The sequence below is a fragment of the Glutamicibacter nicotianae genome (genome assembly GCF_016907615.1).
Classification (GTDB): domain Bacteria; phylum Actinomycetota; class Actinomycetes; order Actinomycetales; family Micrococcaceae; genus Glutamicibacter; species Glutamicibacter nicotianae.
Map to the genome: position 1 here is coordinate 2628247 of NZ_JAFBCH010000001.1, position 57303 is coordinate 2685549.

Genomic DNA, 57303 nt, shown 5'->3' on the forward strand with positions numbered 1-57303 from the left:
TCACTGTCATAGCTGGGCGCAGCCCAAAGCTCTCTGGCGATTCACCGTCAAACGGGCTAAGGCCATACAGGCCCAGTCCCAGGCGAACCATTTCGTGATGTGAATCCGGTCGGGAAAGAATCCCAGGAGTGTTGGCGATATGGCGCACTTCCAAATCGAAGCCGGCAGCTTCCACTAGTTCTATGGCCCTGTCGAAGAGTTCCAGCTGTTCATCGGTTTCCGGGCGCTCAGGTTCATCTGCCACCGCCAGATGGGAGAAGATGCCAACTACACGCAACAGCCCCTCTTCTTGGAAATCGCTGGCGCGGTTCAGCAGATCCGGCAGGGCATCCATGGTGGAGCCATTGCGGCCAAGCCCGGTGTCTACTTTGATATGGATCCGTGCCGGAGTCTGCACTGCACGTGCCGCGGCGGCAACGTATTCAAGCTCCCAGCCTGATACTCCGAGGTCGAGACCGGCGTCAATGGCGGCCTCGAACGGAGTGTCTTCAGTATGCAGCCAGGCCACCATGGGCGCATCGACTCCCGCGTCACGCAGGGCGAGTGCTTCAGTGACATGGGCGCAACCTATCCACCGGGCTCCGCCTTCCAAGGCAGCTTTGGCTACTGGGATGGCTCCGTGCCCGTACGCGTCAGCTTTGACGACGGCCATGACTGCGGCTGGGGCCACAACATCAGAAATCTGCTTGACGTTGTTGCGGATGGCCGACAGGTCAATGACTGCGCGGCGTTCAAAGCCAATCGCCTGTGCACTGCTGGTGCTGTTTGTCATGTTGCTTTCTTCAAGCGCTTCAGAGTTCACCCATTCATCTTCGCACTTTTCGGAATCACTTGCTTTGTTCACCCATGCGCAGTTCGGCACATGAGGCTGGTTAAAGACGGAAGGAGCGGGTACGAACAAGTTTGCTGTTCGAACCCGCTCCTTGAAGACGGATGATTTTCGGGGGTTAGCGAAGAGTCTTCAGCTCATCGCGGATCTGGGCAAGCAGCTCCAGCTGTGGGTCTACTTCTTCCTCAGGCTCTTCTACACCTGCAGCACGGCGCGCTGCGATGCGCTCGTTCAGCTTGGTCATCGGCAGAACCAATGCGAAGTAAACGGCTGCGGCAATCAGCAGGAAGTTGACCAGGGCGGTCAGGAAGACGCCAAACTTGATCTCTACCCCGTTAATAGTTAGCAACAGGAAGCTGTCGAAGCTTGGAGAACCAACCAGGGCGGCAATCAACGGCATCAGCACATTGTCGACCAAAGCGGTAACGACGGCGCCGAAGGCAGCGCCGATAACGACGGCAACGGCCAGATCGACAACGTTGCCCTTCATAATAAAATCGCGGAAACCTTTAAGCATAGTTAGAGCATACACAGGCAAAACACAGCACCACTACGATTTTGCGGAGCGATTTCCAATGGTTCGGCAAATTCACAGGATTCGTTTGCTTAAATATCCGGTGAGAAGCCTAGATTTTCCGCAATAGCATTCGCCGCACCGAATGATCGGCTGATTTGCGCAGTACCAATTGCGCCCGTCCTCGCGTGGGCAAGACGTTCTCCTTGAGATTCGGCTCGTTGATGCGCTTCCAGATGCCGTGCGCCGTTTCCCGCGCTTCCACATCGGTGAGCTGGGAATAGCGATGGAAGTAGCTCGCCGGATCGGAAAAGGCTCCCGAGCGCAGGCGCATGAATCGTTTGATGTACCACTCTTCGATATCCGCCGTACGTGCATCTACATATACGGAGAAGTCGAAGAAGTCGCTCAACGCCAGTCCTGCGGTTCCATCGGAACGAGTACGCGCCGGCTGCAGCACGTTCAATCCCTCGACAATGAGCACCTGCGGCGAGCGGATTACATTGCGCTCCCCCGGGATGATGTCGTAGGTCAGGTGCGAGTACACCGGGGCACTGACTTCCGGGGCACCCGACTTCACTGCCGAGACGAAGCGCAGCAATGCACGACGGTCATAGGATTCAGGGAAACCCTTGCGGTGCATGATACCGCGGCGCTCGAGCTCCGCATTGGGGTACAAGAAACCGTCAGTAGTGATGAGCTGGACATCAGGAGTATGCGGCCAGCGGCGCAGCATTTCCTGCAATACACGAGCGGTCGTGGATTTTCCCACGGCAACGGATCCGGCGACGCCAATGACAAAAGGCGTCCGATTGGTCTGCTCACCCAAGAAGGTAGTGGTCGCCTGATGCGTTGCACCGGCTCCCTCCACGTACAGCGACAGGAGGCGACTCAGTGGCAGGTAGACGTCGCGGACCTCCTGGAGGTCCAGCTGATCGCCGAGGCCGCGAAGGCGTTCGATGTCGGAGTAGTTCAGCGGCTGTTCCATCTTGTTGGACAGTCGCGCCCATGTCTCGCGTTCAAGTTCAACAAACGGCGAGATGGATGATTCTAGTGTTCCGTGTGGTTCCACGAGGGTAAATTCTGCCAAGAATATGCTCCACATCCCAATTAGCAAGATCAACAAGGCAATTAGTTTCGGTGAAATACGGCGGCCTGGTGAGCTAAGACATAAGTAATTTTGAGTGCTGCGCCACGATTATTCCCATCGATGGGGATTGAACCGGTAGGATTTTTCTCATGTGCGGAATTGTTGGATATGCAGGAACCTCGAGCCAGATCGCCGATCACGGCGCCCTCGACGTTCTAATTGAAGGTTTGCGTCGGTTGGAATACCGTGGCTACGACTCGGCTGGAGTCGCGGTAGTTGCCGACGGTGCCATTCATTCTCGGAAGAAGGCCGGCAAGCTGGTCAACCTTGAAAATGAGATTGCCGAGTCTCCTTTGCCTCAGTCGATGACCGGCATTGGGCATACCCGTTGGGCAACCCACGGTGGGCCGAGCGATCAGAACGCTCACCCTCACCTGGCCGATGGTGGCAAGCTTGCCATGATCCACAACGGAATCATTGAGAACTTCGCCGGCATCAAGGCCGGTTTGGCAGCGGAGGGCGTTGAGTTCCTCTCAGATACCGATACCGAGGTTGCCGCAGCTCTCCTGGGCAAGCTCTACAGCACCGAGGCAGCGGGCGATTTGACCCGCGCCATGCAGCTTGCTGTTCAGCAGCTCGAAGGTGCTTTCACCCTCTTGGCCGTTCACCAGGACCACCCAGGCGTTGTCGTCGCGGCCCGCCGCAATTCCCCTCTCGTTCTGGGCCTGGGCGAGGGCGAGAACTTCCTGGGTTCGGATGTCTCCGGCTTCATCGACTTCACCCGTCGTGCCGTCGAGCTGGGTCAGGACCAGATCGTCACCATCACCCCGGATACCCACTCCATCACCGATTTCGACGGCAACCCTGCCGAAGGCAAGGAATTCACCGTTGACTGGGACGCCGCCAGCGCTGAAAAGGGCGGGTTCCCATCCTTCATGGAGAAGGAAATCTTCGACCAGCCGGCAGCTGTTGCCGATACCTTGCTGGGCCGCTCGGACGCCGATGGCCGCCTGACCCTGGACGAACTGCGAATCGCTCCGGAAGAGCTGGCTGCCATCTCCAAGATCGTGGTTCTTGCTTGCGGCACTTCGGCCTACGCCGGCTCCGTTGCCAAGTACGCGATCGAGTCCTGGTGCCGTATCCCGGTCGAGGTCGAGCTCTCCCACGAGTTCCGCTACCGCGAGCCAATCGTTGACGACAAGACCCTGATCGTATCGATCTCCCAGTCCGGCGAAACCATGGACACCTTGATGGCCGTGCGTTACGCCAAGGAGCAGGGCGCCAAGACCATGTCGATCTGCAATACCAACGGATCGACCATCCCGCGCGAGTCGGACGCGGTGCTGTACACCCACGCTGGTCCAGAAATCGCAGTGGCTTCCACCAAGGCATTCCTGGCGCAGATCACCGCGACCTACCTGCTGGGCCTGTACCTGGCGCAGTTGCGCGGCAACCTGTTCCAGGGCCAGATCAAGGACATCCTTGCCGACCTGGGCAAGATCCCTTCCAAGATCCAGGACATCCTGGACCGTGCGGACGAGATCAAGGATCTGGCACGCAACATGTCGGAAGCCAACTCCGTGCTGTTCCTGGGCCGCCATGTCGGCTACCCGGTGGCAATGGAAGGCGCCTTGAAGCTCAAGGAAATCGCCTACATCCACGCCGAAGGCTTCGCCGCCGGCGAGCTGAAGCACGGTCCTATCGCGCTGATCGACGATGGCCAGCCGGTGTTCGTGGTAGTTCCTTCCACTCGTGGCCGCGACTCGCTGCACTCCAAGGTTGTCTCCAATATCCAGGAAGTCCGCGCCCGTGGCGCCAAGACCCTGGTTATTGCCGAAGACGGAGATTCCGCCGTCAAGGACTTCTCCGAGTGGGTCTTCTACGTACCTGAAACCCCAACACTGCTGATGCCGCTGCTGGCCACTGTGCCACTGCAGATTTTCGCTTGCGAGCTGGCATCCGCGAAGGGCTTCGACGTTGACCAGCCACGTAACCTGGCCAAGTCGGTGACCGTGGAGTAATCCACCCAGTATCAAGTAGATGCGGCGTCCTCTTAGAGGACGCCGCATTTTTATTTACGGCTCTTTGGAAAAGTGGTCGACAGTCGAGAGTTCTTGTTCATTCGGCCTTTTCCAAACTTCACAAATGCTCTCGACCAATGATGCCGAACGGGCTGTAATATCGTTCTCGTTCCAGCCCTCTACATGATTAGAGAGTATCTTCTTATTCAAAACCAGCAGACTATATTCATCCAAAAGGCTGTGCTTTCCAGTACCCGGCGCTCCACCGTCCCTCATGCCTTTCGCTTCTTGATCGGTCCAAGGACGGTTAGATAAGGAACCATTCAACGATTTCGTAATTAGAGTTAGGTTTCCAAGAGAATTGACGAGCACATCTCGTTGTTGTGCACGCTCCAGTTCCATTTTCGGGTCAGTGTCCCAATGAGTACGCCAGCCTCGTGGCATTAAGTGCTCAATTTCGAGTTTTTCTGGCAGACTAATGGCTTCGTATTTCGAGTTTTGCGTCCTAAGGTGCTGCTCAATAGCAATGAAAATAACACGCAGACGGTCCTGCCGGATAAAACCATAAACACGTTGAGTTGAGAGAACTGATTGCATCTCAGAATCAACTGGCCACCTTCTCGTTTCAGACGTTTGGTTGGCGAGGAACTCGACCAGCTTGTCGCCCACTTCATCTTTGCTACAGGATTCCAGCATCTTGAGAATTACAATGGCAAACTTATTCATATCCTTAGAAGTCAACCGAAGTAGCATACGTCGGATCGCCCAACTTTCCAGCGCCTCCAACGCGATGCGACGTTGCTCGGCGGGTACAGCGTGGTTCGCCGATAGCATCCAGAGGAAAACCGGAGTAGTTGCGGCCATATCCAGACGATCAATCACGCGAACGTAGAACTGACCTTCCGGAGTGCTTTTTTCAAGTATCGAGAACTCGTGGAACGTATCAGCATCTTTCCGAAGTTCGTTCAGCAAACGCTCTGCGTCAGTCGCGGTCCGCATAAACGGCTCTGCGTATTCTTTAAATGCGCGGAAAACCTGATCTGCTTTAAATTCATCTTGCATGCGCATGGTCATCCAATAATGCAAGAAGATATCGACCCTAGAACGTGTGAGTCGGCCCTGGCGGACCTCAGATCGCCACCATTCTCCGTCGAATTCGGCCCAAAGGTCGTCGGCCCACCTAGTTACGTCGGCCTGAATTTGCTCGCCTTTCCGGAAAACCCAGTTCTTGATTAGGTCTGCTTTGAGCAGCGGAGTGCCGCGATCATTCAGTGTCTCAAAAATAAGCTGAGAATCATCGTGCCCGGTTAGATCTATCGCGACCAGGAGCAATCTGTCTTGAAGCGTTGAGCTCAAGGCTTCAACTCGTAAGGATTCGTCTCCAGGCGGGACGATCCCATCTTCATTTGAAGTCCCAAGGATCCAATCTTTGGCTTCATTGTGAAAGAACTTGTGCGCTTCAACGATTCTGTGCTCGACGCTGTCATCCGACGCAGGATCCATAGCAAATTCAAATGCTTTGCGGTCAGTCTGAGAAGGCCACAACTTAAATCTCTCCCGCTTACCTTTGAACCGCGCCGCGCCATTGATTATCAGCTCTTCCAAGGATTCAGCCTGATCAATGTGTCCGCGATGCTCTAGGACGACGTGCACAGCATCAAGAAGGATCTGGATTGTGGTCATTCGTTGCTGACCATCAATGACATCGTGGCGAGTAACATCGCCTGCAATCGGCTTTTTTGACTCGTAAACTACAGCACCCATGAAGTGTTGGATTTCAGGCTCCGCCTCGGAATCTGCCAGTTTCACTGCGATGTAGGTTTCTGCAACCTTTCGAACATCGTCCCATAAAGGTGCCCATTGATCTTCTTCCGTCCATACGTAAGGACGCTGAAAAGCCGGGATTTCGTAGTGCTCTTTTCCTTCAAAAAGGTCGCGTGGGCTGCGTGTGTGAGTTTCCATCAGGCGCTTTCATCAGATTCGGTTCTTTCTCCAAGATCAATAAAACATCACACCACCGACAATCTGAATTATTTCCCTACTAGTCTGTAATTTTTTTGCCTTGCAGGCACTGGATAAACTGATAGGCATGATTGTAGGTATTGGAGTGGACATCGTTGATGTGCCACGTTTCGGTCGTCAGCTCGAGAAGACTCCACGGTTGCGCGACCGGCTCTTCACCGAAGAAGAACGGGACCTGCCCCTGCGTTCTCTTGCAGCCCGTTTCGCAGCCAAGGAAGCAATCGCCAAAGCACTGGGCGCTCCTGCCGGGATGAACTGGCAGGACTGCACCATCCGCAAGGACGAAGCCGGTGATCCCCAGATTCACAACACCGGCTCAGTGGCCGCAGCCAGCGAGCTGCGCGGCATCAATTCCTGGCACCTGACCATGTCCCACGATGGCGACATGGCGATCGCAATGGTGGTTGCCGAACGCTGAGCACCAACGCCACGACGAAGGAATAACGACACGTATCTCATTAAATAGGGCATCGCACAGAAGCCTTGAGTATTGTTTGTCTTATGATTCCTGTCTACAGTGTTGCGCAAATTCGTGCGGTTGAAGCCCAGGAGAAATCCAAGCGGGGCGAGACCAGCTTAATGAAGCAAGCCGCCGCCCATTTGGCTTCAACGGCTGTCGCCATGCTGGCCGAAGGACACAGCACCGAACCGGCGTTCGTGGTCGGACTGATCGGCCCGGGCAACAACGGTGGCGATGGCTTGTATGCACTGGCAGAGCTTCAGCAGCAGAAGATTTCCACGCTGGCTCTGCAATGCCACGAGCAGATTAACGCAGAGGCTGCTGCAGCGTACCAAGCCGCCGGCGGCACCATACTGGATCTGTCAGATGGCGACGGCGAACTAGCGAATGCCTCGCTCGTTATCGACGCCATCTATGGTCTTGGATATCGAGCCGGTTCCGACGTGCCGTCGGTTCCGGCTGGCGTACGGGTGCTGGCTTGCGATGTTCCCTCAGGGTTGGACCCTGAAACCGGCGTTGCGCAGGACTCGGTTCTCCGAGCTGAACGCACGGTGACCTTCGGCGCCATGAAGGCCGGCCTGCTGTCCGTGGATGGACCGCTGGTTACCGGCGAGATCACCGTGGCTGATCTGGAATTCGACTTTTCTTCCGTCCAGCCCGGCACCCAGCTAGTGGACGAGCAGGCTGCCCGCGAGCTGCTGGACCAGCACCGCTCCTGGCGGGATGCCGGACGCCACAAATACCAGCGTGGAGTCCTTGGCCTCATCGCCGGTTCCGACCTGTATCCCGGAGCTGCCCAGCTGACTGCCAAGGCCGCCGTGGCTTGCGGAGTCGGGCTGCTCCGCACCCACGTACCCGATTCCATCCAGCCGCTTATGGCAGTCTCCGTGCCGGAGTCCGTGCCGTTGGATGATGAGCAGATCAAGGAAGCGCTGTCATTCTCGCGCCGCCAGATCCACGGCAAGAGCGCCAAGATCAAGGCGTGGGCTATTGGTCCGGGCTTGGATGGACGCACTCCCCCGACTGGTGCCATCGCTGATGTCTTCGCCAGCCCCCAGCCAGCTGTCATCGACGCATCCGGCCTGGATGTGGTTCCTGCCGGGCCCAGCGAGCAGCCCCGCGTGCTGACGCCCCATGCAAAGGAACTTCGTATGCTGCTCGGCCGCGCGGGCGTGAAGATCACCCCTGATGAGCTTTCCCAGGACCCGATTCGCTGGACCCGTTGGGCCGCCTTGGCTTACAACGCTGTAGTCCTGCTCAAGGGCCCGACCAGCTACATTGTTGCGCCTAACGGCGACAGCCTGATGGTGAGCCACTCAGCACCGGAACTGGCCACTGCGGGCAGCGGAGATGTCTTGACCGGCATCCTCGGCTACATGCTCTCCGACAGCTCGCTGACGGGCACCGAAGGCCTGCGAACCGTGCCCAACCGCCGCATGATGGAGTTGACTGCGTGCGCGGCGTACATCCACGGCCATCTGGGCAGGGTGACCGCCGCGGACGGCACCGTGAATGCTTCTCGCCTGATCGATAATCTTCCCAAGGTCATGAAGCAGTTCGGCTTCTAGCCTGCGTATGCAACACGTAGAAGGGGCGGTTCTCCTAATGCGGAGAACCGCCTCTTCCATGTCCGGCTACACCGTTCAGGCCTGCGCCGGAATCGAGGTGGTCGCCGGAGCCATGTTGCCCAGCTCGAAGTACTCTCCCGGGCCGGTGATGGTCCAGCCCTGCTTCCGCCATTCTGGGCGGTCCAGGACATTGCGACCGTCGATTAGCTGCTTGCTTGCAACCACGTCGGCAAGGTCGGACGGGTTCATTTCCCGGAACTCGTTCCATTCGGTCAGCACCAAGGTCAAATCTGCCTTCTGCGCGGCTTCCTTGCAGGAGTCCACATAGTTCAAGCGCGGGAAGCGCCGGGCAGCGTTGGCGTTGCCTTCTGGGTCGTAGACCGAGACTTCAGCGCCTTCGTTGTACAAGCGTACGGCGATATCCAGGGCTGGAGAGTCGCGCACGTCGTCGCTGTCCGGCTTGAAGGTCACGCCGAGTACGCACACTTGCTTGCCTGCCAGCTCGTTGCCGAGCATGTGCGAGGCGAGCGAGACCACGCGGTCACGGCGGCGCAGATTGATCTGGTCGACTTCTGCCAAGAAGCCCATGGTCTGACTCAACCCAAGCTCGCTGACCCGGGCTTGGAGCGCGCGGATGTCCTTCGGCAGGCATCCACCGCCAAACCCCACCCCGGCGTTCAGGAAGCGGCGTCCAATGCGCTTATCGTGCCCAATGGCGTCGGCGAGGACCTTGATGTCGCCACCCACGGTCTCCGTGACTTCGGCAAAAGCATTGATGAAGGAAATCTTGGTAGCCAGGAAGGCGTTGGCCGCGACCTTGACCAGTTCCGCGGTTTCCAGATCCGTGGCGATCTCCGGCGTGTCCAAGGCGAGGATCGGAGCATAGACTTTGCGCAGCAGTTCCAGGCCTCGCCCATCCTGCAATCCATAGACCAGCCGGTCGGGGCGCAGGGTGTCCTGGACAGCAAAACCCTCACGCAGGAATTCTGGATTCCAGGCCAGCGCTATGTCGCTTCCCGGCTTGGCAGATTGGGCAATCTTCTCGCTCAGCCGTCGTGCGGTGCCTACCGGGACGGTGGACTTGCCGACAATCAGCGCTTCGCCGGTGATGTGCTCCAGCAGGGAGTCCACGGAACCATCGACGTAGGAAATGTCTGCGGACTGCGAATCAGCACGCTGCGGCGTTCCCACGGTGATGAAGTGGATATTCGCGCCGGCAGCGACTTCTGCGTAACTGTCGGTGAACCGCAGGCGCCCGGAGGCCACGTGCTTGCGCAGCAGCTCGGGCAGGCCCGGCTCGTGGAAAGGCAGAACACCAGCGGCCAAGGCTTCGAGCTTGGCCCTGTCCACGTCCAGTCCAATGACTTCATAGCCCAGTTCAGCCATGCAGGCGGCATGGGTTGCACCGAGGTAGCCGGTGCCGATCACGCTGATGCGTAGAGTCACGAAAGTCCTTCTCTCCGAGAACGCGAACCCAGATCGGTTCCTACTAGTTAGCATGCCACACCCCCGCAACGTGTTCCGGCATGGAACGCACTGCGGGGGTGTGAGTTTTCTTGATATTTACGTAGTGGTTGCTGGGCAGTTGCAGAGCCTAGAGGGACAGGTGCTCCTTGACCGACTCGGCCAGGGTTTCAGCTTCTGTCTGGGCCTGGTCGTGGGTAGCCGCCTCAACCATGACGCGGACTACAGGCTCGGTACCCGAAGGGCGCAGCAACACTCGACCGGTGGTGCCCAAGCGGGCCTCGGCGGCGGCAACAGCGTCCTGCAGCGGATCGCAGTCCGGAACTCCGGCTTTGTCGACGCCGCGTACATTGATCAGGACCTGCGGCAGGACTGTCAGCACAGCAGCAAGTTCCTTCAAGGTCTTGCCGGTAGCCTTCACACGAGCCGCGATCATCAGGCCGGTCAGGACACCGTCGCCGGTGGTGGCGTGCTTGGAGAAGATCACGTGGCCGGACTGCTCGCCGCCCAGGGAGAAGTCGCCTTCACGCATGCCTTCAAGCACGTAGCGGTCACCCACGCCGGTCTGCTTGACGGTGATGCCTGCAGCTTCCATGGCCAGGGTCAGGCCGAGGTTGCTCATCACGGTGGCAACGAGGGTGTTGTCCTTCAGCTCGCCGCGGTCCTTCATGTCCAGTGCCATGATGGCCATGATCTGGTCGCCGTCAACGATCGTGCCTTCATGGTCAACGGCCAGGCAGCGGTCGGCGTCGCCGTCGTGGGCGATGCCCAAGTCCGCTCCGTGCTCCAGCACAGCGGCCTGCAGCTTCTCCAGGTGGGTGGAGCCGTAGCCGTCATTGATGTTGATGCCATCCGGATCTGCGCCGATGACGATGGTTTCGGCGCCGGCAGCCTTGAAGACCTCCGGGGAGCATCCCGAAGCAGCGCCGTGGGCGCAGTCCAGGACTACCTTCAAGCCGTCGAGCCGGTTAGGCAGTGCCTGCAGCAGGTGCATGATGTAGCGGTCTTCAGCGTCGGCGAAACGCGAGACACGTCCTACTTCGCCGCCGGTTGGGCGTGGCTTTGGCATCTTCAAGCAGGCTTCGATGGCGTCTTCCAACGCATCGTCCAGCTTCTTGCCGCCACGGGCCAAGAACTTAATACCGTTATCCGGAGCCGCGTTGTGCGAGGCGGAAATCATGACGCCGAAGTCAGCGTTCAAGTCCCCTACCAGGAATGCCGCCGCGGGAGTGGGCAGCGTGCCGGCATCCATCACGTCGACGCCGGAGGCAGCCAGGCCGGCCTCGATTGCGGCGGACAGGAAGTCACCGCTGATGCGCGGATCCTTGGCAACCACTGCGACTGGCTTGTAGCCGTCCTCTGGTTGGCTCAAGCCCAGCACCACGGATGCCGCCTGCGCCAGTTCCAGCGCGAGCTCGGGAGTTAACAGTTCGTTTGCTTTTCCTCGGACCCCATCGGTCCCAAATAACCTTGCCATCGCATTCAATCATATGCCCTCTGCATTGATTTAAATGGCTCAAAGCCCCGGAATTACAGTGATATGAGAAAAGTTTAATAGCATTTTGCGTTCCTCGGCGTTAAATGCCCAAGGGCCCTGACATCCTTTGCAGGATGACAGGGCCCTCGGAAAGACCTTGAAGTAAGGTTTAGCGCTTCGAGAACTGCGAAGCCTTGCGTGCCTTCTTCAGACCAGCCTTCTTACGCTCGATGACGCGTGCGTCACGGGTCAGGTAACCGGCCTTCTTCAGGGTGGCGCGGTTAGCGTCGCGGTCGATCTCGTTCAGGGCGCGGGCGATGCCCAGGCGCAGTGCGCCAGCCTGACCGGAGATGCCGCCGCCGTTGATGCGTGCGATAACGTCGTATGCGCCTTCCAGACCCAGAACCTTGAATGGTTCGTTAACATCCTGCTGGTGCAGCTTGTTTGGGAAGAAGTTGTCCAGCTCGCGACCGTTTACGGTCCACTTGCCGGAGCCTGGTACCAGGCGAACGCGGGCGATAGCCTGCTTGCGACGGCCAACAGCTGCACCTGGCACGGTCAGCGGAGCGCGTTCGGTGTCAGCAACAACAGTCGAAGCTGCGGTCTCGGTAGTGTAGGTCGAAGGGGTCTCACCCTCGAATTCAGTGGTTTCTTCAGCGTTCTGAGCCACGATAATCTCCTATTAAGTATTTCTTCTCGGGGCCAGGACTACTGAGCGACCTGGGTGATTTCCAGTGCCTTCGGCGACTGAGCAGCGTGTGGGTGCTCTGCGCCGCGGTATACCTTCAGCTTCGACAGCTGGGCATCCGAAAGCTTGTTCTTAGGCAGCATGCCCTTGATAGCCTTCTCAACAGCCAGTACTGGGTTCTTTTCCAGCAGGTCTGCGTAGTTGATGCTCTTCAGGCCACCTGGGAAACCGGAGTGGCGGTAAGCGCGCTTGTTCAGCAGCTTCTTACCGGTCAGTGCAACCTTGTCTGCATTGATGATGATGACATGGTCGCCCATGTCCATGTGTGCAGCATAGGTTGGCTTGTGCTTGCCGCGCAGCAGGGTTGCGGCCTGGACGGCGAGACGGCCGAGCACTACGTCGGTGGCGTCAATGACATACCACTGACGAGTCTGGTCAGCCGGCTTTGGGGTGTACGTACGCACAGTAATTGCCTTACGTTGATTCGTTTCTGGTCAAACAGTCGCTTGGCTGAAGGCGGTGAGATCCCCCAGTGACAGGCACTGTCGTGTTGTTCTTGTGTTTAGACCAGTACGTCAGGTGAGGACTGATGATAACCGGCCGTCCATATGCTGTTCGCACACCCAGCAGACCAGCGACTATGCAACTAAGCCGTCACGCTTGGGCGTGTAGTGTCGAACGTGGACATACACAACTCATAAAAGTTTAGCGGATTAAAGTGTTTCCGGCCAAAAAAGGATGTATGCCGTGAGCAACAACACCCTTAAGATTCCGGGGCTCAACGCCAATCAGCCTTCCGAGCGGGCCGTATCTACTTCATCATCGGTGCGCAGCGCGCGGGTCCTAAGTGCCCGCTCTGCCAGCTCTCCCGCTTCCGGATAATAGACCTCTTCGAGAACCAGCGCCCGCGGGTGCGAAAGCTTGGTCTTCGAGTCACGGACCATCTGCTCCAGCCGCTGGGCCAAGAAGCCCGGCTGCTCACGCCCGTCCCCCACCATCATTGCAGCGCCAATCAGCGCACGGACCATATTGTGGCAGAAGGCATCGGCTTTCAGGTGCGCCAGCACCAGGCCGTCGGCACCGCGGGTGAAGGAGAATTCCTGCAAGGTGCGAATGGTCGTGGCGTGCGGACGAGGCTTGCAGTAGGACAAGAAGTCATGGCGGCCCAGCACGCTTTGCGCCTCGCGATTCATGGCCTCGACATCGAGCTCTTCGCGGTGCCATGCGGTCAGGTGTCGGGTCAGCGGATCCCAGCGCTGCTGGCCATCGGCGATCCGGTAGGAGTAGCGGCGGGCCAGCGCCGAGAACCGGGCGTCGAAGCCTTCTGGAGCACGCTCGGCTTCATGGACCCACACGGCACCCTCTTGGCGGCCAAGAATGCCATTGATGCGGCGTACGAGCGCTGGGCCGGGAGCCAGGGGCGCCTTGCGCGGCAGACCCGCGTATTCGTCATCGGTCAGGTCGAAATGCACCACCTGGTGACGCGCATGCACGCCTGCGTCGGTGCGGCCGGCGACAACCACTCGCACACGGCGGCGGACCAGCATTTCCAATGCTTCCTCAACCAGCTGCTGCACGCCTAGGACATTGGGCTGGCGTGCCCAACCGCTGTAGGCGGCGCCGTCGTATCCGAGGACCATGCGCATCCGGAGCCACGCTGGTGCGGCAGTGGCCCCCAATGCGTTGGTGCCCATGGGATCGATGCTCTCTGGCTGGATACTCATGCATTCAATTATGCGTAAGGACCTGCGCAACCGTCGAATCAACGGCCGCCTTACGGCCGGTTATCCACAGGCGCAAAAACGCAACTCTCCCCGGAGGTAGCCTGTGTGCATCCAACGTCCTGCCACTTAGGCGGCAAGGCCATCATCACCGTTCTAAGGACTTCCCATGCGAAGGACTACCGCAAGCATCATTGCAGCATCAACCGCCATTGGGCTTTGCTTGAGTGGCTGCAGTTCCGGCCAGCTGAACACCGAGCAGTCATGCAACCTGCTTAATGAATTGGCTATCGAGCAATCGATCGGGGACAAGTGGGGCTGGCATATATGGGCGTTATTGAGCAAGACACGCAACCTGTCGTAGATGCCATGAAAGCCACCATCGGCATCTACCAAGAAGTTTCCGAGCAGACCAGCAATGGGAAACTGCGCACTGCATTGGACTCAGAAATCAGCAGGGTCCAGGACTTCGTCGACCTCATTGAGGGCCGCACTTTCGATGATCCAACGTTCGAGGCAGACCTTGAAGCGACCGCGGTCGATCTGACAGACCAATATTCGGACTATGTGGATCAGGCCTGCGCGATTTCCGGTGAGGAATCCGGCACGGTCGAGCCGTAAAAGCGTTTCGTCCGCAGACCCAAGCACGTCAGGCACCGCGTGCAGTAAATCCTGACTATAGAATAATCAAGTAGTCATCAATGGCTACCCTGCTAGACCAGCGGTTCATCATCTAAGGATCTCCATGTTGAAAAAGTTCGCGGCACCTGCAGCTGCGCTCGCGATTGCTTCCCTAATGCTCACCGGCTGCGGTGATGGAAAAATGTCCACAGAGGACACCTGCGCTTTCATTAGCGACCAGGTAGCCGAACGCGAGCTGCAGAAGAAGGCAGATGATTCCAGCGCAAAACTCATGGCGGGCGATACTTCGGCATACGTTGAGGTCATGCACGAGTTCGATGCCATCTTGGGTGAAGCCGCTGAGAAAACCAAAGACAACAAGCTTGCTGCGTCGTTGAACGCAGCTGCCGGGCAGAACAAGGAAATGGCAGACTTGTTGGCTGAAACAGACGGCACCAATATGATGGAGATTTCGCAAAAAGTCGCCGAGCTCGACACTGCCGAAGCCTCGGAGTCTACTGAATACCTGAATACGGCATGCCCGGACATGGATTCGTTCAGCTAGGAAATTCCACGTTGCGGATGTTCGTGACCCGCCATCTGACGGGCACGCGCTCCGGCAAGCATCGCTGAACAGGCTTAAACAAAAGATTCCCGTTGGCTCCTTGCGGATCCAACGGGACTCTTTTTGCCCTTGCAGGCGAGGGAGCTTCAGCTCGAAGAAGCTTAGGCCTCTTCGGTCTCAGCGGCCTTCTCGGCAGCCTGGGTGGCTTCCTTGACGACAGCCTGCTTTGGCGAAACTGGCTCCATCACGAGCTCGATAACAGCCATAGGAGCGTTGTCGCCCTTGCGGTTGCCGATCTTGGTGATGCGGGTGTAGCCACCCTCGCGGTTTGCCATTGCTGGTGCGATGTTCTCGAACAGTTCGTGAACGATCGACTTGTTGGTGCGCGAACGCGAAGCGATGACGGCCTGGACGCGGCGACGCGAAGCCAGGTCTCCGCGCTTTGCGAAGGTGATCAGGCGCTCTGCGTGTGGACGCAGACGCTTGGCACGGGTCAGAGTGGTGGTGATCTTCTTGTTCTCGAAGAGCTGTGCCGACATGTTAGCGAAAATCAATCGCTCATGTGCTGCACTGCCGCCGAGACGCGGACCCTTGGTAGGGGTAGGCATGGTAGTTCTCCTAGATGAATAACCCGTACTGGACGAATCTGTCGTCCAGTCGGATGAAGTAGTGTGTCGCTAGACGCGGGTCTTACAGACCTTCGTCGTATTCGTCGCCATCGTCGATGGCGCTACGAGCGGCCAGATCGAAGCCTGGAGGGGAATCCTTCAGGGCCAGACCCAGTTCAACCAGCTTGGCCTTGACTTCGTCAATGGACTTTGCACCGAAGTTGCGGATGTCCATCAAGTCGGCCTCGGAGCGGGTAACGAGTTCACCCACGGAGTGGATGCCCTCACGCTTCAAGCAGTTGTACGAACGAACGGTGAGTTCCAGATCCTCGATCGGCAGCGCCATGTCAGCAGCCATGGCTGCATCGGTTGGCGATGGACCGATTTCGATACCTTCAGCCTGAGTGTTCAGTTCGCGGAACAAACCGAACAGCTCAACCAGGGTGGTACCTGCGGATGCAACTGCATCGCGCGGGGTGATCGATTCCTTGGTCTCCACGTCAACGATCAGGCGATCGAAGTCGGTGCGCTGCTCAACACGGGTTGCTTCCACGCGGAAGGTCACCTTCAGAACTGGGGAGTAGATCGAATCAACTGGGATTCGGCCAATCTCGCCATCAATGTTCTTGTTCTGAGCGGCAGACACGTAGCCACGGCCGCGCTCAATGGTCAGTTCCATGTCGAACTTGCCATTGGCGTTGAGGGTGGCGATGTGCAGATCAGGGTTGTGGAACTCCACACCTGCTGGAGGGGTGATGTCCGCTGCAGTAACGATGCCAGGGCCCTGCTTGCGCAGGTAGGCAACGACTGGCTCGTCGTGCTCGGAAGACACCGACAGGTTCTTGATGTTCAAGACCAGTTCGGTGACGTCTTCCTTGACACCGGCTACGGTGGTGAACTCGTGCAGTACACCGTCAATTCGAATGCTGGTGACGGAAGCACCAGGAATCGAAGAGAGCAGGGTACGGCGGAGCGAGTTACCAAGGGTGTAGCCAAAGCCTGGCTCCAGTGGTTCGATAACGAACCGGGAGCGGTTTTCGGCAACTACTTCTTCGGTCAGGGTTGGGCGCTGCGTAATGAGCACTTACATTTCCTTTCAGCGAGCGTCCGCTATATGACGCCTCACGGGGGTGGAAACGACGGTAGCCTGAGGTGGCCGTTCGTCTTTTGCAGGCTAATAAGTCCAAGATAGTCACCGGAGCACCAACGAGTGAATGCTTCGGTGACTTCTTAGGCTAAGCCTAGCGAATCAATTAGACGCGGCGACGCTTCGATGGGCGGCAACCGTTGTGAGCGCTTGGGGAAACATCCTGGATGGATCCAACCTCAAGGCCAGCAGCCTGCAGCGAACGGATCGCGGTTTCGCGTCCCGAGCCTGGGCCCTTGACGAAAACGTCAACCTTGCGCATGCCATGCTCCTGAGCGCGCTTTGCAGCGGACTCGGCAGCCATCTGGGCAGCGTATGGGGTCGACTTGCGCGAACCCTTCATGCCTACCTCGCCAGCCGAAGCCCACGAGATCACAGCGCCAGTCGGATCGGTGATCGATACGATGGTGTTGTTGAAGGTGCTCTTGATATGCGCCTGTCCCTGCGCAATATTCTTTTTGTCCTTGCGACGCGGCTTACGTACCGCTCCACGAGTCTTTGGGGGCATTTCTTCTCCTACGAAAAAAGTATTTGAACTAGATCGCTAAGATTTAGCGAGTCTTCTTCTTACCGGCGACGGTACGCTTCGGGCCCTTGCGGGTACGTGCGTTGGTCTTGGTGCGCTGACCGCGGACCGGCAGGCCCTTACGGTGACGAATACCTTCGTAGGATCCGATCTCTACCTTGCGGCGAATGTCGGCCTGAACCTCGCGGCGCAGGTCACCTTCTACCTTGTAGGTGCCTTCGACGAAGTCGCGCAGCTGCACGAGCTGGTCATCGGTGAGATCCTTGACGCGAGTGTCCGGGTTGATACCGGTCGCTGCGATGGTCTCTTCTGCACGGGTCTTGCCAACGCCGTAGATGTAAGTCAGCGCGATGATTACGCGCTTCTCGCGTGGAATATCCACGCCTGCTAAACGAGCCAAGTGGCTACCTTTCAACGAACGGAGGTCTGGAGCAGCATCTTCCGTGATTGCTCACGGCCCCGGCCTCCGAATCCGGGGGTGCACCAGAACTTCCGTCCTGGCTGATACTGCCTAATTGACTACGCGTGGGAATCCCGTAAGAACGGAATTAGCCCTGACGCTGCTTGTGGCGTGGGTTCTCGCAGATCACCATGACCACGCCGTTACGACGGATCACCTTGCACTTGTCGCAGATCGGCTTCACGCTAGGGTTAACCTTCAAGGCTTTGTCCTTTTGCGGTTGCAGTTAAATGTGGAGCAGTAAATAGCTTCGCCCAAGAACAATCATCCAGCGGTTGTTGCGCATGACTGCGCTTTGGCCTGCTGGGAATGTCTTGGGTTGTGCAGATTTACTTGTAGCGGTAGACGATGCGACCTCGGTTGAGGTCGTATGGGCTCATTTCAACCTGCACTCGGTCCTCTGGGAGGATTCGAATGTAGTGCTGACGCATCTTACCCGAGATAGTGGCGAGCACTACGTGTCCATTTGGCAGCTCCACGCGGAACATCGCGTTCGGCAGTGCCTCCGAGACGGTGCCCTCTACCTGGATGACGCCTTCCTTCTTGCCCATTTTCCCCGCTAACTTTTTTTGTTGGCATTTTCCACCAACAAGTAATTGGTTCCGGCTCTTGATCCCTGTGCCGAAAACCTAAGGGTTTTAGGCGCAATTAAATCAAGAACCAACAAACAACGATACGGCATTAGTTCTCGCAGTGCCAATCGTTCATCGATATTTAAAATGTTAGATCCAGCACGCCACAACGCGGTAGCGTACTGGATCCCATGGTTTCCGGTGTGGCGTTAGCCCTGGATCGGCGATGGGGTCACGCCGAATGGAGCCAGGCCCGCCGCTCCCCCGTCGTGAGCGGTCAATACCCAGATGCCGCCCATGTGGAAGGCTACGGTGTGCTCCCACTGCGAGGCGTTGGACTTGTCGTTGGTGACTACCGTCCAGTCATCTTCCAGCACGGAGGTCTCGATGCCGCCGCGTACGAGCATTGGCTCAATGGCCAAGCACATACCTGGCTTGATCCGTGGGCCGCGGTGCCCGGAGTTGTAGTTCAGCACGTCCGGTGCCATGTGCATCTGCGAGCCGATGCCGTGGCCGCAGTAGTCTTCGAGGATGCCAAGCTCGTCGCCTGGCTGGCTGGTGACGTAGTCATCGATGGCCTGCCCGATCTGGCCGACGAAGCGTGCGTTGGCAGCGGCAGCAATGCCGGCCCACATGGCCTGCTCGGTGATATCGCTCAGGCGCTGGTCAGCCGGGTCGATGTTTTCCCCGACCAGAACGGTGCGGGCCGAGTCGGCGTGCCAGCCCTCCACGACGGCGCCGCCATCGATCTTCAGCACATCGCCGTCCTTCAGCTCGTAGTCGGACGGGAAGCCGTGGACTACCTCATGGTTGACCGACGCGCAGATGTTGGCCGGGAAACCGTGGTAGCCGAGGAAGTTGCTGGTTGCGTTGTGGCGTTCCAGCACCTTGCCGAAAACCTCGTTGATAGCTTCGGTCCGCACGCCCGGGCGGGCCATCGCGACAGCTTCGTCCAGTGCTTCAGCCAGAACCAACCCGGCCTTGCGCATTTTCAAGATCTCGGAGTTGGACTTGTACTCGATTTTCGGCTGTCCTAATGCCAATGTGATTCCCCTGCCTTAAAGTGTGTTGTCCCGCCCTGTGCCGTTGCCGGCATCTGCAAGGTCCATCAATGCAAAAAGTGCGCAGGGACCGGGCTGCAACATCCATTGTTGCTGCACGGTCCCTGCGCGTTGTAACGCTTGTGTCTAGGCGTTGACGTTCAACGCCGCAAGAACACGTTCGGTGACTTCGTCGATAGCGCCCAGGCCGTCGACCTTGCGCACGATACCGCGTTCCTCGTAGCGCTCTACAACGACGCGAGTCTCTTCGTTGTACAGGCTCAGGCGGTGGCGGATGACCTCTTCGGTGTCATCGGCGCGGCCTTCGATTTCGGCACGCTTCAGCAGGCGGGCAACCAGCTCGTCATCATCGGCGGTCAGCTGCAGCACTGCGTCCAGGGCGATGCCCTTGTTGGCCAGCATCGCATCAAGTGCATCGACCTGCGCACTGGTGCGCGGGTAGCCGTCCAGCAGGAAGCCGTTGGCTACGTCGTCCTGGTTCAGGCGGTCTTCAACCATGTTGTTGGTGACCGAATCAGGGACGAAGTCCCCGTTGTCAATGTACTTGCTGGCTTCGAGGCCCAGCGGGGTGCCGCCCTTGACGTTGGCACGGAAGATGTCACCGGTCGAGATGGCAACAATGTCCAAGCGCTCGGAGATCTTTACGGCCTGGGTGCCTTTGCCGGCACCGGGAGGTCCAATAATTAGCAGTCGACTCATCGCAGAAGCCCTTCATAGTTCCGTTGCTGCATTTGAGCATTGATTTGCTTGACGGTTTCCAAACCCACACCAACCATAATCAGGATCGATGTACCGCCAAATGGGAAGCTTTGATCAGCGTTGAACAGCACGAAGGCAATCAGTGGAATCAACGCAACGAACGCTAGATACAGGGCACCCGGGAAGGTAATACGGGAAATCACGTACTGCAGGTACTGCGCGGTCGGACGACCTGCGCGAATGCCCGGGATGAATCCGCCGTACTTCTTCATGTTGTCTGCGACCTCTTCAGGGTTGAAGGTAATCGCAACGTAGAAGTAGGTGAAGCCGATGATCAGCAGGGTGTACACCAGCATGTACCACGGCGAGGACGTCGCCGAGTGCTCCTGCAGCCACATCGCCCACTCGGGCAGGGTGCCGTCGTCGTTCTGGTTGAACTGAACGATCATCTGCGGAAGCGCCAGGATGGAGCTGGCGAAGATCACTGGGATCACGTTCGCCATGTTCAGCTTCAGTGGAATATACGTGGAGGTGCCGCCCACGGTACGGCGTCCCACAGTGCGCTTGGCGTACTGCACCGGGACACGGCGCTGGGACTGCTCAACGAAGACCACCAGGGCCACAATCAGCAGGCCCACCAGCAGCACGCCGATGAAGGTCATGATGCCCTGCGCCTGGAAGATCGCGCCCATCGACGATGGGAAGCCCGAAGCGATGGAGATGAAGATCAAAATGGACATGCCGTTGCCGATGCCGCGTTCGGTGATCAGCTCGCCCATCCACATGATCAGGCCGGTGCCTGCCGTCAGGGTGATAATCATCAGCAAGATGACGATCAGCGAGTCATCCGGGATCAGCGGAAGGGTGCAGCTTGGGAACAGGCTGCCGGTACGCGCCAGGGTGACCAAGGTGGTTCCCTGCAGCAGTGCCAGGGCGATGGTCAGGTAACGCGTGTACTGCGTCATCTTGGCCTGGCCGGCTTGGCCTTCCTTGTGCAGTGCCTCGAAGTGCGGGATCACCACACGCAACAACTGGACAATAATTGCCGCAGTAATATACGGCATGATTCCCATTGCGAAAACCGATACCTGCAACAGGGCTCCGCCGCTGAACAGGTTCACGAATGAATAAAGTCCACCGGTGGTTTCACCCATTGCCAGACACTGCTGAACGTTGCTGTAATCAATGCCCGGTGCGGGAATGAATACGCCGACACGATAGATCGCAATGATCCCAAGCGTGAACAGCAACTTGTTACGCAGATCAGGCGTCCGAAAAACTCGGGCTATGGCGCTGAACAAGCGTCCTCCTGAAGTAAGTGCTTGAGTCTGGGGAAGAGATTCTTCCCAGATCTAACGATTCTAGCGGTCAGTTAGGCAATCCTGCCAAATGCGCCACACGAAAAGCTCAGGAATGTTTGCAGAATTGGAACTAAACCGACTAATCAGCCAAGCAATTATTAGAAATCTTAGAATGTTTCGCCGAGAGGAAAAGAAAGTCCCGGTTCGCGTTGATTGCTCAACCCGAACCGGGACTATTCAAAGGCTTGACCCTGGATTAGAGGGTGTTTGCCGAGCCGCCAGCAGCAGCAATCTTCTCGGCTGCGGAAGTCGAGAAGGCGTCAACCTTCACGTCAACCTTGACCGTGATGTCGCCGGTGCCCAGGACCTTGACAGGCTGGTTCTTGCGAACGGCGCCCTTGGCAACCAGTGCCTCGACGGTGACTTCGCCACCTTCTGGGAACAGCTCCGAGATCTTGTCCAGGTTTACAACCTGGAACTCGACGCGGAATGGGTTCTTGAAGCCGCGCAGCTTTGGCAGACGCATGTGCAGCGGAAGCTGACCACCTGCGAAGCCTGCCTTCACCTGGTAACGAGCCTTGGTACCCTTGGTACCGCGACCTGCGGTCTTGCCCTTCGAGCCTTCACCGCGACCCACGCGGGTCTTAGCGGTCTTGGCACCCTCAGCTGGGCGCAGGTGGTGAACCTTAAGTGCTTTTTCTTCAGCCATCTCTACTTCGCCTCCTCGACCTTCAGCAGGTGTGGGACCTTGTTGACCATGCCAACAGTCACAGGATCGGCGGTGCGGACAACGGTGTGACCGATGCGCTTCAGACCCAGCGAGCGAACAACGTCGCGCTGGCCCTGGTTACCACCAATGATGGACTTGACCTGGGTGATTGCCAGCTTGGCGTCGCTTGGAACAATGTTCTTAGCCATTGATTAAGCACCTGCCTTCTGGGACTGGATGTGACGCAGCATTGCTGCTGGTGCAACCTCGTCCAGCGGAAGACCGCGGCGAGCAGCAACAGCCTGAGGCTCTTCCAGAGCCTTCAGTGCAGCAATGGTGCCCTGAACGATGTTGATCTGGTTCTGCGAACCCATCGACTTCGACAGGATGTCGTGGATGCCTGCGCACTCCAACACGGCGCGCACTGGACCGCCGGCGATAACACCGGTACCAGGAGCTGCTGGGCGGAGCAAGACGACGCCAGCGGCGGCCTCACCCTTGACCAGGTGTGGAATGGTGGTGCCAACGCGTGGAACGCGGAAGAAGGACTTCTTAGCCTCTTCAACGCCCTTGGCGATAGCAGCAGGAACTTCCTTGGCCTTACCGTAGCCAACGCCAACCAGACCGTTGCCGTCGCCAACGACCACAAGTGCGGTGAAGCTGAAGCGACGACCACCCTTGACGACCTTGGAGACGCGGTTGATAGCTACAACGCGCTCAAGGAACTTGTCCTTGTCTTCGTTGCGGTTATCCTTCTGGTCGCGACCACGACCGCGGCCTTCGCCACGTCCACGGCCTTCACCACGACCGCGGCCTTCGCCGCGACGGGATCCTGCGTTCTCGGTAGCGGGAGCCGATGCAGTCTCGACTGCTTCAGTAGCTTCAGACACCTGAGTTTCCTTCTTGTTAGTTGCTTCGCTCACAGTGCCAGCCCACCTTCACGTGCGCCTTCAGCAACAGCAGCCACGCGACCGTGGTACTTGTTGCCACCGCGGTCGAAGACAACTGCTTCGATGCCAGCAGCCTTGGCGCGCTCTGCAACGAGCTCGCCAATACGCTTGGACTTTGCGGTCTTGTCGGCATCGCTTGCGCGAAGATCTGCTTCCATGGTCGATGCGCTGGCCAGGGTGATGCCCTGCGAGTCGTCTACGATCTGTACGAAGATGTGACGAGCCGAGCGGTTGACAACCAGGCGTGGACGAACGGAGGTACCAACGATGTGCTTGCGCAAACGCTGGTGACGACGACCGCGCTGAGCGGACTTGCTCTTGCCCTTGATTCCGATAGCCATGATTACTTACCAGCCTTTCCGACCTTGCGGCGGATGATCTCGCCAGCGTAGCGAATGCCCTTGCCCTTGTAAGGCTCGGTCTTACGCAGCTTGCGGATGTTAGCGGCAACCTCACCGACGTGCTGCTTGTCGATACCAGCAACGGTGATCTTGTTGTTGCCCTCGACCGAGAAGGTGATGCCGTCAACGGCAGCAACCTTCACTGGGTGCGAGTAGCCCAGAGCAAGCTCCAGGTCGGCACCCTTAGCCTGTACGCGGTAACCGGTACCGTGGATTTCGAGCTTCTTCTCGTAGCCCTCGGTCACACCAACGATCATGTTGTTGATCAGGGTGCGGGTCAGACCGTGCAGCGAACGAGACTCGCGGGAGTCGTTCGGGCGGCTGACGGTAACAGTGTTCTCGTCCTTGGCAACGGTGATGGGAGCCTTGACGGTGATCGAAAGTTCACCCTTGGGACCCTTGACGGCGACCAGCTGGCCGTCGACATTCAACTCAACGTTGGCAGGTACGGAAATCGGAAGACGTCCAATACGTGACATTGTATGTTTCCCCTTTCCCGTTACCAGACGTAGGCGAGGACTTCCCCACCCACGCCCTTCTTTGCAGCCTGACGGTCGGTAAGCAGACCGGAGGAGGTGGACAGGATAGCGATGCCAAGGCCACCGAGCACGTGAGGCAAGTTGGTGGACTTTGCGTAAACGCGAAGACCTGGCTTGGAGATACGGCGTACGCCAGCGATCGAACGCTCACGCGATGGGCCGTACTTCAAAGTGATAGTCAGAGTCTTGCCGACTTCTGCTGCAACTTCCTCGAACGAGGCGATGTAGCCCTGTTCCTTAAGGATGTTGGCAATGCGCACTTTCAGCTTGCTCGACGGCATCGACACAGTGTCGTGGTAAGCCGAGTTGGCGTTGCGCAGACGAGTCAGCATATCTGCGACTGGATCTGTCATAGACATGTGGGCTTCAGCCCTTCCTCGTTACGGTTTCCTTAGCGGACCTGTAACGTAGTGAGATTAGTTGTTGGTCTTGAATGGGAAGCCCAGAGCCTTGAGCAAGGCGCGGCCTTCTTCATCAGTCTTGGCAGTGGTAACGACGGTGATGTCCATACCACGTACGCGGTCAACCTTGTCCACATCGATTTCATGGAACATCGACTGTTCGGTCAGACCGAAAGTGTAGTTGCCATTGCCATCGAACTGGCGGTCGCTCAGGCCGCGGAAGTCGCGGATACGAGGCAGTGCCAGGGTGATCAGGCGGTCGACGAATTCCCACATGCGATCGTTACGCAGGGTGGTGTGGGTACCGATTGGCATGCCTTCACGCAGCTTGAACTGAGCGATCGACTTGCGGGCCTTGGTAACCACTGGCTTCTGACCGGTAATTGCGGTCAGGTCGCGTACGGCGCCTTCAATGAGCTTCGAGTCCTTGGCTGCTTCGCCAACACCCATGTTCACGACAACCTTGGTCAGGGATGGTACCTGCATTGGGTTGGCGTAGTTGAACTGCTCCTGCAGGGCAGGGCGGATGTCTGCTGCGTACTTAGCCTTCAGACGTGGCTGGATCTTGGTGGCTGCTTCAGTCATTACAGATCCTTTCCGGAAGCCTTGGCGTAACGGACGCGTACAGTCTTGGACACGCCGTTCTTTTCAACGGTTTCCTCGCGGAAGCCGACGCGGGTTGGCTTCTTGGTCTCTGGGTCAACCACTGCAACGTTGGAAACGTGCACTGGAGCCTCGACAACCTCGATGCCGCCGGTGGCCGAACCGGATTCGGTCTGACCTGCCTTGGTGTGCTTGGTGACGCGGTTGACGCCTTCGACCAGCACGCGGTTGGACTCGGTGATGACCTTCAGGACCTTGCCCTGCAGGCCACGATCCTTGCCAGCGATGACCTGGACCAGGTCACCCTTCTTGATCTTTGCGCCCATGGTTACAGCACCTCCGGAGCCAGGGAAACGATCTTCATGAACTTCTTGTCACGAAGCTCGCGGCCCACTGGGCCGAAAATACGAGTGCCACGAGGATCGGCAGCGTCACCCTTGAGGATCACTGCAGCGTTCTCGTCGAACTTGATGTAGGAACCGTCTGCACGACGGATTTCCTTCTTGGTGCGAACGACGACTGCCTTGACGACATCGCCCTTCTTCACGTTGCCGCCAGGAATTGCATCCTTGACGGTAGCGACAATGGTGTCGCCAATGCTTGCGTAGCGACGCTTCGAGCCGCCAAGAACACGAATGGCAAGGATTTCCTTGGCACCGGTGTTATCGGCAACCTTCAGTCGCGACTCCTGCTGAATCACTTCTTACTCCTGTCGTCTCGCTGGTTCTCATGAATGAGCCTTGCGGAACGGATATGGTCTCCACGATACGTATCGCTTACCCCCACTGGCGCGGGCGCACCGAATGCTGATCCCAATTGCCGGCAGGGCCGAGGCGTAAAATATCGAGGCTGCGCTTGCGCGGCCAAACGGATTTGGACCGCACTGCATTATGCCGAAGGTGGATAGTCCTCGAACATCATGCGCACAGATTCTTAAGTCTAGCCTAGAGTGGCGCGAATCCGAAATGGTGTGGTAAGAGAGAGGCGAGCGTCGTTGGTCACACTCGTATCGCTAAAGAATCCCAGAATTATGGGGAATTTCGTTTTTTGCACCGCTCGCTCAGACTAGCTTTTCTCGCCAAAAGCACAGTGAGAGTCCCCCATGAGCAATTCGATTACATCCTTATTCGATATAAATCGACAACTCAAAAAATTTCTTGATCGATTTCCATGCCCGACGCTGCAGGAAGGCCGGTCGTATTTCCCGAGCCCAATCGACTCAGCTGAATTAAGAGACTAAGCAAGACAACCGACACTCATGGAATCGCTTCATGGCATCACATCTATCCACTTTACGGCTTTACTGTTCAACGAAAGCTTCGACCCGATCCGCGCTCCCACAAACTTGTTTAGGAGCCGTGGGTCGGCGGCTGCCTGGATTGGGAAAATAACCTTTCCCGTTTCGTCGTCCAGCCAGGAATTTGAAGATAGAGCATCCAAGTTCCAGATTCCAAGAACTACTCGCGACCCACTGACTACTCCCACCAGATATCGGGGAATTGAGTGTTCGGGCAATGTAACTCGGTCCTGATACGTAAGCAGCTTACTGATAGTTCGTGTTCCGGATTGAGAAGACGAACCCTTGTGCCAGAACTTTTCTAACCGATCCTGCAGTACGTTGTGATCCAGTCCTGGCTTGAGTCCCCCGCGAATGTTGCCTGGCTGTTCAAAAACTTGGTCGTTTATTTGCACGTAAATGAAAGATCCCTTGAGCTCCTCATAGAGGTCTCCAAGTTCAACCATGCCACCCGATGCCGGAAGCCTATACGAGGGCTGCAATCCCATCTCGCCCAGATATTGGAAATACGGGCTCTGCAAGGTGACAGATTCATTCGTGGCAACTGTCTGCAGCAACGATTCGATGCCCTCAACAACTGATTCGATATTCTCAGGGTGCAAGGATGGAGTCACCCACCAGCGCTTTCTTTGAGTGTCAGTCGACGGATCATGGACTGGCGCGAGGTCGGTTACCTCGACGACTTGGTTATGGCCGTTGCTGTATTCCCAAAGGACATATACACCGTTTTTCACCGGTAAGTTCTCTTCGGGATAGAACGATCGAGGCCGAAAAATTTGAGCTCCCAGCGATCCGTTCAAGGAATTAAACCTGTGATCGTGGGAAATAATGTCGATCGCAAGAGACTCAAAAATGTTGAGATCTTCTGCCGATGCTCTTGCCAGGCTTTGAAAACTAATCGTCCACGAACTTGTATGTGCAAGACGCTGTTGGAGCCTTCCGTTATGGCTCTTGAAGTGCTTAAGCGCTCTTCCTGGGGTGACCGATTGGCCGATATAAACGTTATCTGGCTCTGTCTCGGTCGCGTCGATTGAAACACAGTAGATGTGGTCTACCCGCTCTGGGAATACTGAAGTTTTTTCGGACAATTCAAGGCTCTGGTCAGTCACAGTGCTAAGGCTACCCTTTTGTTTTCGACTAAGTGTTGGCTTGGAATAATTTGCACCAACCCGTATCTGGTCAGTGCCCTCCATGCGGCCCTCATGCAGAGCATGTTTACCTTCAATGTAGCTCCACTGGTTTTAAATTCAGAAATGCCCCGAACTCTTCTTGCGAAGTGTTCGGGGCATTCTTCAATCACGAGATCCGTGAAATCGCGGAGAAGCTTACTTAGCCTTCTCTACGATCTCAACGAGACGCCAGCGCTTGTCAGCGGACAGCGGGCGGGTCTCAGCGATGACAACCAAGTCGCCGATGCCGGCTTCGTTGTTCTCGTCGTGAGCCTTTACGTTCTTGTTGCGACGCATAACCTTGCCGTAGAGGGCGTGCTTCACACGGTCCTCAACGTCTACGACGATGGTCTTCTGCATCTTGTCGGATACCACGTAACCACGGAGGGTCTTGCGGTCGTTACGCTCGGTAGCGTTATCCACACCGTTCTCCTTCTCGCTCATTACTTGGAATCCTTCTTGGTTTCTTCAACCGGAACAACGACATCCTCACGAATGCCCAGCTCGCGCTCGCGCAGCACAGTGTAGATGCGGGCGATATCGCGCTTGATTGCCTTCAGGTTCCCGTGGGATTCCAGCTGGCCGGTAGCCGACTGGAAACGCAGGTTGAACAGTTCTGCCTTGGCCTTCTTCAATTCCTCGTTCAAACGAGCGGTATCGAAGCCGTCCAGGGACTCAATGCTAAGGTCCTTCGAACCGATAGACATCCCTATTCACCACCTTCACGACGCACGATGCGTGCCTTCATTGGCAGCTTGTGGATTGCAAGACGCAATGCCTCTTTAGCTACCTCTTCACTGACGCCACCGAGTTCAAACATGACTCGTCCTGGCTTGACGTTGGCGACCCACCACTCCGGCGAACCCTTACCGGAACCCATGCGGGTTTCGGCAGGCTTCTTGGTCAGCGGACGGTCTGGGTAGATGTTGATCCAGACCTTACCGCCACGCTTGATGTAACGGGTCATGGCGATACGAGCGGCTTCGATCTGACGGTTAGTCACGTAAGCCGGGGTCAACGCCTGGATACCGAACTCACCGAATGCTACGGTGGTGCCGCCCTTAGCAGCGCCCGAACGCTTCGGGTGGTGCTGCTTGCGGAACTTCACACGACGTGGGATAAGCATTTAAGCCTGTCCTCCTTCCGCAGCCGGAGCTGCAGCGCCCTTGCGATCGTTGCGACGACGGCGTTCGCCGCCACGTGGACGGTCGTTGCCGCCACGGCCGCCACGAGCTGGAGCAGCAGCCTGCTGTGCAGCTAGTTCCTTGGCGGTAACGTCACCCTTGTAGATCCAGACCTTCACGCCGATGCGGCCGAAGGTGGTCTTGGCTTCGAACTTGCCGAAGTCGATGTTCGCGCGCAGGGTGTGCAGCGGCACACGGCCTTCGCGGTAGAACTCCTTGCGGGACATTTCTGCGCCGCCAAGTCGACCGGAGCACTGAACGCGGATGCCCTTGGCACCAGCGCGCATTGCCGACTGCATTGCCTTCTTCATCGCACGGCGGAAAGCCACGCGGGAAGCAAGCTGCTCGGCGATGCCCTGGGCGACCAGCATGGCCTCCATGTCAGGGTTCTTGACCTCGAGGATGTTCAGCTGAACCTGCTTCTTGGTGAGCTTTTCCAGCTCGCCGCGAATGCGGTCAGCTTCTGCGCCGCGACGACCAATGACGATACCTGGACGTGCAGTGTGGATATCCACACGTACGCGGTCACGGGTACGCTCGATCTCGACGCGGGCGATGCCAGCGCGGTCCATGCCGTTAGACAGCAGGGCGCGGATCTGGACATCTTCCTTCACGTAGTCAGCGTAGCGCTGGCCTGGCTTGCTGGAATCAGCGAACCAGTGGGAAACGTGATCGGTGGTGATGCCGAGACGGAAACCGTTCGGGTTAATCTTCTGTCCCATTTAGTTCTCCCCACCCTTCTGCGTGGTTGAAACAACCACAGTCACGTGGCTGGTGCGCTTCTTGATCTGGAATGCGCGACCCTGTGCACGCGGCTGGAACCGCTTCATGGTCGGACCTTCGTCAACAAACGCTTCGCTGATAAACAGCTCGTCCTCATTGAATGCTTCACCTGCGCGGTCCGCGGCGGCACGGGCGTTAGCCACTGCCGATGCGACAACCTTGTATACCGGCTCCGAAGCTGCCTGTGGGGCAAACTTCAAGATGGCCAGTGCCTCGTTGGTCTGCAGACCACGAACAAGGTTGACGACGCGCCGGGCCTTCATAGGCGTTACGCGGATGTGACGCGCAATTGCCTTGGCTTCCATTGCTATCCTTCTCTCGTCTATCGAAGAAGTGCTAAGCGATACTAGTACCCTCGCGGGGCCTAGCGGCGCTTGCCCTTCTTGTCGTCCTTCACGTGGCCACGGAACGTACGGGTTGGGGCAAACTCTCCGAGCTTGTGTCCAACCATCGATTCGGTGACGAACACTGGGATGTGCTTGCGACCGTCGTGTACGGCGATGGTGTGTCCCAGCATGTCCGGGATGATCATCGAACGGCGGGACCACGTCTTGATGACGTTCTTGGTGCCCTTTTCGTTTTCAGCAACGACCTTCAGGAACAGGTGCTGATCGACGAAGGGGCCTTTCTTCAGGCTGCGTGGCATGTTTCCAGGCTCCTATCGCTTGTTCTTGCCGGTCTTGCGGCGACGCACAATGAGCTTGTCGCTTTCCTTGTTTGGACGACGGGTGCGTCCCTCACGCTTACCGTTAGGGTTGACCGGGTGACGACCACCGGAGGTCTTGCCTTCACCGCCACCATGTGGGTGGTCAACTGGGTTCATGACAACACCGCGAACGGTTGGGCGTACGCCCTTCCAGCGCATGCGGCCGGCCTTGCCCCAGTTGATGTTGATCTGCTCAGCGTTGCCAACTTCGCCGATGGTTGCGCGGCAGCGCACATCAACGTTGCGGATTTCGCCCGAAGGCAAACGCAGCTGAGCGTAGCGGCCCTCGCGGGCTACCAGCTGGATCGATGCACCAGCGGAACGAGCCATCTTGGCGCCGCCGCCTGGGCGGAGCTCAACAGCGTGGATCACGGTACCAACCGGGATGTTACGCAGTGGCAGGTTGTTGCCTGGCTTGATGTCGGCGTTTGCGCCGGCCTCAATAGCGTCGCCCTGCTTCAGGTTGTTCGGTGCGATGATGTAACGCTTGGTGCCGTCCACGTAGTGGAGCAGCGCAATGCGTGCGGTACGGTTCGGGTCGTACTCGATGTGAGCGACCTTTGCCGGAACGCCGTCCTTGTCGTGACGACGGAAGTCGATCACGCGGTAGGCGCGCTTGTGTCCGCCACCCTTGTGACGGGTGGTGATCTTACCGGAGTTGTTACGGCCGCCTGACTTGGTCAGTGGACGAACCAACGACTTTTCCGGAGTCGATCGGGTGATTTCTGCGAAGTCGGCTACCGACGAGCCGCGAAGGCCCGGGGTAGTCGGCTTGTACTTACGAATTCCCATTATTTATATTCCTCGTTAAAGTGGTCTCCGCTTAGGAAAGCGGACCGCCGAAGATGTCAATCGAGCCGTCCTTCAAGGTGACGATGGCGCGCTTGGTGTTCTTGCGCGCACCCCACCCGAAGCGGGTGCGCTTGCGCTTGCCAGCTCGGTTGATGGTGTTAACGGAGTCAACCTTGACGTTGAAGATGGCTTCAACGGCGTACTTGATTTCCGACTTGTTGGAGCCTGGTGCTACCTCGAAGGTGTACTGACCTTCGTCGATCAGACCGTAGCTCTTTTCCGAAACGACAGGTGCGATGACCACGTCGTGTGGAGCCTTTGAGAACGCGCTCACTTGGCTTCCTCCTTCTGGACCAGGGCATCGAAGGCAGCCTTGGTGAAGACTACGTCATCCGAAACCAGAACATCGTAGGTGTTCAGCTGGTCGACGTACAGAACGTGCACATTGACGAGGTTGCGAACCGAGAGGGCTGCAACATCGTTGGCGCGATCGATGACGACAAGCAGGTTCTTGCGCTCGGTGAGCGAACGCAAGGTAGCCAGAGCTTCCTTGGTCGAAGGCGTTTCGCCAGCAACCAGGTTCTCAATCACGTGGACGCGATCGAAGCGTGCGCGATCAGACAGGGCGCCGCGCAGTGCAGCAGCCTTCATCTTCTTCGGGGTACGCTGCGAGTAGTCACGTGGAGTTGGACCGTGGACAATGCCACCGCCGGTCATGTGCGGAGCACGGATCGAACCCTGGCGGGCGCGGCCGGTACCCTTCTGCTTGAACGGCTTGCGACCTGCACCCGAAACCTCGGAGCGGTCCTTGGTCTTGTGGGTACCCTGGCGGGCAGCAGCAAGCTGTGCGACGACAACCTGGTGCAGCAGCGGGACGTTGGTCTGTACGTCGAAGATCTCTGCAGGCAGTTCGACGTTAAGTGCCTTAGTCATTTACTTATGCTCCCTTCACGGCGTTGCGTACGAGAACGACGCGGCCGCGGGCACCTGGAACGGCACCCTTGATCAGCAGGAGGTTCTTCTCAACGTCGATAGCGTGAATGGTCAGGTTCTGAGTGGTAACACGCTCAGCACCCATGCGACCGGCCATCTTCTGTCCGCGGAATACGCGACCTGGGGTCGATGCGCCGCCGATGGAACCTGGCTTACGGTGGTTCTTGTGAGCACCGTGCGATGCGCCAACACCGGAGAAGTTGTGGCGCTTCATAACGCCGGCGAAGCCCTTACCCTTCGAGGTGCCTACGACGTCGACCTTCTGGCCGGCTTCGAAGACCTCTACGGAGAGCTCCTGGCCTGCGGTGTACTCGGCAGCGTCTGCGGTGCGCAGTTCTACCAGGTGGCGACGTGGGGTAACGCCAGCAGCCTCGAAGTGGCCAGCCATTGGCTTGGTGACCTTGCGAGGATCGATCTGGCCGTAGCCGATCTGAACTGCGGTGTAGCCATCGCGCTCTTCAGTGATGAGCTTGGTGACAACGTTGCTGTCAGCCTGCACGACGGTGACAGGGATCAGGTTGTTGTTCGAATCCCAAACCTGGGTCATGCCGAGCTTCGTGCCCAACAGGCCCTTGAAATTACGGGTTGCGGTCATAGTTTTCTCGCCACCTCCCCTTAAAGCTTGATTTCGATGTTGACATCCGCTGGCAGGTCGAGACGCATCAGCGAATCAACAGCCTTCGGGGTCGGATCAACAATGTCGATCAGACGCTTGTGCGTGCGCATTTCGAAGTGCTCACGGCTGTCCTTGTACTTGTGTGGCGAACGGATAACGCAGTACACGTTCTTCTCCGTTGGCAGCGGCACTGGGCCGACTACGGTTGCGCCTGCGCGCGTGACCGTCTCAACGATCTTCCGGGCCGAAACGTCAATGACCTCGTGGTCATACGACTTCAGCCGGATGCGGATTTTCTGTCCCGCCATGGCGTCATGCCTCTTTCTGTTAGCACTATCTAAAGTTTCTGTGCCTGTATACGGGTCCTTCCGGACCGGCACGCCTTGCTCTGCGGCTGAATCCGGATCAGATCCGGGTTCCTCACCCGCAGGAGGCTCCGACCCCCGCGCTCGGGCGTGTCGTGAAAATTTCAGTCACAAAACACCCACAAAGTTTTCACCTTATCGAGGGGCCTTATAGTTTGAAGCAGTTGTATCGATCCCGAACCCCAGGCATTATCCTGCGTGAGAGTCGATCCCGGTCGTTCAAACCAGATCCGGTTACCCCATAAATGGGGATCGGGTTGCACTGAAGCAACTTATCTAGTCTGACAGGTCGGCCACGATCGCGCAAATCTTTTATGCCTATCCGTGCCCGTGATCTTGACCTCACGACGACTCTGGCCCATCCTGTCCGGTCCGCTCCGGCCCCGCAGGCAGCGGTGGATCTGCCAGGCTTCCTTGCTTCGCCGGCACGGATTCCTGCTTGTCAACTTTCACCAGCTTGAAGACCGCGGCGGCAATCAGCCCCAGGCCGATGATCACCAGCCAGAGGAACGCCAGGTCGCGCAGGAACCACAAGACTGCCAGGGTGATGGCTGCCGCACCCCACCAGATGAACAGCCGCTCCCCCAGTTTCAACCCCCACGCCACCAGTGCGCCGAAGAAGACCAGGCCGATCACCTGGGCTGCACCATTGGATTCGACCAGCGCCGTAAGCAAAGCCAGGCTGCCGGCAGCCGATGCAGCCAGCAGGTAGATCTTCTGCAATCGCGCATCGGCTCTGGCATTGCGCCACACCACCAGCACTACTGCAACAACGCAGGCATAGGCTGCCACGCTGCTGGCCCGCGGCGCGCCGGCGATCTGCGCATAACTGCTGAACGCCAGCAGGGCCCCGAGGAGAATGAAGCCGTCCACCGCGAAAGGCACCAGCGCCTGGGGAAGCTCGTAGAGCCGCACCAGCACCGCAACGCCGAAGATGAGCAGCGCGCCGCCGACCACCTGCCAGGTTGCGCCAGCATCGAGGTGGCCGATCCCACCTGCCAGCAGCAACGCGAGGAGCATGCCGGCAAAATACAATCGCGAAGCAGCACCGGGCGGATCCGCATGGAGGTAGCCGAAATGAGGATATCCCGGTACTGGTTCCGTCATTCGCCCATGGAAGATGGCAAGCAGATACAGCGCCATGCCGGCGCCTGCCAGCGCCCATGCGGCATCCATCGCTTCCATCGCAAGGGCCCCGCCAGCTTGCCGCACTTCGAAGACCGCACGCAGGATTGCCACAACCAGCATGATGCTCGATCCGGAGGCATACCAGGCACTCGTGCGCGTGTGCACCATGAGGATGAACGCGCAAGCCATCAACAAGTGCGCAGCAACTGCCCACCAAGAACCTGCCTGCCATGCGCCGGCCCATACCGCGGGAAGGAAGATGGCCAGCGCCACTGCCAGCGAATACTGCTTCTTGGCGCGCAAACGCCATTCAAGGATGAGGGCGCCGAGGCCCAGCGCCAGCAGCATGGCGCAAGCAGCTTGCGAACTCCACCAGCTGGTGCGGACCCACCCGGTCGCGTCAGGCATCGCCAGCGCCGGAATGCTGATCAGCAGGATCAGCGACAGAGTCGGGGCCACCAGATAGAGCTGTCGCTTGACTACCGCTAGGCCGGTCTCAGCTTTGAATGCAGCCAGTCCGTGCAGTCCGAAGAACAAGCAGGCAAGAAGAACCGCTCCCCGATCAAAGCCGCCGGCGAACGGCCCGTAAGCCAACGTTGCTGCTGGAATGCCCGCCAGTAGCCCAACTGCCATCCACCGCAATTCGCTACGCAGCGCATTGCCTCTGCGGATGCCGGCCAGCAAGCGGACCAATTGCGGGATGGCCACCGAAACCAGCAGCAGGCAGAACCTGCCGTGGATGTCGAATTCCATGCTGTAGGCAACCCACCACACCATGGAGCTGAAGAACACTTGGGCCAACGCGGCGTAGATGACCTTCCACTGCTGATTGATGCTACGGCGCAGGCACCAGATGAAATAACCCAAGGAAGCTGCCCCGACGAAGATCGCCAGCGGCCAGAAATCCCTACCGAAGCTGAGCGCATAGAGCCCCAGCAGCAAGCCGGCGGCCCCCAGGCTGATCGGCTGTCCCAGCCCGGGTCGTTGGGAAGGAAGATCGCGAAGCCGCCACGCCGAGGCAATGACCAGGCCCACTGCAATCACCAGGCCGACGATAAACCAGACCAGCGAGCTGAGCCCGAGGAACGCCACAAAACTTGCACCGTAGCCATCTTCGCCCATGGATGACAGCACCCTCAGGCCGAGCAGAAGTACCACGCCGAGCAGCGCCGAAGCACCCACGCGGCCCAGCCGGTGCGCCTGCGCCAATCCTCGTTCCAGCAAGGATCGGCTCGCCAGATTCGCCACCCACACGATGAACATCACCAGGAGCACCGCAATCAACGAGGCGGTGCCATTCGCAGATCCGTCGCCCTCGGTCGCGAGCTCCTGGAGCGCCACGCCGAGCACTCCTGCGCCAACCAGCGCCAGTACCCAGCGCACGTGGCTGGTGATTTCCCTAAGCAGGCCGCGAGTGCGGCGATGCGCCAGCGAAAGAGCGAGCAGCGCCAGCACGAAGGCCGGCAGCGGACGCCAGGTGTAAATCTGCAGATCCACCAGCGTCACGAGCGCAAGAACCGCAATGGCTCCAATTTCCAGCTTGGCTCCGCGCAGCAGGCCCGTCACTGCCAACGCCATGAAGATGGGGACCGCGATGCAGCTGAGCATGAAGGTCTCGAAGCCCTCTGCGGCAAAGTACGCGAAAGCGACCGAGGCAATCCCGGCGCTCCACAGCACCGCGCGTTCAATTTGCAAGTGCTTGAGTGCCAATCCCAATCTCTGCCGGTATCCGGTCGCCCAGCGCAGGACTGCCACGGCCTGGAGTCCAAAGGCGTAGGCAAGCACCAGCCAGGTGCTCGTTGCGGTCATGCCGAGATAGTTGCAGCCAGAGACGAGAACCCCCATGAACGCGGCGCGGGCAGCATACGTGCGAAGCAAACGCAGGTTGGCGAGCAGCCTGACACTGAGCAGCAATTGGGCGGTGAGCAAGGCGAAGATCCAGAACAGATCCCGGCTGGTGAGCATCTCGGCAAGGATCGCCGCCAGGACGAAGACGAACGCAGGCAGCAGCTGCGCGGTGCCGAGCAGCGCTTGGAAGAAGATCGAGGCGCGGATCCTTTCGCTGCGTGAGGCGAGAAGCATCAGCACGATCGAGAGCACCAGCAGGATCAGCATGTAGTAGAGGACTCCGCGCTGCATCGTGGCCGCGCCCGCCATGGCGGTGCTGACCAGAATCAGCACGGCAACCCAGGCCAAGACACGGGACTTGAGCGCCAGCGTCGCATAGCCTACTGCTACCGTGCCGATGGCCGAGAATACCAGCCAGGTCGCTGGCCCGGAGATCTCCAGCGTGCTGTACGTGGCGATGGCGCACAACGGCAGCAAGGCCAAACCGGTGCCGGCAAAGGCGGCACCCGCTGGCCGCAAGGAAGCCTTCACTGCATAGGTGATCAGGCCGCCGCCATAGAACGCAGCCGAGATCAGGAAGATGGCAATGAGCTTGGAGAGCGGCGGCAACGCGAAGCTCAGGAATAGCGCGCCGGCAGCAACGATCATTAGAGCCGCGACGTAGAGCGTGATATTGATATTGCGCAATTCGCGCTCGCGCTTGGTCAGGACCTTCATCGGCTTTGCCGGCACCGTAGACCCGGTCGCCGCCGCGGGGGCAGGGGCGCCGTAGGCGGAAGCTGCATTAGCAGGAACTTGCTGGAGGTACGGCTGGTTGCCACGAACTGCCTCGGCCCCTGAAGCGACCGGCGCGGTGTTACTGACGGCTGCCAGTTGCGGCTGCGCGGGTTGCGCATTATCCGGCGGTACCGGGCCCCCCAGGGCTTCGTCGACGGCTGGCTCCGCGGGAGCCTTCCCACCGGATTGTTCCAAGTATCTGACGGCCTCGTCGTAGCCTCTCTGCCAGGCTTCGCCCAGAGCATCCAGCTGTTGCTGGCTGTGCGAAGCAGCTCGTTTTCCCTGGTGTCGGCCAAGGCCGAAGGCCAGCAGGATCAACATGATAGATACGATGACCCAGCCGATCATTGAAGCCACTCCCCCAGTTAATGAATTGGTACGCTCTTCAATTAGACCACCTTCTAGATATATTCACTAGCTGACGCTCGCAATTAAGCAAAAAATCCCCCAGCACATAAGTGCTGGGGGATCTTCTCAGTCCGCTAAGGAACTACACCGTCAAGTAATGACTACTTGGTGATGGAGGTAACCTTGCCCGAACCAACGGTGCGGCCGCCTTCGCGAATTGCGAAGCCGAGGCCCTCTTCCATAGCGATTGGCTGGATCAGCTCAACCGACATTTCGGTGTTGTCGCCTGGCATAACCATTTCGGTGCCCTCTGGGAGGGTGATAACGCCGGTAACGTCGGTGGTGCGGAAGTAGAACTGCGGACGGTAGTTCGAGTAGAACGGGTTATGACGTCCGCCTTCGTCCTTCGACAGGATGTAGACGTTAGCTTCGAAGTTGGTGTGCGGGGTGATCGAGCCTGGGGCTACGACAACCTGGCCACGCTCAACATCGTCGCGCTTCAGACCGCGAAGCAGCAGACCACAGTTCTCGCCTGCCCATGCTTCGTCGAGCTGCTTGTGGAACATCTCGATACCGGTAACGGTGGTCTTCTGGATTGGGCGGATGCCGACAATCTCAACTTCCGAGTTGATTGCCAGGGTGCCACGCTCGGCGCGACCGGTAACAACGGTACCGCGGCCGGTGATGGTGAAGACATCTTCAATTGGCATCAGGAATGGCTTGTCGCGGTCGCGAACTGGATCCGGGATGAAGCTGTCAACAGCGTCCATCAGTTCCTCAACAGCTGCAACCCACTTTGGATCGCCTTCCAGAGCCTTCAGGCCCGAAACTTGGATCACTGGAGCGTCGTCGCCATCGAAGCCCTGCGAGGACAGAAGTTCGCGAACTTCCATCTCCACGAGCTCGAGCAGCTCTTCGTCCTCAACCATGTCCGACTTGTTCAGTGCGACCATCAGGGTTGGAACACCAACCTGGCGGGCCAGCAGAACGTGCTCGCGGGTCTGAGCCATTGGGCCATCGGTGGCGGCAACAACGAGGATTGCGCCGTCCATCTGAGCAGCACCGGTGATCATGTTCTTGACATAGTCAGCGTGGCCTGGAGCGTCAACGTGTGCGTAGTGACGCTTCTCGGTCTGGTACTCGATGTGCGAGATATTGATGGTAATACCGCGCTGGCGCTCTTCTGGAGCCGAGTCGATGTTAGCGAAGTCGCGCTTTTCGTTCAGGTCTGGGTACTTGTCAGCCAGAACCTTGGAGATAGCTGCGGTCAGAGTGGTCTTACCGTGGTCAACGTGACCGATGGTACCAATGTTGACGTGCGGCTTGTTGCGCTCGAACTTTGCCTTTGCCACAAGTTCCTCCTAGAAACATTTACAGAAGACATTCTTCGTCTGCGCGGTTCGCAAACGAACTAGAAATAGTCTACTGGGGGCTTGGATAATTTAGGAAATTCCGGTCCTCTGCGGGCCCTGCATTGTGATGCAAATCCCTCGTTGGCCGTTTGCGGTGCCGGCTCCGTTTCCCAACGGAACCGGCCCGCGATCGGCCACTTCCCCGCAATGGGGGTCACGGCCAGGTTTTATTCCGAGACGATTACTCGCCGCGGGACTTCTGGATGATCTCGTCGGCTACTGCCTTCGGAACCTCAGAGTAGCTGTCGAAGGTCATCGAGTAAACTGCGCGACCCTGGGTCTTGGAACGCAGGTCACCAATGTAACCGAACATCTCGGACAGCGGCACGCCAGCGCGGATGACCTTGACGCCAGCAGCGTCGGACATCTCCTGGATGGAACCACGGCGGGAGTTGATATCACCGATAACGTCACCCATGTACTCTTCTGGGGTACGGACTTCAACGCTCATCAGCGGTTCAAGCAGAACAGGGTTAGCGCGGCGTGCGCCTTCCTTGAATACCTGGGAACCAGCGATCTTGAAGGCCATTTCCGAGGAGTCGACATCGTGGTAAGCACCATCGATGAGGGTAGCCTTGACGCCAACCAGCGGGTAGCCTGCAAGGATACCGTACTGCATTGCGTCCTGGATACCTGCGTCAACCGAAGGAATGTATTCGCGAGGAACACGACCACCGGTCACAGCGTTCTTGAACTCGTAGGTTACGCCGTCGACAACTTCCAGAGGCTCGAACGATACCTGGACCTTTGCGAACTGGCCCGAACCACCGGTCTGCTTCTTGTGGGTGAAGTCAACCTTCTCCACAGCCTTCTTGATGGTTTCGCGGTATGCAACCTGCGGCTTGCCAACGTTGGCCTCAACGCGGAATTCGCGCTTCATGCGGTCAACGAGGATGTCCAGGTGAAGCTCGCCCATGCCGCCGATCTCGGTCTGGCCGGTGTCTTCGTTCAGGGACACGGTGAAGGTTGGGTCTTCTGCCGACAGCTTCTGGATAGCAGTCGACAGCTTCTCTTGGTCACCCTTGGTCTTTGGTTCGATGGCCACGAAGATCACTGGATCCGGGAAGGTCATCGACTCAAGAACGATTGGGTTCTGCGGATCGCACAGGGTGTCACCGGTGGTGGTGTCCTTCAGGCCAATCACAGCGTAGATGTGACCTGCGTGGATCTCGTCTACCGGCTGCTCCTTGTTGGAGTGCATCTGGAAGAGCTTGCCAACGCGTTCCTTCTTCTGCTTGGTGGAGTTCAGCAGCTGTGCGCCGGACTCTACCTTGCCGGAGTAAACGCGGATGAAGTTCAACTGGCCGAAGAATGGGTGAGCGGCAATCTTGAATGCCAGTGCCGAGAATGGTGCATCCTCGGAAGGCTCGCGAGTGAGCTCGATTTCTTCGTTCTTTGGATCGTGACCGACCATTGCGCCCACGTCGAGCGGGCTTGGCAGGAAGTCGACAACAGCGTCGAGCATTGGCTGCACGCCGCGGTTCTTGAACGCCGAACCACAGAATACCGGGTAAGCTTCCGAGTTCACGGTCAGCTTGCGGATGCCAGCCTTCAGTTCCTCGAGGGAGATCTCTTCGCCTTCGAGGTACTTCTCCATGAGCTCTTCGGATGCCTCAGCGACATCTTCAACCAGCTTGGCGCGGTACTCTTCAGCCTTTTCCTGCAGGTCTGCAGGGATTTCGCGGGTTTCGTAGGCGGCACCCAGGGAAACGTCGCCCTTGGCGTCGCCTTCCCAAACGAAAGCCTTCATGGTCAGCAGGTCGACAACACCGATGAAGTCCGACTCGGAGCCGATTGGCAGCTGCATGACCAGCGGCTTGGCACCCAGGCGCTTGATGATGGTGTCTACGGTGAAGTAGAAGTCAGCACCCAGCTTGTCCATCTTGTTGACGAAGCAGATACGTGGAACGTTGTACTTGTCGGCCTGGCGCCAAACGGTCTCGGACTGAGGCTCAACGCCTTCCTTGCCATCGAAGACGGCAACGGCGCCATCGAGCACGCGCAGCGAGCGCTCCACCTCAACGGTGAAGTCAACGTGGCCCGGGGTATCGATGATGTTGATCTGGTTCTTGTTCCAGAAGCAGGTCACGGCCGCGGAGGTAATGGTGATACCGCGTTCCTTTTCCTGCTCCATCCAGTCGGTGGTCGAAGCACCGTCGTGGGTTTCACCGAGCTTGTGGTTCACACCCGTGTAGAACAGGATGCGCTCAGTAGTAGTGGTCTTACCGGCGTCAATGTGAGCCATGATGCCGATATTGCGGACCTTGTTAAGGTCAGTAAGCACGTCCTGTGCCACGTTGTCTCCCTATAAGGTGAGGCCGGAATCGCTGGGCATCGGTTGATGCCCAGCTTTTCCGAGCGGTTCTTACCAGCGGTAGTGGGCGAAGGCCTTGTTGGACTCAGCCATCTTGTGAGTGTCTTCGCGACGCTTCACAGCGGCACCCAGACCGTTCGATGCGTCCAGGATCTCGTTCATCAAACGCTCGATCATGGTCTTCTCGCGGCGAGCCTTCGAGTAGCCAACCAGCCAGCGCAGAGCCAGTGCGGTTGCACGGCCTGGCTTGACCTCAACAGGAACCTGGTAGGTAGCGCCACCGACACGGCGGGAACGAACCTCGAGGGCTGGACGGATGTTGTCCATGGCCTTCTTGAGGGTCGAAACAGCATCGGTGCCGGACTTTGCCGCGGCACCTTCGAGTGCACCGTAAACAATGCGCTCTGCAGTGGACTTCTTGCCGTCTACGAGAACCTTGTTGATCAGCTGGGTGACCAATGGGGAATCGAAGACTGGATCAGAAACTAGTGGGCGCTTTGGCGCCGGACCCTTACGAGGCATTACTTACCATCCTTCTTTGCACCGTAGCGGGAACGAGCCTGCTTACGATCCTTCACACCCTGGGTATCCAGAGCACCACGAACAATCTTGTAGCGGACACCTGGAAGGTCCTTCACACGACCACCGCGAACGAGCACGATGGAGTGTTCCTGCAGGTTGTGTCCGACACCTGGAATGTAAGCGGTAACTTCGACGCCACCGGCAAGGCGCACACGTGCGACCTTACGCAGAGCCGAGTTTGGCTTCTTCGGAGTGGTGGTGTACACGCGGGTGCACACGCCACGGCGCATTGGGTTGCCCTTAAGGGCAGGGGCCTTGGTCTTGACGACCTTAGGCGAGCGGCCCTTGCGGACCAGCTGCTGAATAGTAGGCACTTTCGTGTCCTTCCATTGTCTAAGTTCTTCGGCAACACGACGAAAACGCCTAAGCCTAGAAAAGTTTTAGCGCTTCGCAATGTAGCTAGCTGCTTGCTTTACCGCGCACTCAGAATCAAAAGTCCCTAGGCGTGCGAAAGTGTGGCATTCGTTGCGCAACCTACCCGCAACCCGGACGGAGTCCATTTTGCCACACATAAAACAATTGATCTCAGTCTATCATTAATCCACCGAGCCACCATGTACAGTAAGCTAACTCACCGCCCAGGCCCCTCCAGCCTCATCCGCCATCGAGCCGGCTTGGGTAGTGACCACGCTATCTCCCGCAGCTGAACGCCACTGGGCCGCCAGGTGAAAACTACTTGAACCCCGCACTGGTCTCCAGCTGATAAGCGCCTGTTGCTGCCGGTGGGATTCGCTTGCACAGTTATCCAGGAGCTAGATCTCCCAGACGATTTGTCACCTAATTATCTGCCATGACGGCGGTTGGCTTCTCCCCCGCCCGTCGCGCGCATTCCCGGTTAAACGCCCGATGCCTGTCCGCACAGTGTGCGGGCAGGCATCGGTTCAGGCTACCTTACGGCGCCGGGCTTTCCGGTTTAGCGGAAGTCCGAGCCGTGGTCGTAGTCGTCCATCGAGATGGCCCGGAATTCAGGCGACAGCCCGCCTTCCAGCGCATCGTCGTACAGGCCGGAGGAGAAGGCCGAGGTACCGGTGAACAAAGTTGCCTTTGCCTCATCGGTTGGCTCGACGTTGACCTGGGTGTAGCGGTCCAGGCCGGTACCGGCCGGGATCAGCTTACCGATGATCACGTTCTCCTTCAGGCCGCGCAGCGGATCTTCCTTGCCTTCCATCGCGGCCTGAGTCAGGACGCGAGTGGTTTCCTGGAAGGAAGCAGCCGACAGCCACGAATCGGTGGCCAGCGATGCCTTGGTAATGCCCATCATCTCGTCACGGCCGGCAGCTGGACGCTTGCCTTCCGAGACAGCCTTGCGGTTCGCCGCGGTAAAGCGCGAACGATCGGCCAACTCGCCTGGCAGCAAGTCGGTCTCGCCGGACTCGATGACGGTGACGCGGCGCAGCATCTGGCGGACGATGACTTCCACGTGCTTATCGTGGATGCCCACACCCTGCGACTGGTACACGTCCTGGACCTCGCGGACCAGGAACTTCTGTGCCTCACGCGGGCCGAGGACTCGAAGAACCTGCTTCGGATCCAGGGTACCGCTGGTCAGCTGGGTTCCGGCAACGATGCTTTCGCCTTCTTCAACCAGCAGCCGAGCACGACGCAGAACCGGGTAGGCCTGCTTCTCGTCGCCGTTGTCCGGGGTGACAATGACACGCAGCTGCTTCTCGTCGTCCTCGATCGACACGCGACCGGCGACCTCGGACATCGGAGCCACACCCTTCGGGGTACGGGCTTCGAACAATTCCTGGATACGAGGCAGACCCTGGGTGATATCGTCAGCCGATGCCACACCACCGGTGTGGAAGGTACGCATGGTCAGCTGGGTACCAGGCTCGCCGATGGACTGCGCGGCGATGATGCCCACAGCCTCGCCGATGTCCACGGTCTTGCCGCTGGCCAGCGAACGGCCGTAGCACAGTGCACAGGTTCCGACAGCCGAGTCGCAGGTCAGCACGGAGCGGACGCGGATCTCGTCCACGCCTGCAGCGTACAGCTCGTCGATCAGCACGTCTCCGACATCCGAGCCGGCGGTAGCCAGCACGTTGCCTTCAGCGTCCTTCACGTCGGCAGCCAGCGTACGGGTGTAGGCCGAGTTCTCCACGGTCTCGTGCTTGACACGGATGCCGGCGGAGTTGTCCGCAATGGCAACGGTCAGGCCGCGCTTGGTGCCGCAGTCCTCTTCGCGAACGATGACATCCTGCGAAACGTCGACCAGGCGACGGGTCAGGTAACCCGAGTTCGCGGTCTTCAGCGCGGTATCCGCCAGGCCCTTGCGGGCACCGTGGGTAGCGATGAAGTACTCCAGAACCGACAAGCCTTCGCGGTACGAGGACTTGATCGGGCGAGGGATGATCTCGCCCTTCGGGTTGGACACCAGACCACGGATACCCGCGATCTGACGCAGCTGCAGGTAGTTACCACGAGCCTTGGAAGTCACCATTCGGTTAATGGTGTTCAGCTCTTCCATGCCGTTCTTCATCGCCTCGGCAACCTCGTCGGTAGCCTTGGTCCAGATGTCGATCAGGTCCTGACGGCGTTCGGTATCGGCAATCAGGCCCTTGTCGTAGGAAGCCTGGACCTTGGCGGCCTTCTCCTCGTATGGAGCAAGAATTGCGGTCTTGTCCATGTTCGAGGTGATGTCCGAGATCGCCACGGTGACACCCGAACGGGTCGACCAGTAGAAACCGGCGTCCTTCAGGTTGTCCAGGGTGGCCGCGGCAACGATCTTCGGGTAGCGCTCTGCCAGGTCGTTCACGATCTCCGAAAGCGCGTCCTTGCCGGCCACGGTGGCAACCCATGGGTAGTCCGCAGGCAGGGTGTCGTTGAACAGCACCTGGCCGAGCGAGGTCTCCAGCAATGCCGGGGTGCCTGGCTCCCAGCCCTCAGGGGCTGGCTGGTCTGCGGAAGGAACGAAGTTCTCCACGCGGACCTTGATCGGTGCGTTCAGGTGCAGCTCGCCCAGGTCCTTGGCCATGATGGCCTCGGAAACGCTGGAGAACACGCGACCGGCGCCAATTTCATTTGGACGCTTGGTGGTCAAGTGGTGCAGACCGATGATCATATCCTGCGAAGGCTGTGCCACTGGGCGGCCATCGGAAGGCTTCAAGATATTGTGCGAGGACAGCATCAAGATGCGTGCTTCAGCCTGTGCTTCTGGGCTCAGCGGCAGGTGCACTGCCATCTGGTCACCGTCGAAGTCAGCGTTGAACGCGCCACACACCAGTGGGTGCAGCTGCAGTGCCTTACCTTCAATGAGCTGTGGTTCGAAGGCCTGGATGCCCAAGCGGTGCAGGGTCGGTGCACGGTTCAGCAGTACCGGGTGCTCGGTGATGATCTCTTCGAGAACATCCCAAACCTGTGGACGGTAGCGCTCAACCATGCGCTTAGCCGACTTGATGTTCTGTGCATGGTTGAGGTCAACCAGGCGCTTCATCACGAAAGGCTTGAACAGTTCCAGAGCCATCTGCTTAGGCAGACCACACTGGTGCAGCTTCAGCTGCGGGCCAACCACGATGACCGAACGGCCCGAGTAGTCAACGCGCTTGCCGAGCAGGTTCTGGCGGAAACGACCCTGCTTGCCCTTGAGCATGTCGCTCAGGGACTTCAGTGGACGGTTGCCCGGACCGGTGACCGGACGGCCACGGCGGCCGTTGTCGAACAGCGAGTCCACAGCTTCCTGCATCATGCGCTTTTCGTTGTTCACGATGATCTCAGGGGCACCGAGATCAAGCAGGCGCTTGAGGCGGTTGTTGCGGTTGATCACGCGGCGGTACAGGTCGTTCAGGTCCGAGGTGGCGAAACGGCCACCATCGAGCTGGACCATCGGGCGCAGTTCTGGCGGGATCACCGGAACAGCGTCGAGGACCATGCCCTTAGGCGAGTTGCCGTTGGCCAGGAACGCGTTGACGACCTTCAGTCGCTTGAGGGCGCGGGCCTTCTTCTGGCCCTTGCCGTTCTCGATCACGGTCTTCAGCTCTTCAGCTTCTGCCACCAGATCGAAGTTCTCCAGGCGCTTCTGGATGGCTTCTGCACCCATGGACCCTTCGAAGAACAGTCCGTACTTCTCGCGCATGGTGCGGTACAGGCCTTCGTCGCCTTCCAGGTCTGCGACCTTCAGGTTCTTGAAGCGCTCCCAGACCGCACGCAGGCGCTCGGCCTCGGCCTTGGCGCGCTTGTCGATCTGCAGAACAGTCTTCTCGGCCAGGGTGCGTGCCTTGTTCAGCTCGGCGTTCTTGGCGCCTTCTGCTTCCATGCGCTCCAGCTCGGCTTCCAGGTCGGCTGCAACAGCCTTCTTGTCGGCTTCCGCGTTGTTCGCAAGGTTGCGCAGCTCCAGGTCGTGCTGGGCCTGCAGGTTCGGCATCTCGGCGTGACGACGTTCCTCATTCACGCTGGTGATCATGTAGGCAGCGAAGTAGATGACCTTTTCGAGGTCCTTCGGAGCCAGATCAAGCAGGTAGCCCAAGCGCGATGGAACGCCCTTGAAGTACCAGATGTGGGTCACTGGGGCTGCAAGCTCGATGTGGCCCATGCGCTCACGGCGTACGTTCGCGCGGGTCACCTCGACGCCGCAACGCTCGCAGATGATGCCCTTGAAGCGCACGCGCTTGTACTTGCCGCAGTAGCATTCCCAGTCGCGGGAAGGGCCGAAGATCTTTTCGCAGAAAAGACCGTCCTTCTCCGGCTTCAGGGTGCGGTAGTTGATGGTTTCCGGCTTCTTGACCTCGCCGTAGCTCCAGCCACGGATTTCATCCGCGGTGGCAAGGTTGATTCGCATGAGGCCGAATGAGGAATCGCTGGACATATGGTCCTTTTCTCTCTTCTGTGGTGTCTGAAGTCGATACGAATGAGGTTGGGAATGTGCCGCCGCTGCCTGCAGGTCCTGCAGGCAGGGCGCCAGATTACACTTCCTCTACGGAGTTCGGCTCCGACCGTGAAAGGTCGATGCCCAGCTCTTCAGCGGCGCGGAACGATTCCTCGTCCGACTCACGCATTTCGATAGTGTTGCCGTCGGTACCGAGTACCTCGACGTTCAAGCACAGCGACTGCATTTCCTTGATGAGCACCTTGAACGATTCTGGAACACCAGGCTCTGGAACGTTCTCGCCCTTGACGATAGCTTCGTAGACCTTCACGCGGCCGTGGATATCATCCGACTTGATGGTCAGGATTTCCTGCAGCGTGTAAGCGGCACCGTATGCCTCCAGTGCCCAAACTTCCATTTCGCCGAAGCGCTGGCCGCCGAACTGGGCCTTACCGCCCAGCGGCTGCTGGGTGATCATGGAGTATGGACCGGTGGAACGGGCGTGGATCTTGTCGTCCACCAAGTGGTGCAGCTTCAAGATGTACATGTAGCCCACGGATACCGGATCAGGCAGCGGGTCGCCGGAGCGGCCGTCGAACAGCTTCGCCTTGCCGGAGTTGCCAATCAGGCGCACGCCGTCACGGGTCTTGTTGGTCGAATCCAGGATGCCGCGGATTTCCTCTTCCGAAGCGCCGTCGAAGACCGGGGTTGCCACGGTGGTGGAACCGGTCTCGCGAGGCAGGTTCGGCAGGTTCTTGACCCACTCAGGCTCGCCCTCGATCTTCCAGCCCTGCTTTGCGGCCCAGCCCAGGTGGATTTCCATGACCTGTCCGACGTTCATGCGGCCTGGCACGCCCAGCGGGTTCAGGATGACATCCAGCGGGGTGCCGTCTTCGAGGAATGGCATGTCCTCCAGCGGCATGATGCGCGAGATGACGCCCTTGTTGCCGTGGCGTCCTGCAAGCTTGTCGCCAATGGAGATCTTGCGCTTCTGCGCAACGTAGACGCGGACCAGCTGGTTGACACCAGGCGAGAGGTCGTCGTCGTTGTCGCGGTCGAAGATGCGCACGCCGATCACGGTGCCGGACTCGCCGTGCGGAACCTTCAGGGAGGTGTCGCGCACTTCGCGGGACTTCTCGCCGAAGATGGCACGCAGCAGGCGCTCTTCCGGGGTCAGCTCGGTCTCGCCCTTAGGGGTGACACGGCCTACAAGCACGTCGCCGGCCTCGACCTCTGCACCGATGTAGACGATGCCGCGGTCATCGAGCTGGGAGAGGATGTCTTCCGAGACATTCGGGATGTCGCGGGTGATTTCCTCGGCACCCAGCTTGGTGTCGCGGGCGTCGACCTCGTGCTCTTCGATGTGGATCGAGGTGAGCACGTCGTCGAAGATCATGCGCTGGGAGAGGATGATCGCATCCTCGTAGTTGTAGCCTTCCCAGGACATGAATGCCACGAGCAGGTTCTTGCCCAGCGAGAGCTCGCCGGAGTCGGTCGAAGGACCGTCGGCGATGATCGACTGGTACTCCAGGCGGTCGCCTTCCGAAACGCGCACGCGCTGGTTGTAGGCGTTGCCCTGGTTGGAGCGGGCGAACTTCATGATCGGGTACATCGACTCGGTGCCGTCGTCGTTCATGACGACAACCAGGTCGGCCGAAACCTCGGTGACCACGCCTGGCTTGGACGCGACGACGGAGTCGCCGGCGTCAACCGCGGCGAATTTCTCCATGCCGGTACCCACCAGCGGGCGCTCAGACTTCAGCAGCGGCACAGCCTGGCGCTGCATGTTGGCGCCCATCAGTGCGCGGTTGGCGTCGTCGTGCTCGAGGAATGGAATCAGCGCGGTAGCAACCGACACCATCTGGCGAGGGGAAACGTCCATGAAGGTCACTTCATCGGCGTCGACGATGACAGGCTCGCCGCCACCGCCCTTTTCGCGGACCAGCACGGTGTCTTCGACGAAGCGGCCGTTCTCATCCAGCGGCGCGTTCGCCTGCGCGATGTAGTGCTGCAGCTCGTCGTCGGCAGTCAGGTACTCGACCTCGTTGGACACCAGGCCGTTGGCGACCTTGCGGTACGGGGTCTCGATGAAGCCGAAGGCGTTGATGCGGCCGTAGGTAGCCAACGAACCGATCAGGCCGATGTTCGGGCCTTCGGGAGTTTCAATCGGGCACATGCGTCCGTAGTGCGAAGGGTGCACGTCTCGGACTTCCATGCCTGCGCGGTCGCGGGACAGGCCGCCTGGGCCCAGAGCCGACAGGCGGCGCTTGTGGGTCAGTCCGGCCAGCGGGTTGTTCTGGTCCATGAACTGCGAGAGCTGCGAAGTACCGAAGAACTCCTTGATCGCTGCCACCACAGGGCGGATGTTGATCAGGGTCTGCGGGGTGATCGCCTCGACGTCCTGGGTGGTCATGCGCTCGCGCACAACACGCTCCATGCGGGACAGGCCGGTGCGGACCTGGTTCTCGATCAGTTCGCCCACGGCGCGAATGCGGCGGTTGCCGAAGTGGTCGATATCATCGACGTTCACCGGAATGTCGACGATCTCGCCCTTGCGGGTGCCCTGGACAGTCTGCTCGCCTGCGTGCAGTGCAACGAGGTAGCGGATCATGGCCACCAGGTCGTCCAGCGACAGCACCGAAGCGTTTTCGGCGTTGACCGGAGTCTCCACGCCCAGCTTGCGGTTGAGCTTGTAGCGGCCGACCTTTGCCAGGTCGTAGCGCTTTGGCTCGAAGTACAAGTTCTTCAGCAGTGCCTCGGCAGCCTCAACCGTAGGAGGCTCGCCTGGACGCAGCTTGCGGTAGATGTCCAGCAGGGCTTCGTTCTGATCCTTGATGCTGTCCTTTTCCAAGGTAGCGCGCATCGAATCGTACTGGCCGAACTCGGACAGGATCTGCTCTTCGCTCCAGCCCAGGGCCTTGAGCAAGACGGTGACCGACTGCTTGCGCTTGCGGTCAAGGCGGACACCGATCTGGTCGCGCTTGTCGATTTCCAGCTCGAACCATGCACCGCGCGATGGGATGATGCGTGCCGAGAAAATCGTCTTGTCACTGGTCTTGTCCGGCGCGGACTCGAAGTATGCGCCCGGGGAACGAACCAGCTGGGAGACAACGACACGCTCGGTGCCGTTGATGATGAAGGTGCCCTTTTCCGTCATCAGCGGGAAATCGCCCATGAACACGGTCTGCTGCTTGATTTCGCCGGTTTCATTGTTCATGAATTCGGCCTTGACATACAGCGGTGCCGCGTAGGTGGCGTCGCGGTCCTTGCACTCTGCGATCGAGTACTTCGGATCAGCGAACTCCGGATCCGAGAAGCTCAAGGACATGGTGTCCTGGAAGTCCTCGATCGGGGAGATTTCCTCGAAGATTTCTGCCAGGCCCGAGGTGTTGGGCACGCTGAAGTCGCCAGCGGCTTCTGCCTTGGCCAGGCGCTCTACCCAGTTCTGGTTGCCGACGAGGCGGTCAAAGCTCTCGGTCTGCAATGCCAGCAGGTTAGGCACTTCAAGGGGTTCGTGAATCTTTGCAAAAGAAAGTCGGCCAGCGTATGCAGCATCGCGAGCCGAACTAGCGGTTTGGTTGTTAGGGTTGCTCGAGGCGACCAAGATGGATCCTTCCAAAGACCGTCAGGTTTCCGAACGCTTACCGTGCTAAGGTTCCTGCCGTAGGGCAGTTCCTCTTTTTCGTCCGCACGAACCCACCGCTATATGAAGGCCGCGCGCGCAAACAGCAAGGCGCAAATTTCCACTCTACCGGAGGAAAATCCGGTTGTCGATACTCGGTGCAGAAATTCGTGCTATAGTTTTCGCCCCCGCTTTCGCCCAGTCCCCCATTTCGTCGCCTCGGCTCAGCTCCGTCACGAATTCTGGCGTGATCGTTCCACGAGAACCTCACGCATTTTCCCAACTGATGCGCGAGTTTGCGCGGGTTGCCCAGAAAAGCAGAGGCTCTGGATGCGTTGAAAGCATGGTTCATATTCCGGACATCCGGCATCGCTATGCGTTTTGTCACATCCAAGTTCGAAGAGTTCCAAAACCATCAAAATCCGGGATTCCAGCGTCCCGGTAAGCTTCGCTGCGAACCTTACCTGGTCATCCGGGAACGTTGTACCGCTTTTTCCCGAGCAGGTAAGAAGCGTCCACGCCGTCGTGTGTCCGGTGGCTTCTTCCATGGCCACTAGCTATGATCGAGCAAACATCCACGGTTAGGAGACGAAGTGAATAAGCTGCAATCAGATGAAGCACTGACCCGAGTCACCCTCGACGCCTCGCGCAGGAACGTCCCGATTGAGATTGTCCCTCGCGACAAGGTCCGTTCGCTGGAAGAGGCAGCGGACGCCATGGGTATCTCGACCTCGGCACTGCTCAAGACACTCGTGATCAAACGCGCGGATGGCACCTTCGTCTTCGCGCTCATTCCCGGTGGACGGAAACTTGATTGGGCGAAGCTTCGTGGCGTCATGGGAGTCAACAAGCTCTCGCTGCCATCCTCCGATATCGCTTGGGATGTCACGCACTACGAGAGCGGAACGATCACTCCTTTCGGCTCCCACACGGTACTGCCGGTATACGTCGATGCCAGCGTCTTCGAAGAGCCTGCTCCAGAACAGATCGGATTGGGCAGCGGCGACCGCGCTCATGGGCTTCTCGTTCGCGCCAAGGATTTGGTTAGCGGATTTGATGCCACGATTGCTGATATTTCGACTCCGGAATAACCAGTCCAGGCCTGGCAAATAATTTCTTGGTCCAGGCCTGCGCCGCAGTCAATCCCCTGATCGTTGCATTGCGCAGTGGCAGTCCCAATGGCTGCTCGACGAAGCGCGCCACCAGGTAGGCGACGACCAGCATCAGCACCATCACACCGGCTAGCAGGACGTACTTGTTCACTGCATCGTGCAGCTGGTTGATCAGCCACCATCCCCACAACTGGTGCACCAGGTACAACGGGTAGGTCAGGGAACCTGCCACCGAGAGCCACTTGCCCTGGACGTTCTTGAGCGGGGTCAAGGTGCATGCTGCCAACAGGGCTACGCACAGTACGGTCAGCAGCTGGAAATGCCAAGCGGGGATATCCAGGCCGGAGAGCAAGTCTGCGTCGCTGCGCCCCTTGATGCCGGTAAAGAATGCTGCGATGGCCGTATTGGCAGCGACCATGGACCACCGCAGAAGGCTATGGCCGCTTTGATAGATCAAGAAGAGCACCATGCCGGCGGCGAACAATGCCGCGTACTGTCCTGCGATCCATTCCTGCAGCTTGTCCAGGTTGGTGAAATGCAGGTACAGGCCCAATGCTGGCCAAACAGCCGAAAGCACAAGGACGTGCTTGTTCTTCACGAAGCCCAAGGACAAGAGCGCGGCGAGCAGCACGTAGAAACGCAACTCGACCCACAGTGTCCAGTAGACACCGTCCATATCGGTGATGCCGAATCCAGCCTGCATCATGGACAGGTTGGGAAGAATATCGCTGGCAGACCTGCCTTCATTACCGGAGGGCCAGATGCGAAGAGAGAGTACTGCCGCTGCGATCACCGCGAGCCAGTACGCCGGGTAGAGCCTTCCGACGCGCGATCCGATGAAGCCAATGACGTTCTTCCCCTGGAGGGACATCAGGATCACGAAGCCCGATATCAGGAAGAACAGCTGGACGCCCAGCTGTCCATAGCGGGTGAATTCGGAGAGCACCGGCCAGAACTCGGCAGCTTGCGTTCCCCAATGATCGTGTCCCCATGCGGTGTAGTGGTAGAGCACGACAATCAGCGCAGCAGTGATTCTCAGGGCGTCTAGGAGCCCTAGGCGCGGTGCTGGCTTCTGGGTCTGGGTAGCTACGGTTTTTGGCACATTTTCACTGTAAACAATGAACTTGAATGAACCCTGTTAATAGAAACGTTATAAAACTATTGGTATCAATTTCCCAGCTTAACGGCCAAAGGCCCACGGACTTTCGTCTGTGGACCTTTGGCAATAAGTTGCGAGTGACCGCTGAACTTACTTAACGGTGACGGTTGCGCCGGCAGCTTCCAGAGCTTCCTTAGCCTTCTCGGCTGCGTCCTTGGCAACGCCTTCCAGCAGAGCCTTTGGAGCGCCGTCAACGAGCTCCTTAGCTTCCTTCAGACCCAGGGAGGTGATGCCGCGAACTTCCTTGATGACTGCGATCTTCTTGTCGCCAGCCGATTCGAGGATTACGTCGAATTCGGTCTTCTCTTCAGCAGCAGCTTCGCCGCCGCCAGCTGGACCAGCAACTGCAACAGCAGCAGCGGTTACGTCGAAGGTCTCTTCGAATTCCTTAACGAACTCGGACAGTTCGATGATGGTCATTTCCTTGAATGCGGAAAGCAGCTCTTCGTTGCTGAGCTTCGCCATGATGGGCGTCCTTTCGGTTTTTGGCCTTGAGGGCCGATGAATTTGGGTTTACGTTGCGAGAGAACTCGAAAGCTTAGGCTTCTGCCGGAGCTTCCTCGGCAGCTTCGCCACCGTTCTCTTCGAGCTTTGCACGCAGAGCTTCGACAGCGCGGGCAGCAGCGGAAGCTGGAGCCTGCAGCACTGCTGCAACGCGGGCGAGCTGAGTTTCGCGGGATTCCAGCGCAGCCAGAGCAGCGATGCCGCTCTGATCCAGTGCCTTGCCTTCGAACCAACCGGTCTTGATGACCAGCTTGTCGTTAGTCTTGGCGAATTCCGTGAGGCTCTTAGCGGCAGCAACTGCGTCGCCCTTGATGAAGGCGATTGCGGTTGGACCAGAAAGCTGCTCATCGAAAGCATCGATGCCAGCGTTCTTCGCTGCGATTGCGGTCAAGGTGTTCTTCACGACTGCGTACTTGGTCTCCTGACCAAGCGAGCGGCGCAGATCCTTGAGCTGTGCAACGGTAAGCCCACGGTATTCGGTCAAGACAGCCGCCGACGAATCGTTGAATTCCGCAGTGATCTCTTCAATCGCTGCAGTCTTGCTTGGGGTTGCCATAACACTCCTTCCGGGGATTTGTTCGGTACCGTTTCAAAACCGGCGAGGCCATAAAAATAGCCCCGCGCAGGAGCACAGGGCGTTTCAACTTATTCAAAGTCAAAAAATCTATGTAACCTGCGTTGGTCATCCTTGCGGATCCTTAGGAACAAATGGAAACCAGATGTTCAACCGACGGTCTTCGGTAGTTCCAGTTTATAGGAGCAGTCGACGCGACAGCAAATCAATGCCGGAAGCATCCCCATGATCCTGGTCACTGGGAAGATAAAAATTAGAATGGCGGGACTCGTTTGCCCGCGCTTGGGGAACGCTGGCAACAAGCCCCGCCGGCATGAAAGTCTTGGGGAAACTTTCGTGCCTCGCCCGCGTAGGGCCTTGGGGGATCCATACGCGGACGACCGAATACTCGGTAGTCAAAGCTTATCACCGGCGGCCGCCCGGCATGAAACGCAGCCATGCCTTCGAGTGCCGGCAGCGAGCGAATCTATTGGCTTAAAAGTCGAGGGAGCATGCCGAATTTCGACATGCTCCCTCAAACTAGCTAGCTAGCTACTAGGCTTAGGCCTCAACGCGGGTTACGTTCGCGTCAACAGGAATACCTGGACCGAAGGTGGTAGCGATGGTTGCCTTCGAGATGTAGCGGCCCTTCGAAGCCGAAGGCTTCAGGCGCAGAACCTCGTCCAGGGCTGCAGCGTAGTTCTCGGTCAGCTGCTTTGCATCGAACGAAACCTTGCCAATGATGAAGTGCAGGTTCGAGTGCTTGTCGACGCGGAAGTCGATCTTGCCGCCCTTGATGTCGGTGACAGCCTTGGCCACGTCCATGGTCACGGTGCCGGTCTTAGGGTTTGGCATCAGGTTACGAGGACCCAGAACCTTACCCAAGCGGCCAACCTTGCCCATCAGGTCAGGGGTTGCAACTGCTGCGTCGAAGTCGGTCCAGCCGCCCTGGATCTTTTCGATCAGGTCGTCCGAGCCAACGAAGTCGGCGCCAGCTTCACGAGCTGCTTCTGCCTTGTCGCCGTTAGCGAAAACTACCACGCGGGCGGTCTTGCCGGTGCCGTGTGGAAGGTTCACGGTACCGCGAACCATCTGGTCAGCCTTGCGTGGGTCAACACCCAAGCGGAAAGCAACCTCAACGGTCGAGTTTGCCTTGTCGCCTGCGATCTCCTTGGCCAGGGCGATTGCCTCGGCTGGAGCGTAGAACTTGTCCGCGTCGATCTTAGCCGCGGCGGCTACGTATGCTTTGCTGCGCTTTGCCATCTGCGTTATCTCCTTATGCAGTCGTGGTCATATGGACCGCGCCCGGTCCTGCCACGGGCGAATCGATCAACGGATCGAGACGCCTTAGATTAAATTCTTTGTTGCTGTTCACGAGGTGAATAGCGGAAGGCGGAATTAGCCTTCTACGGTCACACCCATGGAGCGGGCGGTGCCGGCGATGATCTTGGCTGCAGCAGCCAGATCGTTGGCGTTCAGGTCAGCCATCTTGGAGTTGGCGATTTCCTCAACCTGTGCCTGAGTCAGGTTGGCGACCTTGTTGGTGTGCGGGACACCCGAGCCCTTGGCGATGCCAGCGGCCTTCTTGATCAGCTCAGCTGCAGGCGGAGTCTTGGTGATGAAAGTGAACGAACGGTCTTCGTATACGGTGATTTCAACTGGAATCACGTTACCGCGCTGCGACTCGGTCGCTGCGTTGTAAGCCTTGCAGAATTCCATGATGTTGACGCCGTGCTGACCAAGGGCTGGACCGATTGGAGGAGCTGGGTTAGCAGCACCTGCCTGGATCTGCAGCTTGATGAGTCCGGTGACCTTTTTCTTTGGGGCCATGTCGGGTCCTTCTACTCTTGCGTTTCCCGCAGCACAGGAGCGTGGTACGGGGATCTGGCTGTCGTGGCGCGACAGCCAACCGTGCTCTCACATCGATAAGCGACCGATATGGAGCACGAAGACTTAATACTACTGGATCTTGGTGACCTGGTTGAAGTTCAAGGTCACTGGGGTTTCGCGTTCGAAGATCGAAACCAGCACGACCAGCTGAGCGGCATCCAGCTTGATTTCCGAGATGGTTGCCGGCATCGTCTCGAACGGTCCGTCGTTCACGATGACCGATTCGCCGACTTCGAAATCAACCGTGACCTCAGTAATTGGAGCACGGCCTGGCTTCGAAGCCGAAGGCTGCTCTACCGGATCAACGATGGTGTGCTCCAGCATGGAGAACACTTCATCAAGGTTCAATGGGTTTGGATCGTGGGCGTTGCCAACGAATCCGGTAACACCTGGAGTGTGGCGAACAACACCCCAAGAAGCATCGGTCAGTTCCATGCGAACCAGGACGTAGCCCGGAATGCGCACGCGGCGAACGATCTTGCGCTGAGTGTTCTTGACCTCAACGACCTCTTCCATCGGAACCTGGATATCAAAGATGTACTCATCCATGTCCTGGGTCTGGATACGGGTCTCAAGGTTGACCTTCACACGGTTTTCATAGCCAGCGTAGGTGTGGATCACAAACCAGTCACCCGGAAGCCGACGGAGCTTAGCGCGGAATTCTTCCTTGAGCTTTGCTACGTTGTCTTCAGCTTCGGCTTCGTTGTCTTCGCCTTCAGCTTCTTCAGCTGCACCTTCGGAAACCTGAGCGTCTTCAGCGTCCTGTGCTGGTGCTTCGGTTGGGTCGATGCCAGCTTCAACAGCTGGCTCTACCTGATCGCCGGCGGCTTCAACGAACTCGTTATCGACCTCGTCATTAATCTGCGGTTCGAGTTCCTTGTCGGACACTGCAGCTCCTGCTTTCTTTGACTGAATGACACTAAATTGCCTCGGGGTAATCATACCGCCGAGGCAACAAAATTACTGTTCTACCTTGTTGGTGAACAGGAGGATCGACCCCTGTCCGAAGACGAAGTCCAGGGCCGTCACGATCAGCATCACCACGACCACGAAACCGACAACAACCAGGAAGTAATTCACCAGTTCGCTGCGGGTCGGGGTGACGACCTTCTTAAGTTCTGCGATTACCTGACGGAAAAACAAGAAGATCCGGGCAAAGAAACCCAACTTCTGTCCACCCTTACCGGAGCTGAGAGCAGATTCGGTCATGTTCTTCCTCGTTTCAAAAATTTGGCCAGTTGAAACAATCACGGTGTGCCATAGTCTATTCGACTGCAACACACCGTGATGAGATAATTCGCTAAGCGATAAATCGCTATTGCGCAGGGCAGACAGGACTCGAACCTGCAACCTGCGGTTTTGGAGACCGCTGCGCTACCAATTGCGCCACTACCCTTCGGAGCTTTTTACCGCTCCCACCTAGAACATCTTAGCGGATAAAACTTTCTGCTTTGTCCGTTGCGATGTCTCGGCAACGAGAAATAACTTTACGCAACGAAATCGGAAATGTCGAACTGACAACCTCCGGTGTGGCGCAGAACGCGTTCCCGGACCCCGATCTGCACCATATTGTGTCATTTTCAAGATTGTGATGCTGAAGTGCAAGGTCGCAAACTAAACTGAGGTGTAACAGCTGTCTCCATAGATTTCAGGACGAATCCCCAATGTCTCGCATTTCTCGCCGCATCGGCGCAATTTCCGAATCCGCGACTCTCGCAGTAGATGCCAAGGCGAAGGCTCTTAAAGCAGCAGGTCGACCAGTCATCGGTTTCGGTGCCGGTGAACCTGACTTCCCAACCCCTGACTATATTGTTGAAGCAGCGGTCAAAGCCGCCCAGGATCCGAAGAACCACCGGTACTCCCCTGCTGCCGGTCTTCCCGAGCTGCGTGAAGCAATCGCCACGAAGACCATGCGCGATTCGGGCTACGCATTGAACGCCAACCAGGTCCTGGTCACCAACGGCGGCAAGCAGGCGGTGTACAACACGTTTGCTACGCTGCTTGATCCAGGCGACGAGGTCATCGTTCCAGCGCCCTACTGGACCACCTACCCTGAAGCCATCCAGCTTGCCGGAGGCAAGGCTGTATCGATCTTCGCCGGTCCAGAGCAGGGCTACAAGGTGACCGTCGAACAGCTCGAGTCCGTGCTGACCGAACGCACCAAGGTGCTGCTGTTCGTTTCCCCGTCAAACCCGACCGGTGCGGTGTACACCCCAGAGCAGGTCCGCGAGATCGGCCAGTGGGCCGCATCCAAGGGCCTGTGGGTCGTTACCGATGAAATCTACGAGCACTTGACCTACGGCGATGCCTCTTTCAGCTCCATCGCGA

60 protein-coding genes, 1 tRNA gene and 1 pseudogene (2 of these 62 cut by a window edge) are annotated in these 57303 nt (G+C 58.3%); 8 read left to right on the top strand and 54 right to left on the bottom strand.

Annotation, left to right across the window (positions count from 1 at the left end):
• From alr to coaA, 3 genes are all read right to left on the bottom strand, one after another.
• Positions 1-772, bottom strand: the 5' portion of a protein-coding gene (gene alr, locus JOE62_RS12500) for an alanine racemase (protein ID WP_204722614.1). Its footprint begins 398 nt before the window's first position; 772 of the gene's 1170 nt are visible here — the first part of the coding sequence; it begins with the start codon at positions 770-772; the stop codon falls past the left edge of the window.
• A 175-nt stretch (positions 773-947) separates the two neighbouring features.
• Entirely contained in the window at positions 948-1346 is a 399-nt protein-coding gene (gene mscL, locus JOE62_RS12505; RefSeq protein ID WP_204722615.1) for a large conductance mechanosensitive channel protein MscL, read from the bottom strand.
• A gap of 109 nt (positions 1347-1455) precedes the next feature.
• On the bottom strand, positions 1456-2415 hold the full coding sequence (gene coaA, locus JOE62_RS12510) for a type I pantothenate kinase (protein WP_204723297.1): 960 nt from the start codon (positions 2413-2415) through the stop codon (positions 1456-1458).
• A gap of 167 nt (positions 2416-2582) precedes the next feature.
• Between coaA and glmS the strand changes: the two genes are divergently transcribed.
• A complete protein-coding gene (gene glmS / locus JOE62_RS12515; RefSeq protein WP_204722616.1) occupies positions 2583-4454 on the top strand; it encodes a glutamine--fructose-6-phosphate transaminase (isomerizing) in 1872 nt (623 codons plus the stop codon).
• Between the two features lie 54 nt (positions 4455-4508).
• Here the strand turns inward: glmS and JOE62_RS12520 are convergent, their stop codons facing one another.
• Positions 4509-6416, bottom strand: coding sequence for a DUF262 domain-containing protein (locus JOE62_RS12520; RefSeq protein ID WP_204722617.1), 1908 nt, complete (start codon positions 6414-6416; stop codon positions 4509-4511).
• Positions 6417-6543: 127 nt separating this feature from the next.
• Between JOE62_RS12520 and JOE62_RS12525 the strand changes: the two genes are divergently transcribed.
• Positions 6544-6894: a holo-ACP synthase gene (locus JOE62_RS12525; RefSeq protein WP_204722618.1), complete on the top strand. Its 351-nt coding sequence runs from the start codon at positions 6544-6546 to the stop codon at positions 6892-6894.
• Between the two features lie 161 nt (positions 6895-7055).
• A complete protein-coding gene (locus tag JOE62_RS12530; protein WP_168202012.1) occupies positions 7056-8504 on the top strand; it encodes an NAD(P)H-hydrate dehydratase in 1449 nt (482 codons plus the stop codon).
• Between the two features lie 75 nt (positions 8505-8579).
• Here the strand turns inward: JOE62_RS12530 and JOE62_RS12535 are convergent, their stop codons facing one another.
• From JOE62_RS12535 to truA, 5 genes are all read right to left on the bottom strand, one after another.
• Positions 8580-9950 carry a nucleotide sugar dehydrogenase gene (locus tag JOE62_RS12535; RefSeq protein WP_204722619.1) on the bottom strand — a complete coding sequence of 457 codons (1371 nt, stop codon included), beginning with the start codon at positions 9948-9950 and terminating at the stop codon, positions 8580-8582.
• A gap of 148 nt (positions 9951-10098) precedes the next feature.
• The gene (gene glmM / locus JOE62_RS12540; protein WP_204722620.1) at positions 10099-11445 is read right to left on the bottom strand and encodes a phosphoglucosamine mutase; all 1347 of its coding nucleotides are present in this window, start codon (positions 11443-11445) and stop codon (positions 10099-10101) included.
• Between the two features lie 169 nt (positions 11446-11614).
• Positions 11615-12115: a 30S ribosomal protein S9 gene (gene rpsI / locus JOE62_RS12545; protein ID WP_052253868.1), complete on the bottom strand. Its 501-nt coding sequence runs from the start codon at positions 12113-12115 to the stop codon at positions 11615-11617.
• 38 nt (positions 12116-12153) lie between these two features.
• The gene (gene rplM / locus JOE62_RS12550; protein WP_038992172.1) at positions 12154-12597 is read right to left on the bottom strand and encodes a 50S ribosomal protein L13; all 444 of its coding nucleotides are present in this window, start codon (positions 12595-12597) and stop codon (positions 12154-12156) included.
• A 324-nt stretch (positions 12598-12921) separates the two neighbouring features.
• Positions 12922-13857 (bottom strand): tRNA pseudouridine(38-40) synthase TruA, encoded by a 936-nt coding sequence (gene truA, locus JOE62_RS12555; protein WP_083515551.1) that lies wholly within the window; start codon positions 13855-13857, stop codon positions 12922-12924.
• A gap of 166 nt (positions 13858-14023) precedes the next feature.
• Here truA and JOE62_RS12560 point away from each other — a divergent pair, with 166 nt between their 5' ends.
• The 3 genes from JOE62_RS12560 (at position 14024) to JOE62_RS12570 (ending at position 15040) form a co-directional block, all read left to right on the top strand.
• Positions 14024-14218 carry a hypothetical protein gene (locus tag JOE62_RS12560; protein WP_204722621.1) on the top strand — a complete coding sequence of 65 codons (195 nt, stop codon included), beginning with the start codon at positions 14024-14026 and terminating at the stop codon, positions 14216-14218.
• 5 nt (positions 14219-14223) lie between these two features.
• On the top strand, positions 14224-14475 hold the full coding sequence (locus tag JOE62_RS12565; protein WP_204722622.1) for a hypothetical protein: 252 nt from the start codon (positions 14224-14226) through the stop codon (positions 14473-14475).
• A 124-nt stretch (positions 14476-14599) separates the two neighbouring features.
• Entirely contained in the window at positions 14600-15040 is a 441-nt protein-coding gene (locus JOE62_RS12570) for a hypothetical protein (protein ID WP_204722623.1), read from the top strand.
• Between the two features lie 167 nt (positions 15041-15207).
• Here JOE62_RS12570 and rplQ read toward each other — a convergent pair.
• The 37 genes and pseudogenes from rplQ to rpoB all read right to left on the bottom strand — a co-directional run.
• Positions 15208-15648: pseudogene (rplQ, locus tag JOE62_RS12575) on the bottom strand (50S ribosomal protein L17); the annotation flags it as partial.
• A gap of 82 nt (positions 15649-15730) precedes the next feature.
• Complete coding sequence (locus tag JOE62_RS12580) at positions 15731-16732, bottom strand: DNA-directed RNA polymerase subunit alpha (protein ID WP_038992178.1); 1002 nt, start codon at positions 16730-16732, stop codon at positions 15731-15733.
• A gap of 169 nt (positions 16733-16901) precedes the next feature.
• Positions 16902-17303, bottom strand: a complete 402-nt coding sequence (gene rpsK / locus JOE62_RS12585) for a 30S ribosomal protein S11 (protein ID WP_038992179.1) — start codon at positions 17301-17303, stop codon at positions 16902-16904.
• 43 nt (positions 17304-17346) lie between these two features.
• Entirely contained in the window at positions 17347-17721 is a 375-nt protein-coding gene (rpsM, locus tag JOE62_RS12590) for a 30S ribosomal protein S13 (protein ID WP_022874115.1), read from the bottom strand.
• Positions 17722-17869: 148 nt separating this feature from the next.
• Entirely contained in the window at positions 17870-17983 is a 114-nt protein-coding gene (gene rpmJ, locus JOE62_RS12595; RefSeq protein WP_013349661.1) for a 50S ribosomal protein L36, read from the bottom strand.
• Positions 17984-18110: 127 nt separating this feature from the next.
• The gene (gene infA, locus JOE62_RS12600; protein ID WP_013349662.1) at positions 18111-18332 is read right to left on the bottom strand and encodes a translation initiation factor IF-1; all 222 of its coding nucleotides are present in this window, start codon (positions 18330-18332) and stop codon (positions 18111-18113) included.
• Between the two features lie 230 nt (positions 18333-18562).
• Positions 18563-19396, bottom strand: a complete 834-nt coding sequence (gene map / locus JOE62_RS12605; protein ID WP_128471126.1) for a type I methionyl aminopeptidase — start codon at positions 19394-19396, stop codon at positions 18563-18565.
• Between the two features lie 144 nt (positions 19397-19540).
• Positions 19541-20113, bottom strand: coding sequence for an adenylate kinase (locus JOE62_RS12610; protein ID WP_038992181.1), 573 nt, complete (start codon positions 20111-20113; stop codon positions 19541-19543).
• Complete coding sequence (gene secY, locus JOE62_RS12615; protein WP_038992182.1) at positions 20110-21414, bottom strand: preprotein translocase subunit SecY; 1305 nt, start codon at positions 21412-21414, stop codon at positions 20110-20112. Before secY ends, JOE62_RS12610 begins: the two co-directional genes overlap by 4 nt.
• Positions 21415-21670: 256 nt before the next feature.
• Complete coding sequence (rplO, locus tag JOE62_RS12620; RefSeq protein WP_038992183.1) at positions 21671-22123, bottom strand: 50S ribosomal protein L15; 453 nt, start codon at positions 22121-22123, stop codon at positions 21671-21673.
• A gap of 2 nt (positions 22124-22125) precedes the next feature.
• Positions 22126-22332 (bottom strand): 50S ribosomal protein L30, encoded by a 207-nt coding sequence (gene rpmD / locus JOE62_RS12625; protein ID WP_038992184.1) that lies wholly within the window; start codon positions 22330-22332, stop codon positions 22126-22128.
• A 3-nt stretch (positions 22333-22335) separates the two neighbouring features.
• The gene (gene rpsE, locus JOE62_RS12630; protein WP_174520608.1) at positions 22336-23013 is read right to left on the bottom strand and encodes a 30S ribosomal protein S5; all 678 of its coding nucleotides are present in this window, start codon (positions 23011-23013) and stop codon (positions 22336-22338) included.
• Positions 23014-23042: 29 nt separating this feature from the next.
• Entirely contained in the window at positions 23043-23414 is a 372-nt protein-coding gene (gene rplR / locus JOE62_RS12635; RefSeq protein ID WP_038992187.1) for a 50S ribosomal protein L18, read from the bottom strand.
• Positions 23415-23416: 2 nt separating this feature from the next.
• Positions 23417-23953, bottom strand: a complete 537-nt coding sequence (gene rplF / locus JOE62_RS12640) for a 50S ribosomal protein L6 (RefSeq protein WP_204722624.1) — start codon at positions 23951-23953, stop codon at positions 23417-23419.
• Positions 23954-23973: 20 nt separating this feature from the next.
• Positions 23974-24372 (bottom strand): 30S ribosomal protein S8, encoded by a 399-nt coding sequence (gene rpsH / locus JOE62_RS12645; protein WP_013349671.1) that lies wholly within the window; start codon positions 24370-24372, stop codon positions 23974-23976.
• A gap of 57 nt (positions 24373-24429) precedes the next feature.
• Positions 24430-24999, bottom strand: a complete 570-nt coding sequence (rplE, locus tag JOE62_RS12650) for a 50S ribosomal protein L5 (RefSeq protein WP_204722625.1) — start codon at positions 24997-24999, stop codon at positions 24430-24432.
• Entirely contained in the window at positions 24999-25343 is a 345-nt protein-coding gene (gene rplX / locus JOE62_RS12655) for a 50S ribosomal protein L24 (protein WP_128471124.1), read from the bottom strand. The genes rplE and rplX overlap by 1 nt, the downstream gene beginning before the upstream one ends.
• A gap of 2 nt (positions 25344-25345) precedes the next feature.
• Positions 25346-25717: a 50S ribosomal protein L14 gene (gene rplN, locus JOE62_RS12660; RefSeq protein WP_038992191.1), complete on the bottom strand. Its 372-nt coding sequence runs from the start codon at positions 25715-25717 to the stop codon at positions 25346-25348.
• 569 nt (positions 25718-26286) lie between these two features.
• Complete coding sequence (locus JOE62_RS12665) at positions 26287-27423, bottom strand: hypothetical protein (RefSeq protein WP_204722626.1); 1137 nt, start codon at positions 27421-27423, stop codon at positions 26287-26289.
• A gap of 216 nt (positions 27424-27639) precedes the next feature.
• Positions 27640-27927 (bottom strand): 30S ribosomal protein S17, encoded by a 288-nt coding sequence (rpsQ, locus tag JOE62_RS12670; protein ID WP_013349679.1) that lies wholly within the window; start codon positions 27925-27927, stop codon positions 27640-27642.
• The gene (gene rpmC / locus JOE62_RS12675) at positions 27927-28190 is read right to left on the bottom strand and encodes a 50S ribosomal protein L29 (protein ID WP_038992193.1); all 264 of its coding nucleotides are present in this window, start codon (positions 28188-28190) and stop codon (positions 27927-27929) included. Before rpmC ends, rpsQ begins: the two co-directional genes overlap by 1 nt.
• A gap of 2 nt (positions 28191-28192) precedes the next feature.
• The gene (gene rplP, locus JOE62_RS12680; RefSeq protein ID WP_022874131.1) at positions 28193-28609 is read right to left on the bottom strand and encodes a 50S ribosomal protein L16; all 417 of its coding nucleotides are present in this window, start codon (positions 28607-28609) and stop codon (positions 28193-28195) included.
• Complete coding sequence (gene rpsC / locus JOE62_RS12685; RefSeq protein ID WP_038992194.1) at positions 28610-29389, bottom strand: 30S ribosomal protein S3; 780 nt, start codon at positions 29387-29389, stop codon at positions 28610-28612.
• On the bottom strand, positions 29390-29755 hold the full coding sequence (gene rplV / locus JOE62_RS12690; RefSeq protein ID WP_013349683.1) for a 50S ribosomal protein L22: 366 nt from the start codon (positions 29753-29755) through the stop codon (positions 29390-29392).
• 59 nt (positions 29756-29814) lie between these two features.
• Positions 29815-30096 (bottom strand): 30S ribosomal protein S19, encoded by a 282-nt coding sequence (rpsS, locus tag JOE62_RS12695; protein WP_022874134.1) that lies wholly within the window; start codon positions 30094-30096, stop codon positions 29815-29817.
• 12 nt (positions 30097-30108) lie between these two features.
• Positions 30109-30948, bottom strand: a complete 840-nt coding sequence (gene rplB / locus JOE62_RS12700) for a 50S ribosomal protein L2 (RefSeq protein ID WP_038992195.1) — start codon at positions 30946-30948, stop codon at positions 30109-30111.
• Between the two features lie 31 nt (positions 30949-30979).
• Complete coding sequence (rplW, locus tag JOE62_RS12705; RefSeq protein ID WP_038992196.1) at positions 30980-31282, bottom strand: 50S ribosomal protein L23; 303 nt, start codon at positions 31280-31282, stop codon at positions 30980-30982.
• On the bottom strand, positions 31279-31881 hold the full coding sequence (gene rplD / locus JOE62_RS12710) for a 50S ribosomal protein L4 (RefSeq protein WP_038992197.1): 603 nt from the start codon (positions 31879-31881) through the stop codon (positions 31279-31281). Before rplD ends, rplW begins: the two co-directional genes overlap by 4 nt.
• A 4-nt stretch (positions 31882-31885) precedes the next feature.
• Positions 31886-32536: a 50S ribosomal protein L3 gene (gene rplC / locus JOE62_RS12715; protein ID WP_038992198.1), complete on the bottom strand. Its 651-nt coding sequence runs from the start codon at positions 32534-32536 to the stop codon at positions 31886-31888.
• Between the two features lie 20 nt (positions 32537-32556).
• Complete coding sequence (gene rpsJ / locus JOE62_RS12720) at positions 32557-32865, bottom strand: 30S ribosomal protein S10 (protein WP_013349689.1); 309 nt, start codon at positions 32863-32865, stop codon at positions 32557-32559.
• A gap of 399 nt (positions 32866-33264) precedes the next feature.
• Positions 33265-37032, bottom strand: coding sequence for a hypothetical protein (locus JOE62_RS12725; protein WP_204722627.1), 3768 nt, complete (start codon positions 37030-37032; stop codon positions 33265-33267).
• A 152-nt stretch (positions 37033-37184) separates the two neighbouring features.
• Positions 37185-38375: an elongation factor Tu gene (tuf, locus tag JOE62_RS12730; RefSeq protein WP_204722628.1), complete on the bottom strand. Its 1191-nt coding sequence runs from the start codon at positions 38373-38375 to the stop codon at positions 37185-37187.
• 241 nt (positions 38376-38616) lie between these two features.
• Positions 38617-40731, bottom strand: a complete 2115-nt coding sequence (gene fusA, locus JOE62_RS12735) for an elongation factor G (RefSeq protein ID WP_204722629.1) — start codon at positions 40729-40731, stop codon at positions 38617-38619.
• 69 nt (positions 40732-40800) lie between these two features.
• On the bottom strand, positions 40801-41271 hold the full coding sequence (gene rpsG / locus JOE62_RS12740; protein ID WP_038992204.1) for a 30S ribosomal protein S7: 471 nt from the start codon (positions 41269-41271) through the stop codon (positions 40801-40803).
• Entirely contained in the window at positions 41271-41645 is a 375-nt protein-coding gene (gene rpsL, locus JOE62_RS12745; RefSeq protein ID WP_013349694.1) for a 30S ribosomal protein S12, read from the bottom strand. The genes rpsG and rpsL overlap by 1 nt, the downstream gene beginning before the upstream one ends.
• A gap of 599 nt (positions 41646-42244) precedes the next feature.
• The gene (locus JOE62_RS12750; RefSeq protein WP_204722630.1) at positions 42245-46135 is read right to left on the bottom strand and encodes a DNA-directed RNA polymerase subunit beta'; all 3891 of its coding nucleotides are present in this window, start codon (positions 46133-46135) and stop codon (positions 42245-42247) included.
• Positions 46136-46232: 97 nt separating this feature from the next.
• Positions 46233-49739: a DNA-directed RNA polymerase subunit beta gene (gene rpoB, locus JOE62_RS12755; RefSeq protein ID WP_204722631.1), complete on the bottom strand. Its 3507-nt coding sequence runs from the start codon at positions 49737-49739 to the stop codon at positions 46233-46235.
• Between the two features lie 611 nt (positions 49740-50350).
• Here rpoB and JOE62_RS12760 point away from each other — a divergent pair.
• The gene (locus JOE62_RS12760) at positions 50351-50848 is read left to right on the top strand and encodes an aminoacyl-tRNA deacylase (protein ID WP_204722632.1); all 498 of its coding nucleotides are present in this window, start codon (positions 50351-50353) and stop codon (positions 50846-50848) included.
• Here the strand turns inward: JOE62_RS12760 and JOE62_RS12765 are convergent.
• The 8 genes from JOE62_RS12765 to JOE62_RS12800 all read right to left on the bottom strand — a co-directional run bounded on the left by JOE62_RS12765 (position 50802) and on the right by JOE62_RS12800 (position 56371).
• On the bottom strand, positions 50802-51971 hold the full coding sequence (locus tag JOE62_RS12765) for an acyltransferase family protein (protein ID WP_204722633.1): 1170 nt from the start codon (positions 51969-51971) through the stop codon (positions 50802-50804). The genes JOE62_RS12760 and JOE62_RS12765 overlap by 47 nt on opposite strands.
• A 147-nt stretch (positions 51972-52118) precedes the next feature.
• Positions 52119-52493 carry a 50S ribosomal protein L7/L12 gene (gene rplL / locus JOE62_RS12770; protein ID WP_066140753.1) on the bottom strand — a complete coding sequence of 125 codons (375 nt, stop codon included), beginning with the start codon at positions 52491-52493 and terminating at the stop codon, positions 52119-52121.
• A 73-nt stretch (positions 52494-52566) separates the two neighbouring features.
• Positions 52567-53088, bottom strand: a complete 522-nt coding sequence (gene rplJ / locus JOE62_RS12775) for a 50S ribosomal protein L10 (RefSeq protein ID WP_038992211.1) — start codon at positions 53086-53088, stop codon at positions 52567-52569.
• A 558-nt stretch (positions 53089-53646) separates the two neighbouring features.
• Positions 53647-54348, bottom strand: coding sequence for a 50S ribosomal protein L1 (gene rplA / locus JOE62_RS12780; RefSeq protein WP_038992212.1), 702 nt, complete (start codon positions 54346-54348; stop codon positions 53647-53649).
• Between the two features lie 135 nt (positions 54349-54483).
• Positions 54484-54915 carry a 50S ribosomal protein L11 gene (gene rplK, locus JOE62_RS12785; protein ID WP_066140756.1) on the bottom strand — a complete coding sequence of 144 codons (432 nt, stop codon included), beginning with the start codon at positions 54913-54915 and terminating at the stop codon, positions 54484-54486.
• A 129-nt stretch (positions 54916-55044) separates the two neighbouring features.
• A complete protein-coding gene (gene nusG / locus JOE62_RS12790; RefSeq protein WP_204722634.1) occupies positions 55045-55863 on the bottom strand; it encodes a transcription termination/antitermination protein NusG in 819 nt (272 codons plus the stop codon).
• A gap of 72 nt (positions 55864-55935) precedes the next feature.
• Positions 55936-56184 carry a preprotein translocase subunit SecE gene (gene secE, locus JOE62_RS12795; RefSeq protein WP_038992215.1) on the bottom strand — a complete coding sequence of 83 codons (249 nt, stop codon included), beginning with the start codon at positions 56182-56184 and terminating at the stop codon, positions 55936-55938.
• 114 nt (positions 56185-56298) lie between these two features.
• A tRNA-Trp gene (locus JOE62_RS12800) sits at positions 56299-56371 on the bottom strand.
• A 268-nt stretch (positions 56372-56639) separates the two neighbouring features.
• On the opposite strand from JOE62_RS12800, the gene JOE62_RS12805 reads away from it, so the two are divergent.
• A protein-coding gene (locus JOE62_RS12805; RefSeq protein ID WP_204722635.1) for a pyridoxal phosphate-dependent aminotransferase crosses the window boundary here: on the top strand, positions 56640-57303 show its 5' portion. 536 nt of this gene lie beyond the right edge of the window; the window shows 664 of its 1200 coding nt (coding positions 1-664); its start codon is at positions 56640-56642; its stop codon lies beyond the right edge, outside the window.

What these genes read in the sequence shown, in the direction of transcription:
- rpsQ (WP_013349679.1), bottom strand. Translation starts at nt 27,927, where the DNA reads ATGAGCGAGAAGGAGAACGGTGTGGATAACGCTACCGAGCGTAACGAC.
- rplB (WP_038992195.1), bottom strand. Translation starts at nt 30,948, where the DNA reads ATGGGAATTCGTAAGTACAAGCCGACTACCCCGGGCCTTCGCGGCTCG.
- rpsC (WP_038992194.1), bottom strand. Translation starts at nt 29,389, where the DNA reads ATGGGACAGAAGATTAACCCGAACGGTTTCCGTCTCGGCATCACCACC.
- rplV (WP_013349683.1), bottom strand. Translation starts at nt 29,755, where the DNA reads ATGGAAGCCAAGGCAATTGCGCGTCACATCCGCGTAACGCCTATGAAG.
- rplR (WP_038992187.1), bottom strand. Translation starts at nt 23,414, where the DNA reads ATGGCTATCGGAATCAAGGGCAAGAGCAAGTCCGCTCAGCGCGGTCGT.
- secE (WP_038992215.1), bottom strand. Translation starts at nt 56,184, where the DNA reads ATGACCGAATCTGCTCTCAGCTCCGGTAAGGGTGGACAGAAGTTGGGT.
- infA (WP_013349662.1), bottom strand. Translation starts at nt 18,332, where the DNA reads ATGGGCAAGAAGGAAGGCGTCATCCAGGTAGAGGGCACCGTCTCGGAG.
- rpmD (WP_038992184.1), bottom strand. Translation starts at nt 22,332, where the DNA reads ATGGCTAAGAACATTGTTCCAAGCGACGCCAAGCTGGCAATCACCCAG.
- rplO (WP_038992183.1), bottom strand. Translation starts at nt 22,123, where the DNA reads ATGGCTGAAGAAAAAGCACTTAAGGTTCACCACCTGCGCCCAGCTGAG.
- rpsJ (WP_013349689.1), bottom strand. Translation starts at nt 32,865, where the DNA reads ATGGCGGGACAGAAAATCCGCATCCGGCTGAAGTCGTATGACCACGAG.
- JOE62_RS12525 (WP_204722618.1), top strand. Translation starts at nt 6,544, where the DNA reads ATGATTGTAGGTATTGGAGTGGACATCGTTGATGTGCCACGTTTCGGT.
- rplE (WP_204722625.1), bottom strand. Translation starts at nt 24,999, where the DNA reads ATGACTGAAGCAGCCACCAAGATCCAGCCACGTCTGAAGGCTAAGTAC.
- rplD (WP_038992197.1), bottom strand. Translation starts at nt 31,881, where the DNA reads ATGACTAAGGCACTTAACGTCGAACTGCCTGCAGAGATCTTCGACGTA.
- rpsH (WP_013349671.1), bottom strand. Translation starts at nt 24,372, where the DNA reads ATGTCTATGACAGATCCAGTCGCAGATATGCTGACTCGTCTGCGCAAC.
- rpmC (WP_038992193.1), bottom strand. Translation starts at nt 28,190, where the DNA reads ATGTCTATCGGTTCGAAGGACCTTAGCATTGAGTCCCTGGACGGCTTC.
- glmS (WP_204722616.1), top strand. Translation starts at nt 2,583, where the DNA reads ATGTGCGGAATTGTTGGATATGCAGGAACCTCGAGCCAGATCGCCGAT.
- truA (WP_083515551.1), bottom strand. Translation starts at nt 13,857, where the DNA reads ATGAGTATCCAGCCAGAGAGCATCGATCCCATGGGCACCAACGCATTG.
- JOE62_RS12520 (WP_204722617.1), bottom strand. Translation starts at nt 6,416, where the DNA reads ATGGAAACTCACACACGCAGCCCACGCGACCTTTTTGAAGGAAAAGAG.
- JOE62_RS12570 (WP_204722623.1), top strand. Translation starts at nt 14,600, where the DNA reads ATGTTGAAAAAGTTCGCGGCACCTGCAGCTGCGCTCGCGATTGCTTCC.
- rplF (WP_204722624.1), bottom strand. Translation starts at nt 23,953, where the DNA reads ATGTCACGTATTGGACGTCTTCCGATTTCCGTACCTGCCAACGTTGAG.
- rplC (WP_038992198.1), bottom strand. Translation starts at nt 32,536, where the DNA reads ATGACCGCAACCCGTAATTTCAAGGGCCTGTTGGGCACGAAGCTCGGC.
- rplK (WP_066140756.1), bottom strand. Translation starts at nt 54,915, where the DNA reads ATGGCCCCAAAGAAAAAGGTCACCGGACTCATCAAGCTGCAGATCCAG.
- JOE62_RS12610 (WP_038992181.1), bottom strand. Translation starts at nt 20,113, where the DNA reads ATGAGTCGACTGCTAATTATTGGACCTCCCGGTGCCGGCAAAGGCACC.
- rplP (WP_022874131.1), bottom strand. Translation starts at nt 28,609, where the DNA reads ATGCTTATCCCACGTCGTGTGAAGTTCCGCAAGCAGCACCACCCGAAG.
- JOE62_RS12565 (WP_204722622.1), top strand. Translation starts at nt 14,224, where the DNA reads ATGAAAGCCACCATCGGCATCTACCAAGAAGTTTCCGAGCAGACCAGC.
- mscL (WP_204722615.1), bottom strand. Translation starts at nt 1,346, where the DNA reads ATGCTTAAAGGTTTCCGCGATTTTATTATGAAGGGCAACGTTGTCGAT.
- rplJ (WP_038992211.1), bottom strand. Translation starts at nt 53,088, where the DNA reads ATGGCAACCCCAAGCAAGACTGCAGCGATTGAAGAGATCACTGCGGAA.
- glmM (WP_204722620.1), bottom strand. Translation starts at nt 11,445, where the DNA reads ATGGCAAGGTTATTTGGGACCGATGGGGTCCGAGGAAAAGCAAACGAA.
- JOE62_RS12530 (WP_168202012.1), top strand. Translation starts at nt 7,056, where the DNA reads ATGAAGCAAGCCGCCGCCCATTTGGCTTCAACGGCTGTCGCCATGCTG.
- JOE62_RS12750 (WP_204722630.1), bottom strand. Translation starts at nt 46,135, where the DNA reads ATGTCCAGCGATTCCTCATTCGGCCTCATGCGAATCAACCTTGCCACC.
- rpsG (WP_038992204.1), bottom strand. Translation starts at nt 41,271, where the DNA reads ATGCCTCGTAAGGGTCCGGCGCCAAAGCGCCCACTAGTTTCTGATCCA.
- rplX (WP_128471124.1), bottom strand. Translation starts at nt 25,343, where the DNA reads ATGGGCGCAAAGATCAAGAAGGGTGACCTGGTCCAGGTCATCGCTGGC.
- rpsK (WP_038992179.1), bottom strand. Translation starts at nt 17,303, where the DNA reads ATGCCCCCAAAGACTCGTGGAGCGGTACGTAAGCCGCGTCGCAAGGAC.
- rpsS (WP_022874134.1), bottom strand. Translation starts at nt 30,096, where the DNA reads ATGCCACGCAGCCTGAAGAAAGGCCCCTTCGTCGATCAGCACCTGTTC.
- rplA (WP_038992212.1), bottom strand. Translation starts at nt 54,348, where the DNA reads ATGGCAAAGCGCAGCAAAGCATACGTAGCCGCCGCGGCTAAGATCGAC.
- JOE62_RS12560 (WP_204722621.1), top strand. Translation starts at nt 14,024, where the DNA reads ATGCGAAGGACTACCGCAAGCATCATTGCAGCATCAACCGCCATTGGG.
- rplL (WP_066140753.1), bottom strand. Translation starts at nt 52,493, where the DNA reads ATGGCGAAGCTCAGCAACGAAGAGCTGCTTTCCGCATTCAAGGAAATG.